This is a genomic window from Streptomyces sp. NPDC085946 (assembly GCF_044540485.1).
In the GTDB taxonomy this organism is placed as follows: Bacteria; Actinomycetota; Actinomycetes; order Streptomycetales; family Streptomycetaceae; genus Streptomyces.
This window is the reverse complement of sequence record NZ_JBITSF010000007.1, coordinates 180,173-236,057: the sequence shown is the minus strand read 5'-3', so window position 1 is coordinate 236,057 and position 55,885 is coordinate 180,173. Positions and strand designations below refer to the sequence as shown.

Here is a 55,885-nt window from a genome sequence, read left to right as displayed (position 1 = left end):
CCGGATCGCCCTGGCCCGGGACGCCCTCTCGCCGGTCTTCCGGTACGTCACCCGGGGCGACGGCCTGTACGCCGACGGCTCGTTCGTCCAGCACACCCGGGTGCCCTACACCGGCACGTACGGCCAGGTCCTGCTCGACGGCCTCGCCCGGCTGCTCACCCTGCTCGCCGGATCCCGCTGGGAGGTCACCGACCCCGCCCGGCAGAACGTCCTAGACAGCGTCGAGCACGCCTTCGCGCCGTTCCTGCACGACGGGCTGGTGATGGACGCCGTCAACGGCCGGGCCGTCAGCCGCGGTCTGCTCGTCACCGACGACCGGCGGGTCCCGCGCGGCGACCACTTCCACGGACAGCAGCTCATCGCCGCCATCGTGCTCCTCGCCGGGGCGGCGTCCCCGGTGGAACGCGACCGCTGGCACGCGCTGGTGAAGGGCTGGATCGAACGCGACACCGTCTCCCCGATCCTGACGGCCCGTCAGTACGAGGTCGCCGACCTGGCCCGGCTGCACGCGATCGCCGCCTCGCCCGTCGCGGCGGCGCCCGAGCCCGCCGGGCACCGGATCTTCGCGGCCATGGACCGCGCGGTGCACCGCGGCGTCGGCTTCACCGCCTCCCTCGCCATGGCCAGCGACCGCGTCGCGCACTACGAGTGCGGCAACGGCGAGAACCCGCGCGGCTGGCACACGGGCGCCGGGATGCTCTCCTGGTGGTCCGGCCGCGCGGACCAGTACACGGACTGGTTCTGGCCCACCGTCGACTGGTACCGCCTGCCCGGCACCACCGTGTCGACCCGGCGCCTGCCCGACCGCGCCGGCGGCGAATGGGGCGAGCCCCGGCCGGACGCCCGCTGGGTCGGCGGCACCACCGACGGCGCGTACGCGGCGCTCGGCCAGCACCTGGAGGGCCTCGGCTCCACCCTCCGGGCCCGCAAGTCCTGGTTCTTCACCGCCGACGCGGTGATCTGCCTGGGCGCGGGGATCACCTGCCGCGACGGCGTCCCCGTCGAGACGGTCGTCGACAACCGCAACCTGGGGGAGTCCGGTTCACCGGCCCTCACCCGCGGGCCGGGCTGGGTCCACCTGGCGGACCACGGCGGCTGGCTGGTGCCACAGGGGCGGCTGCGCACGCTGCGCGAGGACCGCACCGGGGCCTGGGCGGACATCAACGCCGCCGGCACGGCCGAGCGCCGCACCCGCCGCTGGCAGACCCTCTGGCTGGACCACGGCACCGACCCCACGGACGCCACCTACGTCTACGTCCTCATGCCCGGCGCCGCGCGCCGCGCGGTCGCCCGCCGCGCCGCCGACCGCCGCTGGCTGACGGTCCTCGCCAACGACGGCGCACGCCAGGCGGTCGCCGTCCCCTCCCTCGGCCTGACGGCCGCCACCTTCTGGCGGGCCGGGACGGCGGGCCCGCTCACCGCGTCGGCCGGCGCGAGCGTGCTGGTCCGCCGCCACGGCCGTACCGCTACCCTCTGCGTGAGCGAACCACCCCGGACGGGCGAACCGCTGGAGATCACCTGGGACCGTCCCGTCGGCGCGGTCGCGCACGCGGACGAGACGGTGCGGATCCTGTCGGCTGACCGCCGTCTGCGCGTCCGTGTCACTCCGGGGGAGGCATGTGCCACCCACCGATGTGACGTCACTCTCAGGTGACGGATTTGTGCGACCCATACAACGCACAGGCCCTCTGAGCAGTCGGAAGGGCTGCATCCCGCCCCGGTTCTGTTCGGTGCTACCAGGAAAACACCCCCGAGACTGTGAGGAGTCGACGGCTCGCTTTCCTCGCCCGGCTTCGTAAGGTCGCTACATGACCGTTTTGGATGATGCGCTGGGTGAGTCACAGGGCGAGACAGCGGGCGAGCCCGCGGACGCGCGCGGACGCGTGGCCGAACTGCACGAGATCCGTGCGCAGGCGCTGGCCGGCCCGAGCGAGAAGGCGACCCGGGCGCAGCACGCCAAGGGCAAGCTGACCGCGCGGGAGCGCATCGAGCTCCTGCTCGACCCGGGCACCTTCCAGGAGGTCGAGCAGCTGCGCCGGCACCGCGCCACCGGCTTCGGCCTGGAGGCCAGGAAGCCGTACACGGACGGTGTGATCACCGGCTGGGGCACGGTGGAGGGCCGCACGGTCTTCGTCTACGCCCACGACTTCCGGATCTTCGGCGGCGCGCTGGGCGAGGCCCACGCCACCAAGATCCACAAGATCATGGACATGGCCATCGCGGCCGGTGCCCCGCTGGTCTCCCTCAACGACGGCGCGGGCGCCCGCATCCAGGAGGGCGTGGTCGCCCTCGCCGGGTACGGCGGCATCTTCCAGCGCAACACCAAGGCCTCCGGGGTCATCCCGCAGATCTCGGTGATGCTCGGCCCGTGCGCGGGCGGCGCCGCCTACAGCCCCGCCCTCACCGACTTCGTGTTCATGGTCCGCGAGACCTCGCAGATGTTCATCACCGGCCCGGACGTGGTCAAGGCGGTCACCGGCGAGGAGATCACCCAGAACGGGCTGGGCGGCGCGGACGTCCACGCGGAGACCTCCGGCGTGTGCCACTTCGCGTACGACGACGAGGAGACCTGCATCGCGGAGGTCCGCTACCTCCTGTCGCTGCTCCCGCAGAACAACCGCGAGAACCCGCCGCGGCACGAGTCCGCGGACCCGGTGGACCGCCGCTCCGACGTCCTGCTCGACCTGGTCCCGGCGGACGGCAACCGGCCGTACGACATGGCCAGGGTCATCGAGGAGATCGTCGACGACGGCGAGTACCTGGAGGTCCACGAGCGCTGGGCCCGCAACATCATCTGCGCGCTGGCCCGGATGGACGGCCAGGTCGTCGGCATCGTCGCCAACCAGCCGCAGGTGCTGGCCGGCGTCCTCGACATCGAGGCCTCCGAGAAGGCCGCCCGCTTCGTGCAGATGTGCGACGCCTTCAACATCCCGATCGTCACCTTCCTGGACGTCCCCGGCTTCCTCCCGGGCGTCGACCAGGAGCACGGCGGCATCATCCGGCACGGCGCCAAGCTGCTGTACGCCTACTGCAACGCGACCGTGCCGCGTATCTCCCTGATCCTGCGCAAGGCGTACGGCGGTGCCTACATCGTCATGGACAGCCAGTCCATCGGCGCCGACCTCACCTACGCCTGGCCGACCAACGAGATCGCCGTGATGGGCGCGGAGGGCGCGGCCAACGTCATCTTCCGCCGCCAGATCGCCGAGGCCGAGGACCCCGAGGCCATGCGGGCCCGCATGGTCAAGGAGTACAAGTCCGAGCTCATGCACCCGTACTACGCGGCCGAGCGCGGCCTGGTCGACGACGTCATCGACCCGGCGGAGACCCGCGAGGTGCTCATCCGCTCGCTGGCGATGCTCCAGACCAAGCACGCCGACCTGCCGTCCCGCAAGCACGGCAACCCGCCGCAGTAACCCGGCGGACCCGTCGCGGCAATCCCGCGGACCCCTCTCTCACGGAGACTGACACCCATGGACATGCCTGACATCCGCGTCGAGAAGGGCCACGCCGAGCCGGAGGAGGTCGCCGCCATCACGGCGCTCCTCCTGGCCCGCGCGGCCGCCCGCTCCGCCGACCCGGCCCCGTCGCACCGCCCCCACCGGCGTGCCGGCTGGCGCCGCCTGGAACGCGAGCCCGGCTTCCGCGCCCCGCACAGCTGGCGCTGACCGGCCGACACGCGAAGAGGCCCCTCCCTGCCCAGGGAGGGGCCTCTTCGCGTGGAAGCGCGGAAGTGCGGGGAGCCGCGCGAACCGTCCCGGACCGTCCCGCACCCGGGCATACGACAGCCCCCGGCGGCCCGTGGCCGCCGGGGGCTGTCCCCCGTGGGGGAACTACCGCAGCCGCGCCATGAGCGCGTGCTCCACGAGCGTGATCAGCGCCGACTTCGCGTCGGCACGGTGCCGCGCGTCGGTCGTGATGATCGGCGTGTCGGGCCCGATCTGCAGGGCCTCCCGGACCTCGTCCGGCGAGTACGGCTGCTGCCCGTCGAACCCGTTCAGCGCGATGACGAACGGCAGGCCGCTGTTCTCGAAGTAGTCGACGGCGGGGAAGCAGTCGGCGAGCCTCCTCGTGTCGACCAGGACGATCGCGCCGATGGCGCCGCGCACCAGGTCGTCCCACATGAACCAGAAGCGGTCCTGGCCGGGGGTGCCGAACAGGTACAGGATCAGGTCCTGGTCCAGGGTGATACGGCCGAAGTCCATGGCGACCGTCGTGGTCGTCTTGTCCCCGGTGTGGGTGAGGTCGTCGATGCCCGCCGAAGCAGACGTCATGACGGCCTCCGTGCGCAGCGGGTTGATCTCCGAGACGGCGCCGACGAACGTGGTCTTGCCCACGCCGAAGCCGCCCGCCACCACGATCTTCGCGGAGGTGGTGGAGCGGGAAGGACCGCCGCTAGAGCTTGCGAAGTCCACTGAGCACCCTTTCGAGCAGTGTCACGTCTGGCTGGCCACCGGCGTTCTCGTCGCCGCCGGGCTGATGGATGGCGACCAGTCCCGCCTCCGCCAAGTCGGCGACGAGGATCCTGGCCACGCCGAGAGGGATCGTCAGGAGCGCCGAGATCTCGGCGACCGACTTGATCTCCCGGCAGAGGTTGCAGATCCGCTGATGCTCGGGCAATTGGCCCTGCATCTGGTGCGGCTGCGCGGTGGTGTGCACCAGCGCCTCGATGGCGAGCTGGTAGCGCGGGCGGGTCCGGCCGCCGGTCATGGCGTACGGACGCACCAGCGGGTTGTTCGACGCCCCGGCGGGCGACGGCTCGGGGGTGCGGCGCTGCGGCTGCACGGGCTGGATGCGCGGCGCCTGCGGCTGGTCGTACGGCGCCGGGCCGGGGCCCTGCGGCGGGTACGGCTGCCGGTGGCTGGGTGCGGAGGGGAAGTTGTACCGGTTCTGGGAACCGTCGTTCGGGCCCTGGGCAGGGCCGTACGACCAATTGCCCGAAGGTGAACCGCCTGGGGGTGTTGCCACTTTCTCCTCCTCCGACTGTGCCTGGCACCCATCTCGTGGAGCCGCGTCCCGAAACCTTACGGCCACGGGACGCCAAAACGCACCGTCTGCCCGTTAGTTGAGAAGGCTCCCTTGGAGCTCCGCACGAAGATCCGGTGTCAGGACGGTACCGGCCCGGTCCACCAGAAGGGCCATCTCGTACCCGATGAGGCCGATGTCCGCCTCGGGGTGCGCGAGGACCGCGAGCGAGGAACCGTCGGAGATGGACATGATGAAGAGGAATCCCCGCTCCATCTCCACAACCGTCTGATTGACGCTCCCGCCCTCGAAGATCCGGGACGCGCCTGCCGTCAGAGACGTCAGACCGGAGGCGACGGCCGCGAGCTGGTCGGCGCGGTCGCGGGGGAAGCCTTCGGACATCGCCAGAAGGAGTCCGTCGGCGGAGACCACCACCGTGTGGGACACCCCCGGGGTGTTGTCCACGAAGTTGGTGATCAACCAGTTCAGGTTCTGTGCCGCCTGGCTCATCGGGCTCACACTAACGCTCCTGGTTGTAGGTGCTGTCAGGACCGAAGCCCTGGCCGTTCGTTTCACTGCCTGCGTTGCGGCCTCGCTGGACGCCGCGCCGCAGGTTGCTCAGCCTGCCCCGGACGTCCTCCGGGGCGCGGGAGACCTGCGGGCCTCCCTGGGGGGTGCTCTCGGCGGAACCCTCGATCAGATTGGCCTTGGGTACCCGCCGCGGCAGGCCGGAGGAGGTCACCCCGCCCGCCTTGGGCTTCCGGAGCTGCGAGGCCTGCTGCCAGCGCTCGTCGTTCGCCGAGCGCCAGTCGCTGTCGCCCTCCGGCGCCGAGGCCGGCGGCTCCTGGTTCACGCGCCGCGCGCCGCCCGTGCCGTTCGCGCCGCCCGCGGTGGGTCCGCGGCGGGGAAGCCCGGCGTCGGTCAGCTCGTGGACGGCGGAGTGGGCCGGTCCCGGACGGTCGAAGCCTACGCGGTCCTGCTCACTCGCGTCAGCGGCCTGCGCGGATTCCGTTTCCGGTGCATCCGCAGGGTACTGGGCCGGGTAGCCGTTCTGGTAACCGTCCTGCTGGGGCCAGTCGTCCTGGTGGCGGCGCTGTTCGAAGGCCGGGAAGGTGTCCGGGGCGGAGGCACCGGCACCCGCGTGCTCCTCCTGGACCGGCTCCGCATACGACGGCTCCGGGTAGCCGCCGTTGGCCGAGTAGGCGTCGTTCTGCGGCAGGCCGCCGTTCGGCGCGTAGTACTGCTCCTCGTACGGAGGCTGCTGCTGCTCCTCGTACGGCGTCTGCTGCTGCTCGTCGTACGCCGGACGGCCGTCGTACCCGGCGTGCTGGTCCTGGTAGCCGCCCTGGCCGCCGTCGCCGTAGCCCTGCTGCCCGGCGAACCGGTCGTAGGCGGGCGTCTCGCCGGTCTCCTGCGCGTGCTGGTCCTGCGGGCCGTGCGTCTGGGCCTCCAGGGCCGCGCGGCGCTCCTCGCGCATCAGGGAGCGGCCGACGGGGTCCAGGTCGCGGATGTCGTCGGGGACTTCGGTGTAGCGGCTGTCGTCGAAGCCGAGCTCGGCGGCCGTGCGCATCGGCTGCTGGGCGAAGTTCTCGCCGTGGAAGTCCTGCTCCGGGATGATCTGCGAGACGGTGAACTCGTCGCGGTCGTGGAGCTGTTCGCCGCCACCGCCGCCGTGCGTGATGGCGTCGGGGAGCATGACCAGCGAGGTCGTGCCGGCCTGCTCGCCCGAGGGGCGCAGCTGGACGCGGATGCCGTGCCGGTCGGAGAGGCGGCCGACCACGAACAGGCCCATGCGCTGCGAGATCGCGGCGTCCACGGTCGGCGGGTTGGCCAGCTTGTGGTTGATGTCCGCGAAGTCCTCGGCGGTCAGGCCGATGCCCTTGTCGTGGATCTCGATCATCACGCGGCCGTCGGGCAGCCGGGTCGCGGTGACGCGGACCTTGGTCTGCGGGGAGGAGAACGTGGTGGCGTTCTCCAGCAGCTCGGCGAGCAGGTGCACGAGGTCGGTCACGGCGCGGCCGTGGATCTCGGCGTCGGGCACGCCGGACAGCTCGATGCGCTCGTACTGCTCCACCTCGGAGGAGGCGGCGCGCAGCACGTCGACGAGGGGGACCGGCTGGTCCCAGCGGCGGCCGGGCTCCTCGCCGGCGAGGACCAGGAGGTTCTCGCCGTTGCGGCGCATACGGGTCGCGAGGTGGTCCAGCTTGAAGAGGTTCTCCAGCTGGTCCGGGTCGGCCTCGTTGTTCTCCAGGTCGGTGATGAGGGTCAGCTGGCCCTCGATCAGCGACTGGTTGCGGCGCGAGAGGTTGGTGAAGATCGCGTTGATGTTGCCCCGCAGCAGGGCCTGCTCGGCGGCGAGCCGGACGGCCTCGCGGTGCACCTGGTCGAAGGCGCGGGCGACCTCGCCGATCTCGTCGGTGGAGGTGATCGGGATGGGCGCGACCCGGGTGTCGACGCGGCCGGGGTCGGTGCGGGAGAGCTGGTCGACCAGCATCGGCAGGCGCTGCTCGGCGATGCCGAAGGCGGCGTTGCGCAGCTGGCGCATCGAGCGGCTCATCTGGCGGGCCACCATGCCGGCCAGGATGAACGCGGCGAGCAGGGCGACGACGACGGCGGCACCGGTGATGTAGGCGTCGCGCTGGGCGTCGTCGGCGATCTGGGACGCCTCGGCCACCGCCTTGTCGGCCATGTCCGCCTCGATCTGGCGGTAGGCGTCGAACTTGAGGGTGTTGACCGCCCACCAGTTCTGCGGGGTGATGCCCTTCTGGGCGAGCGCGGCCCGCTCGGCGGGGTCCGTGGAGCGCAGCTGGGCGAGCTCCGAGACCATCGTGGTGGGCTTGGCGGGCGGGGCGACGTAGGTCTGGCCGTTGGCCTCGGCCTCGCGCCTGGCCTCGGCGGCCTGCTCCGCGCCCTTGGTCTGGATGTCCTTCGCGGCCTGCTCCAGCTTGGCGGCGTCCGCCTCGGTGCCGCCGCCCTTGTACTCCTCGACGGCGATGCCCTCCAGGTACGCGTACGAGGAGAGGGCGACGCGCTGGCTGGCGAGGCTGCCCTGGCCGGGGCCGGGCTTGATCAGCATGTGCATGCCGATGGAACGCTGGAGCGACAGCGCCGCCTTGGTCAGCGAGATCGCGTAGACGGTCCGGCCGTAGGAGGTGATGTTGCCGGTGCCGAGGCCGAGCTCGTTGGCGAACTCCATCAGGGGGTGGGCGACCTCGACGTAGCCCTCCTCGGTCTGCACCCCGGTGCGCTTGCCGGTGTACGCCGTCTCGCGCAGGGTCGTCAGGTCCGGCTCGACCTTGCGGAACTGCGACAGACGGCGCTCCAGACCGGCCTTGCCCGGCATGTTCTGGGCGGCCTCGTCGAAGGCGTCGGCGGCCCGGTCCGTCTCCTTGCGGGCCTCGGCCACGGCCGCCTTGTCGTCGGCGGTCTGGGCGGCGCCCTTCAGCAGCGGGGCGGCGGTGCGGTCCCGCTCGTTGTAGAGGGCGTCGGCGTAGGTCAGCGAGGCCCGCACCAGACGCGCGGTCTTCTCCGCGTCCTCGGCCTCCTGCCAGGTGTCGATCGAGCCCTTCACCTGGAAGCCGCCCATGACGAGGCCGACCAGCACGGGTATGAGGAGGATCGCGTTGAGCCGGGTGGTCACCCGCCAGTTGCGGGGAGAGAGGCGTCCGCCGTTCGGGGCGGGCGCGGCCGACGGCTCCGAACCGGGCACGGGGGCGGGCGCCGCTGTGCGCGGCGGCGGGGTGAAGTTGCCCCGGGCCGACGGCTCGGGACTGTTCTTGCTTCGCCTCACTCGACCAACAACCTCTCGGCGGTCGGCACCTTCGTCGTGCCGCAGTGTCTCAGAGCCCAACGCGCCATCGACCGGTGAGTACGTCTTTGACTATTGGGCAGTTCAGGCATTCCAGCACGTGGACCAGCGACCTTCCAAACAGTGGAAGGGGACGAATCCGCGTGATGTAAGCCGCAGATAAAACGGTCATAAAGAGCGAGCCGCGCCAAAAGGCGGGGTCGCCGTGCGCGCAGCGAGACCGGATGTGCGCGAGGCGTGGCCGTACCACCCCAGTTCTCTGCCGAAACGTTATGAACGCCGGGGCCGACCGTGTCAAAGGACACAGCCGGCCCCGGGGCGGCTACGGCAACGGCCGCGCAAAGCATCGCATTTGGGTGCGAACGGGACCCCGCGGCTACCGCAGCCGGGCCATCAGCGCGTGCTCCACCAGCGTGATCAGAGCGCCCTTGGCCTCGGACCGGTGGCGGGCGTCGGTGGTGATGATGGGGGTGTCGGGCCCGATCTGCAGGGCCTCCCGCACCTCCTCCGGCTGGTACGGCTGCTGGCCGTCGAAGCCGTTCAGGGCGACGACGAACGGCAGGCCGCTGTTCTCGAAGTAGTCGACCGCCGGGAAGCAGTCGGCCAGCCGCCGGGTGTCCACCAGCACCACCGCGCCGATGGCACCGCGCACCAGGTCGTCCCACATGAACCAGAAGCGGTCCTGGCCCGGCGTACCGAACAGGTACAGGATCAGGTCCTGGTCCAGCGTGATGCGCCCGAAGTCCATGGCCACCGTGGTGGTGGTCTTGTCCCCGGTGTGGGTGAGGTCGTCGATGCCCGCACTGGCGGACGTCATCACGGCCTCGGTGCGCAGCGGGTTGATCTCGGAGACGGCGCCCACGAACGTGGTCTTCCCCACGCCGAAGCCGCCGGCCACCACGATTTTCGCCGAGGTGGTGGCCCGGCCTCCGTCAGAGCTTGCGAAGTCCACTGAGCACCCTTTCGAGCAGTGTCACATCCGGCGCGCCGGTCGCGTCGTCGCCGCCCGGCTGGTGAATCGCCACCAGACCGGCTTCCGCCAGATCCGCGACGAGGATCCGGGCCACGCCCAGCGGCATGTTGAGCAGGGCCGACACCTCGGCGACCGACTTCACCTCGCGGCACAGGTGGCAGATGCGCTGGTGCTCGGGAAGGAGCCCCATGAGCGCTGCCGGGTCGGCCGTCGTGCTGATCAGGGCCTCGATGGCGAGCTGGTACCGGGGCCGCGTCCGGCCGCCGGTCATGGCGTACGGCCGAACCAGCGGCTGGTCGCCCTCGTCCTCGTACGGCTCCGCGTACGGATCATGAGAGGCGGTGGGCGGGGTCATGAATCCTCCGGGCGGGACAGCAAGTCGGTCAGTCAAGCCGTCTGACGGGGCCGGTGGGGGGATTGTGGCGGCCGGACGGTGATTTGGTGAGACGGGTGGTGCCGGGGACGGTCAGTGAAGCAGACTTCCTTGGAGTTCGGCGCGCAGGTCCGGGGTGAGGACCGCGCCCGCACGGTCGACCAGCAGCGCCATCTCGTAGCCGACGAGGCCGATGTCGCACTCGGGGTGCGCGAGCACGGCCAGCGACGAGCCGTCCGAGACGGACATGAGGAAGAGGAACCCGCGTTCCATCTCCACGACCGTCTGGGCCACGGTGCCGCCCTCGAAGATCCGGGAGGCCCCGGCGGTCAGCGAGGTCAGGCCCGAGGCGACGGCCGCGAGCTGGTCGGCGCGGTCCCGCGGGAAGCCTTCGGACATCGCCAGAAGGAGTCCGTCGGCGGACACGACGACGGTGTGGGACACCCCTGGTGTGTTGTCCACGAAGTTCGTGATCAACCAGTTCAGGTTCTGTGCCGCCTGGCTCATCGGGCTCAACTAACGCTCCTGCTGGTGAGTGGGCCGCGGGAAGCTGCCGGTCTGGCCTGCTCCCGCCTGACGGCCCTGTGCGATACCCCGACGGAGATTGGTCAGCCGGCCGCGCACGTCGTCGGGCGCGCGCGAGACCTGCGGACCGCTCTGGCGCGTCTGCTGCTGAGCCGTGCCCGGGACGAGGTTGGCCCGGGGCACCCGGCGCGGCAGGCCGGAGGTGGTGACACCGCCCGCGGCCGGCTGCCGGACGCGTTCCGCCTGCCGGACGAGCTCGTCGTTGGGCGAGCTGCGCCAGGCGGTGGAGGGGGAGGCGGACCGCTGGGGCCCGGTGGGACCCTGCGGCTGCTGCTGTTGCTGCGGGGCCGGCGCCGGGGCGCCGTCCTGCTGCTCGTCCTGCCGCCCGCCGCCGCGGAACCAGTTGGTCTCCAGCGTGTCGTACAGCGGCGTGCGCCCGTCGCCGGGGCCGGGCGCCGGCGGCAGTGCCTCGGGCGCCTGGCGGGCGGGCCGGGCCGGCGGACGCGGGGCGCCGAAGTCGGCTCCGCCGCGGCCGCCGTTGTCCTGCGGGCGCTCCGCCGCGGGGTCCGGACGGCCCGGCAGGGCGTGCCGGCCCGTCGAGGAGCCGCTGTCCTGGCCCGGTGCCGGGAACCGGCCCGCGGCGCCGTTGTCGTATCCCTGCGGGGCGGGGAACTGGCCCGTGGCGCCGTTGTCGTACGCCTGCGGGGCGGGGAACTGGCCCGTGGCGGCGTTGTTCTGGGACGGTGCCGGGAACTGGCCCGCGGCGCCGTTGTCGTATCCCTGCGGGGCGGGGAACTGGCCCGTCGCGGACGGGTCGGCGCCCGCGGAGCCGTACAGGTCCGGGCGGGCGAACTGGCCCGTGCCCTGCGGGTTCGCGTCGGCACGGCCGCCGTTGTGCCGGCCGGCACCGCCGAGGTCGGCCGGGAAGCCGGACGACGTGCGGTCGTCGACGCGGGGCATCGGCGCCGTCTGCGAGACGTCCTGCTCCTCGTGGCCGCGCGGGGCGTCCAGCGAGGCGCGCGGGACCGGCGGCTGCGCGTTCTCGTCGCTCCAGCTGGGCGTGCGGGGCTGGGCGTTGCCGCCCGGCAGCTCGGCCCGCGCACCGCCGCGCGGCGGCAGCTGCGGCTGCTGCTCGGCGGTGTTGCCGGAGCGCTGCGGCGGAACCGGCCTGCGGCCCCCGCCGAAGGCGTCCTGGCCCTGCGGACCGCCCGGGTCGGTGGCCTGGAGGCCCTGCGGGCCACCCGGCGCCTGACCGAAGCCGGCGGGAGCCGGACGGCCCTGCGGGGGCGCGCCCTGCTCGAACGGAGCCGACGGGCCCTGCGGTCCGCGCGCGCCGCCCGGCGCACCCGGACGGCCGCCGTCCCGCCCGGGCAGCGCGGCCCGCGGACCCTGGCCGGCACCGAGCCGGCCGCCGGGCGCGCCGGCGCCGAGGCCACCGCCGCCCTGGCCGCCGGCGGCCTGCCGGCGGGCCGCGGCCGCGCCGGCGGCGGCCTGCGCGGCGGCCGGACCGCCGCCCGCGACCGGCTGGCCCGGCTTGGGCTGGGGCTTCTTGCCGCCCTGGGCGACGTCGACGGGCAGCATGACCAGCGCGGTCGTGCCACCGGAGTCGGACGGGCGGAGCTGGATGCGGATGCCGTGCCGCTGCGACAGACGGCCGACCACGAACAGACCCATGCGGCGGGAGACGGAGACGTCCACCGTGGGCGGCGCGGCGAGGCGCTCGTTGATCGCGGCCAGGTCCTCGGGGGAGAGGCCGATGCCGGTGTCGTGGATCTCGATCAGGACGCGGCCGTCGGGCAGCGCGTGACCGGTGACCTTGACCTTGGTCTGCGGCGAGGAGAACGACGTGGCGTTCTCCAGCAGCTCGGCGAGCAGGTGCACGAGGTCGTTGACGACCCGGCCGGCGACCTCGGTGGTCGGCACGGACGCCAGCTCGATGCGCTCGTACTGCTCCACCTCGGAGGCCGCGGCGCGCAGCACGTCGACCAGCGGGACCGGACGGGTCCACCGGCGGCCGGGCTCCTCGCCCGCGAGGACGAGGAGGTTCTCGCCGTTACGGCGCATGCGGGTGGCGAGGTGGTCGAGCTTGAACAGCGAGGACAGCTGGTCCGGGTCGGCCTCGCGGGACTCCAGCTCGGAGATCAGCGACAGCTGGCGCTGGATCAGACCCTGGGAGCGGCGCGAGAGGTTGGTGAACATCGCGTTGACGTTGCCCCGCAGCAGGGCCTGCTCGGCGGCGAGGCGGACCGCCTCGCGGTGCACGTCGTCGAAGGCCGCGGCCACCCGGCCGATCTCGTCCCGGGAGTGCACGCCGACCGACTCCACGGAGGTGTCGACGTCCTGCGGGTCGGACTCGGACAGCTGCTTGACCAGCTCGGGCAGGCGCTCGGCGGCGACCTTGGTCGCGGTCTCCTCCAGCCGGCGCAGCGAGCGGATCATGGAGCGGGCCACCACGAAGGCGCCGACCAGCGACACGCCGAGCACCAGCAGGATCAGCGCACCGGAGATGATCGCGTCGCGCTCGGTGGCGCTGCGCAGCTCGCGGGCCTGCTGCTCCATGTCCTCCAGCAGACCGAGCTCGATGTTCTTCATCTGCTGGATCTTGGTGGAGCTGTCGTCCAGCCAGTCCTGGTACGAGATCTTCTGCAGGTCGGCCAGGCCGTCCTTGCCGGTGAGGGCGCGCTTGGCGTAGGTGTCCGTCGCCTCGATGATCGCGTTGTTCTGCTCGATGGGCTCGAGCAGTTCCTCGGCGCCGTCGCCGTGGATGCTGGTGAACGCGCGGATCTCGGACTTCTGGCTCTCCAGCGCCGACTCGGCGTACAGCCGGTCGTTCTCCGAGAGGTCGCCGGCGGTCGTGTTGTTGGCGGGCAGGGCCGCCGCGAGGACCGCGCGCTGGATCGACGCGTACTCCTTGGCGGCGGAGAAGGCCGCCAGGGCACGCGTGCGCTGGATCATGTCCGGGTTGCTGGTGGCCTCGGCCATGTCCTGGGAGAGGTCCAGCAGGTTGGTGATCAGACGGTGGTAGGCCTCGACCGTCTGGGTCGAGTTGTCCTCGGACTGGTAGGCGGCGGAGCGGATCTCGTTGAGGCTGCTGAGGTCCCGGGCCAGGCCGACGATGCTGTCGCGGACGCCGCGGAGGTTGCCGTCCTTGGCCGCGTCGTCGATCTCCTCGGAGCTGGCGAGGAAGTTCTCCCGGGCCCGGTCGGTCTTCTCCCGGTAGCCCTTGACGGTGAAGTCGGTCGCCTTCGAGCCGTGCGCCAGCGGGCCGGCGGACTGGTCGCGCTCCTCCTGGAGCGCGGCGGCCAGTTCGGTGGCCTGCTTGGTCATGTCCGTCAGCAGCTTCATGTTGTCGAGCTGCTGGATGTCGTCCATCGACTGGTTGATGCGCAGCGCGCCGAGCGAGGTGGCCGCGACCACCGGGAGCGCGAGCAGCGACACCAGACGGGTGGAGATCCGCCAGTTGCGCAGCGCTATTCGCGAGCCGGGGCCGGTGGTGCCCTTCGGCGCCTTCACGGCCGGTGCCGGGCTCGCGGGACCCGAAGGGGTCGGCGCGCCGGGGCGCCCGGGGCGCTCACCGCCGTCGCCGGAGGCCGGCCGGCCCGGGTTCTGGGCGTGCTGGGGCGAGGAGCTGACGGCCATGGGGCCAGTCCCGCCGTGCGGCTCCGGCTCCGCCGAAGCGCTGCCATCCCTCTTGAAACGTCCCTGCACTAGCGTCGCAACCTCTGGACCAGGCACCCCTCCGCGTGAACGGCGAGGCACGGTGTCGGCGTCATAGGGGCGCCCTGAATACGCCCCGTGGTGGTCGTGAGTGACCGGCGCTGGTTCCCCCTTCTCGCCGCCACTCGGCGCTTGACTGCGCCCCCTGTGCGCCGGCTCGATCCTGCGGCGGTCCGTGGAATTCCAGCACAGCACAGGATCTCCAACAAGGCCCGTTGGCCAGGCCGTGACATACGTGACACCACGTGAGGGGTGGGTCACCGGTCGTAGAAAGTGATCTCCCGCAAAACGGTCATACGTTCACGTATCGCTCAGGAGGGGGAGGTGTCCCAGTCGCCATGATCAGGAGCGGAATGAGGGCTTCAGGTGACGAATGTCTGTTTCGTCGGGATGGGATATCAGTCCGCATTGACCGTTTTGTCCATGGATTCGTGAGCAAACTCACACGCTGATCCTGGTCTTCCTCTGGGATTCGCGGGGAATCCCATGTTTAGCCTGACGCTTTACAGAGATGGCAAAACCGACAACCCGCGCTCACGCGGGGGTCCACGGACCCTCCCGGCGCCCGGACACGACAGGGTCGCGTACAACCGTGAAGACGACGACGACGTTCCACAAGATCGCCAACCCGCGGCGCACGACGCTGGCGCACCTGAAGGACGCCGGCGAGCTGCAGGCGCCGGAGCGGCCGGAGCACGCCGTCGAGCTCCCCACGCAGACCGCCAATCCCCGGCGCACCATTCTCCAGGAGGTCCCCGTGCAGGCCTCCGCCGCGGAGTAACCACCACCGGGCAGTACGCGCGGCGGCCGCGGAACACTCACCCCGGCCGCCCGGGAATCACAGGGGCGCCTCCGGAGCGGCGGCGCCCCTCGCTGTGCGCGGGAGACGGACCCCCTGCCGCGTTAGCCTGGAGCGTCAGACTCCAGCCAGCTCAGTCAAGGGGCCAAGCAACCCGTGCGCATCGCCAGGTTCTCCATCGACGGGAACGTCGCCTTCGGCGCGGTCGAGGGCGACAAGCAGGACGAGCTCGTCCTGGACATCATCAAGGGCATCCCGTTCGCGGACTTCGAGCTCTCCGGCACCAAGGTCCCGGTCAGCAAGGTCAGGCTGCTGCCGCCGGTGCTCCCCAACAAGGTCGTCGCCTTCGGCCGCAACTACGCCGAGCACGCCAGGGAGCTGGGCAACGAGGTGCCCGACGCCCCGTTCGCCTTCTTCAAGCCCTCCACCTCGGTCATCGGCCCCGGCGACGCCATCCAGTACCCCTCCTTCTCCGAGGAGCTGCACCACGAGGCCGAGCTGGCCGTGGTCATCGGCCGGATGTGCCGCGAGGTCCCGCGCGAGCGCGTCAAGGACGTCATTTTCGGCTACACCTGCGCCAACGACGTCACCGCCCGCGACGTGCAGAAGCGCGAGAAGCAGTGGGCGCGCGCCAAGGGCTTCGACACCGCGTGCCCGCTCGGCCCCTGGGTGGAGACCGACCTGGACCCCTCGGACCTGACCCTCCAGCTCACGGTCAACGGACAGCAGCGCCAGCTCGGCCGCACCAGCGAGATGATCCATTCCGTCGAGGACCTGATCGTCAACATCTCCGAGGCCATGACGCTGCTCCCCGGCGACGTGATCCTCACCGGCACCCCGGCAGGGGTCGGCCCCCTCAACGTCGGCGACGAGGTCGCCGTCACCATCGAAGGCATCGGCACTCTCACCAACAAGGTTGTCAAGCGTGGCTAGCGCATCAGGCTCTCCCTCCCCCAAGTCCTCGGCTCCGCTCGGACAGGGGACACCCCCACGCGTCCGTTTCTGCCCCTCGCCGACCGGCAACCCCCACGTGGGCCTGGTCCGCACCGCCCTGTTCAACTGGGCGTTCGCCCGGCACCACGGCGGCACCCTGGTCTTCCGCATCGAGGACACCGACGCGGCCCGCGACTCGGAGGAGTCGTACCGGCAGCTGCTCGACTCGATGCGCTGGCTGGGCTTCGACTGGGACGAGGGCCCCGAGGTCGGCGGCCCCCACGCGCCCTACCGCCAGTCCCAGCGCATGGACCTCTACCGGGACGTCGCGCAGAAGCTGCTGGACGGCGGGTACGCCTACCACTGCTACTGCTCGCAGGAGGAGCTGGACACCCGCCGCGAGGCCGCCCGCGCCGCCGGCAGGCCGTCCGGCTACGACGGCCACTGCCGCGACCTGGGCGCCGACCGGGTCGAGGAGTACCGGGCCCAGGGCCGCGAGCCGATCGTCCGCTTCCGCATGCCCGACGAGACGATCACCTTCACCGACCTGGTCCGCGGCGAGCTGACCTTCACGCCGGAGAACGTCCCCGACTACGGCATCGTCCGCGCCAACGGCGCCCCGCTGTACACGCTGGTGAACCCGGTCGACGACGCCCTGATGGAGATCACCCACGTCCTGCGCGGCGAGGACCTGCTCTCCTCGACGCCCCGTCAGATCGCCCTCTACCGGGCACTGATCGAACTGGGCATCGCCAAGCGCATCCCCGAGTTCGGCCACCTGCCGTACGTGATGGGCGAGGGCAACAAGAAGCTCTCCAAGCGCGACCCGCAGTCCTCGCTCAACCTGTACCGCGAGCGCGGCTTCCTCCCCGAGGGCCTGCTGAACTACCTCTCCCTGCTCGGCTGGTCCCTCTCGGCCGACCAGGACATCTTCACGATGGACGAGATGGTCGCCGCCTTCGACGTCACGGACGTGAACCCCAACCCGGCCCGCTTCGACCTCAAGAAGTGCGAGGCGATCAACGGCGACCACATCCGCCTGCTGGACGTGAAGGACTTCACCGAGCGCTGCCGCCCGTGGCTCCGGCCGCCCTTCGCCCCCTGGGCCCCGGAGGCCTTCGACGAGGCGAAGTGGCAGGCCGTCGCGCCGCACGCCCAGACCCGTGTGAAGGTCCTCTCCGAGATCACCGACAACGTCGACTTCCTCTTCCTGCCGGAGCCGGTGGAGGACGAGGCGAGCTGGGCGAAGGCCATGAAGGAGGGCTCGGACGCCCTGCTGCGCACCGCCCGGGAGAAGCTGGAGGCCGCCGACTGGACCTCCGCCGAGTCCCTGAAGGAGGCCGTCCTGGCCGCCGGCGAGGCCCACGGCCTCAAGCTCGGCAAGGCCCAGGCGCCGGTCCGCGTCGCCGTCACCGGCCGCACGGTCGGCCTGCCGCTCTTCGAGTCGCTGGAGGTCCTGGGCAAGGAGAAGACCCTGGCCCGCATCGACGCCGCGCTGGCGAAGCTGGCGGCCTAGGCACGCCCGTGTGCGGGGCGGCGTCCGGACCGGGCGCCGCCCCGCACGTGTCTGCGGCGGCCGGTCCCGCGCCCGGCGGCCGCCACGGCGATGACCCTGGGCTGACGGCCCCTCGCGGTGGGTAAGGTCGGAGCATGAGCATCGCAGCCGTGGTCTGGGACGTGGACGACACCCTCTTCGACTACACGACCGCGGACCGCGTGGGCATGCGCGCGCACCTGGCCGCCGAGGACCTGCTCGCCGCGTACGGCACCGCCGAGCAGGCCCTCGCCCGCTGGAGGGAGGTGACCCACCTGCACTGGGCGCGGTTCGCGGCCGGCGAGACGACCTTCGAGGGCCAGCGCCGCGACCGGGTCCGCACCTTCCTGGACGCACGGCTGACCGACGCCGAGGCGGACGCCTGGTTCGACCGCTACATCACCCACTACGAGGCGGCCTGGGCCCTCTTCCCCGACGTCCTGCCCGTCCTCGACGCCCTGGCCGCCAGCCACCGCCACGCGGTGCTGTCCAACTCCAGCCTCCACGTCCAGGACCGCAAGCTGCGGGTGCTCGGCGTCCACGACCGCTTCGAGAGCATCCTGTGCGCCGCCGAGCTCGGCGTCTCCAAGCCCGAGGCGGGAGCCTTCCTGGCCGCCTGCGAGGCCCTGGACCTGCCGCCGCACCGGGTGGCGTACGTCGGGGACCACCCGGAGATCGACGGCCGCGGCGCCGCGGAGGCGGGGCTGCTGTCCGTCTGGATCGACCGCACCGGCGTGCACGTCACCGGCGTCCCCCCGGCCGGCGGACACCGCATCGCGTCCCTCGCCGAACTGCCCTCCCTGCTCGGCTCCGATACTCGTTTTGGAGCCCCGTCCACCATCGGGTAATGTTCTTCCTGCGCCGCGGGGAGCGGGCCGGAAGGCCGGAACCCCAGGCGCAGAAACTAGAACAAGATCCCCCCTGGGGCTTGCGTTCCAGTGGCCTATGGTGTAATTGGCAGCACGACTGATTCTGGTTCAGTTAGTCTTGGTTCGAGTCCAGGTAGGCCAGCTCGCAGAGCTCATCTGCAAAACGCGGATCACATCCGCAAGCCCCCGTTGTGTAGCGGCCTAGCACGCTGCCCTCTCAAGGCAGTAGCGCCGGTTCGAATCCGGTCGGGGGTACTGGTTCCGATCATCTCGGGACTGCTAGGGCCCCCGTTGTGTAGCGGCCTAGCACGCCGCCCTCTCAAGGCGGTAGCGCCGGTTCGAATCCGGTCGGGGGTACTGACTGGTCTAAACCATCATTGGTCTATGGTGTAATTGGCAGCACGACTGATTCTGGTTCAGTTAGTCTTGGTTCGAGTCCAGGTAGACCAGCTCGGACCTGCGGAAACGCAGGATCCACGCCCCCGTTGTGTAGCGGCCTAGCACGCCGCCCTCTCAAGGCGGTAGCGCCGGTTCGAATCCGGTCGGGGGTACAGCGAAGAAGGGCCCTCCCCTCGGGGAGGGCCCTTCGGCGTGCGGTGCGTCACTTCCCCGCGAACCGGCGGCGCGACTCCTCCGCCTCGGCCAGCCGCCGCAGGCTGAGCAGCACCGGCTCGTACAGCACGGTCAGCGCCACCGCCGCCTCCACCTGCTCGTCCGGTGAACCGCCGTAGCGCTCCACCAGGTCCAGGTCGGTGCCGGCGAGCCGGCCCATCGCGCGGGCGTAGGGCTCCAAATCGTCGACGGAACAGGGGTATCCGAGCCGGGCGAGGGCGGTGATCGCGGTCACCAGCATGCCGTAGGCGGGCGACGGGGCCTCGGCGTCGCCGCCGCAGCCCCAGCCCACCCTGCGCAGCAGTTCGTCGGCGCTGCGCCGGGCCGCCCCGGTCGCCGGGTCGTCCTCGGCGGGGGCCGGTCCGTGCGGCAGGGCCCACACGGCGGTGCCCAGGCGCGCGTTGTGGTCGAGGGTGTCGTCCTCCAGGGCCGCGAGCACCTCGCGGGCCGAGGCGACCGGGATCTTGCCGACCTGGATCAGCGCCCGCACCAGGCGCAGCCGCCGCAGGTGCTCCTCGCCGTACTCGGCCTGGGTCGCCGTGATCCGGCGCCCGGGCGGGAGCAGTCCCTCGCGCAGGTAGTACTTGATCGTGGCCGTGGAGACCCCGCTGCGCCCGCTCAGCTCCGCCAGTCGCATGTCCGTCCTCGTGTCCGTGTGCATCCCTTGCGCCCTCGCTTGGAGAGTGGCACTATCCAAACATGGATAGTGACGCTATCCAATCGGATCGTGAGCGAAGGGACGGGGGAGATCATGGACAAGCCGATCGAGGGGCGCGTGACCGCGGCGAGGGAGGACGGCGTCGTCGTCTTCCTCATCGGGATGCGGATCAACAGCTTCGCCGCGCTGCGCAGTTGGGTGCCCGTCGCCCGGGCGATGCGGCCGATGCTGCGGGAGCTCTCGCGGGACGAGGGCAGCGGCCTGCTCGGGTACCGGTTCCTGCTGGGCTTCCCGCGGTTGTTCTACGTCGTGCAGTACTGGGACTCGAAGGACAGGCTCCTCGCGTACGCCGCCGCGCCGGACCGGGCGCACCGCCCCGCCTGGAGCGCCTTCAACCGGCGGCTGCGCGAGGGACGGGGCAGGGTCGGCTTCTGGCACGAGACCTACGTCGTGCCGGCCGGGGCCCACGAGTCGGTGTACGTGAACATGCCCGAGTTCGGCCTGGGGCGGGCCACCGGGACCGTGCCGGTGGGGCGCCGCGGGGAGCGGGCGGCCGAGCGGCTCGGGGTGAAGTGACCGGTCCCTCCGGGGTGCGTCCCGGGGTCCCGCGCGGGCGGCGGCATGAGGAACCCCCGGGGGCGGGACCGCCGCGGCGTCGGGGCGGGTCCGTCCCCGGGGGCGGGGTGGTGCGGGGGTCAGCCGGTGCGGCGCAGGGCCTCGGAGAGCCGGGCGGCGGCGTCGATGACCGCCTGGGCGTGCATCCGGCCCGGGTGGCGGGTCAGGCGCTCGATGGGTCCGGAGACCGAGACGGCGGCCACCACGCGGTTGGAGGGGCCGCGCACGGGTGCGGAGACGGACGCGACGCCGGGCTCCCGCTCGCCGATGGACTGGGCCCAGCCGCGGCGCCGGACGCCCGACAGGGCCGTCGCCGTGAAGCGGGCGCCCTGCAGACCGCGGTGCAGCCGCTCCGGCTCCTCCCAGGCCAGCAGGATCTGCGCGGAGGAGCCGGCCTTCATCGTGAGCGTGGAGCCCACCGGGACCGTGTCCCGCAGGCCCGACAGGCGCTCCGCCGCGGCGACGCAGATGCGCATGTCGCCCTGGCGGCGGTAGAGCTGGGCGCTCTCGCCCGTGACGTCGCGCAGGTGGGTGAGCACCGGGCCGGCCGTCGCGAGCAGGCGGTCCTCGCCCGCGGCCGCGGCCAGCTCGGCCATGCGCGGGCCGAGAATGAAACGACCCTGCATGTCACGCGCCACCATGCGGTGGTGTTCCAGGGCCACGGCCAGGCGGTGGGCCGTGGGTCGTGCCAGTCCGGTGGCGCCGACCAGGCCCGCGAGGGTGGCCGGACCGGACTCCAGAGCGCTCAGGACGAGGGCCGCCTTGTCCAGAACGCCGACGCCGCTACTGTTGTCCATGCAACGATACTTGCGTCTCACTCTGTGAAACGCAAGTTCAATTTTCCGTGGAACGCGCCACTCTGGATGTCACGAAGTCACAGTGGCCCGTGACGTAAGGGCCTGGCGGCGGATGCCCGGATTCAGGGGCACGGGCGGCCGCTTCCTCAAGATCTCTAGTTGGGTCGGCGCGTTGCCGTCGGCCGGAGGGAAAGCGATGGGTAGGACACTCGCGGAGAAGGTCTGGGACGACCACGTCGTCCGGCGCGCCGAGGGCGAGCCCGACCTCCTCTACATCGATCTGCACCTGCTGCACGAGGTGACCAGCCCGCAGGCCTTCGACGGCCTGCGCAAGAGCGGCCGGAAGGTCCGCCGCCTCGACCTGACCATCGCCACCGAGGACCACAACACCCCGACCCTCGACATCGACAAGCCCATCGCCGACCCGGTCTCCCGGGCCCAGCTGGAGACGCTGCGCAAGAACTGCGCGGAGTTCGGTGTCCGGCTGCACCCGCTGGGCGACGTCGAGCAGGGCGTCGTGCACGTCGTGGGCCCGCAGCTGGGCCTGACCCAGCCCGGCACGACCGTCGTCTGCGGCGACTCGCACACCTCCACGCACGGCGCCTTCGGCGCGCTGGCGTTCGGCATCGGCACCTCGCAGGTCGAGCACGTGCTGGCCACCCAGACGCTGCCGATGGCCCGCCCGAGGACCATGGCGATCACGGTCAACGGCGAGCTGCCCGAGGGCGTCACCGCCAAGGACCTGATCCTGGCGATCATCGCCCGGATCGGCACCGGCGGCGGCCAGGGCTACGTCCTGGAGTACCGCGGCGAGGCCATCGAGAAGCTCTCGATGGAGGCCCGGATGACCATCTGCAACATGTCGATCGAGGCCGGTGCCCGCGCGGGCATGATCGCCCCCGACGAGACCACGTTCGCGTACCTCAAGGGCCGTCCGCACGCCCCCGAGGGCGCCGACTGGGACGCCGCCGTGGAGTACTGGCGGACGCTGCGCACCGACGACGACGCCGAGTTCGACGCCGAGGTGGTCATCGAGGCCGCCGAGCTGTCGCCCTTCGTCACCTGGGGCACCAACCCCGGCCAGGGCGCGCCACTTTCCTCCGAGGTCCCCGACCCGGCTTCGTACGAAGACGCTTCGGAGCGCCTCGCCGCCGAAAAGGCCCTGGAGTACATGGGGTTGGAGGCCGGGCAGCCGCTGCGCTCCATCAAGGTGGACACCGTCTTCGTAGGTTCCTGCACCAACGGGCGCATCGAGGACCTGCGCAACGCCGCCGAGATCCTGCGCGGCCGCAAAGTCGCCGACGGCGTACGGATGCTGGTCGTGCCCGGCTCCGCGCGGGTGGGGCTGCAGGCCGTCTCCGAGGGCCTGGACGTGGTCTTCAAGGAGGCCGGCGCCGAGTGGCGGCACGCGGGCTGCTCGATGTGCCTGGGCATGAACCCCGACCAGCTCGCCCCGGGGGAGCGCTCGGCCTCCACCTCCAACCGCAACTTCGAGGGCCGGCAGGGCAAGGGCGGCCGTACCCACCTGGTGTCCCCGCAGGTCGCGGCGGCCACCGCGGTCCTGGGCCACCTCGCCTCCCCGGCCGACCTGGCCGACGCCGACACCCGTACGCCCGCTGGAGTCTGAACAGTCATGGAAGCATTCACCGCGCACACCGGCCGGGCCGTCCCGCTGCGCCGCAGCAACGTCGACACCGACCAGATCATCCCCGCCCACTGGCTCAAGAAGGTCACGCGGGACGGGTTCGAGGACGGGCTGTTCGAGGCCTGGCGCAAGGACCCCGAGTTCGTGCTCAACCGGCCCGAGCGGCAGGGCGCGACCGTGCTGGTCGCCGGCCCCGACTTCGGCACCGGCTCCTCCCGTGAGCACGCCGTCTGGGCGCTGCAGAACTACGGCTTCAAGACCGTGATCTCCTCCCGCTTCGCGGACATCTTCCGCGGCAACTCGCTCAAGAACGGCCTGCTCACGGTCGTGCTGGAGCAGAAGATCGTCGACGCGCTCTGGGAGATCACCGAGCGGGACCCGCAGGCCGAGATCACCGTCGACCTGGTCGCCCGCGAGGTGCGCGCCGAGGGCGTCACGGCCTCCTTCGAGCTGGACGAGAACTCCCGCTGGCGGCTGCTGAACGGCCTCGACGACATCTCCATCACCCTGCAGAACGAGGGCGACATCGCCACCTACGAGGCCGGCCGCCCCTCGTTCAAGCCGCGGACCCTCCCGGTCTGACCCGGCACGGTCCGGAGCAGCCGGACGGGTCGACTTTCGGCCACCCAACACCCCCGCCGTACCCCCGATCAGCCCTGATCGGGGGTACGGCCGTGTCTGCACCCGATCGGCCCCGAGCGCCGCCCCGCCGGCCCTCAACTTCCCACGTTAAAGGGGTGATTGCGCGGGTAGGCGAGCCGTGGAGCCGAGGCTTCCGCCCGCGCCCGGACGGTTGCCGGGGGCGGCAGTTGCACCCTGCGCAGGCGACAACTCGCCTCAGATGGCACAATCTGTGCATGGAACACGACGGCCAACTCGAGCTCTATGCGGCGGTCGCGGTCCGGCTCAAGGAAGCGCACGCGAGAGTGCGCGCACTGCAAGTCCCGGAGGGCGTACGGATGGCGCTGACCCGGAAGCTGCTGGTCATTACGGCTGCGGCCAAGCACGATCCCGCCACTGCGGCAAGGCGTCTGGAGCGGTTCACCGCGGATCTCGACGCGGGGCGATTCCCCGACGGGGAACGCTGAACGGTCCGGGACAACCGAGTCTGCTGCGGCACAAGGGTGATAAGCCCGTTTCGTGTTTGATTTGCGGTATATATCTGCCTAACGTGCGAAAAGCTTGAACACTTTCGTTCTGGCGATGTCTCCGAAGGGGAAGACGTGAACAAGGCGCAGCTCGTAGAAGCGATTGCCGACAAGATGGGCGGCCGCCAGCAGGCCGCCGATGCCGTCGACCACGTACTGGACGCCATCGTCCGCGCGGTCGTCGCGGGGGAACGGGTCTCGGTCACCGGCTTCGGTTCCTTCGAGAAGGTCGACCGTCCGGCCCGCTACGCCCGCAACCCCCAGACGGGCGAGCGGGTTCGCGTCAAGAAGACCTCGGTGCCGCGCTTCCGCGCGGGCCAGGGCTTCAAGGACCTGGTCAGCGGCTCGAAGAAGCTCCCGAAGGGCGACATCGCCGTCAAGAAGGCCCCCAAGGGCAGCCTGTCCGGCCCGCCGCCCACCATCGCCAAGTCCGCGGGCAAGAAGGCCGCGGCGAAGAAGACGACGGGCGCCGCGAAGACCACGGCGGCGAAGAAGGCGACGGCCAAGAAGGCGACCACGAAGGCGGCCGCGGCGAAGAAGACCACCGCCGCGGCGAAGAAGGCGCCCGCCAAGAAGACCACGGCGACGACCGCCAAGACCGCCGCCGCGAAGACCACCGCCGCCAAGAAGACCCCGGCCAAGAAGGCCCCGGCCAAGAAGGCGACCGCGAAGAAGGCGCCCGCCAAGAAGTCGACGGCGCGCAGCACCGCGAAGAAGACCACCACCGCCCGCACCAAGTAAGGGCAGGCCGCAGGGTACTCACACGCCGGGCCGGACTCCGCTGCGGAGTCCGGCCCGCGGCGTGTGCGGCGGCAGTGACCGGGGTGACGGCGGCGGGGGAACGGCCGTGGTCAGAGTGTCTGGAGCGTCACGAGGGTGATCCGCGGGCCGTCCGCCGGGCCCTCCACCTCGATCCGCACCCGCTGCCCCGGCCTGAGCAGCCGCAGGCCTCCCGCGTCGAACGCCGCCGCGTCGAAGGGCACCGGGGTGCCGTCGTCCAGCAGCACCTGCCCGCTGCGGGTCTCGGGGTCGTACGTGTACGCGGTCGCCTGCATGGCGGCAGCCTACTGCTCCGGTATCAGCAACCGCGCGGCGGCCGCGGCCGTGTGGGGGCCCACGCCCAGGGCCAGGGCGGCCCGCAGGTCGTCGCCGGTGTCCACGTCCCGGCGTACGGAATCCACGGCGTCCAGGCGCAGTTCCGCGGCGCCGGAGGCGCGGTGACGGGCCCGGGAATGCGGACCGAAAGCGGGCATCAATTCCTGTCCCGGAGCGGCGGCCAGCAATGTCGTACCGATATCGGCGGCATCCGCGAGAAATGCCCGCGGGAATTCACCGGCCGCTTCCAGGACGCGTGACAATTCCGGCGGGCGCAGCGCCGGCAGATCGGCGTTCACCGCTGCCACGGGACGGCCGGGACGGCCGGTCCGCACGACGGCCGCGGCGTGCGCGAGAGCGGGGTTCAGGCCGCCGCCCGGCGCGTCCGGGACGATCCGCGCGCCCAGCGCGGCCAGCGCGCGGCCGGCCCGCGGGTCGTCCGTGACGACCGCCACATCCCGCACCGCCGGGCAGGCCAGCGCGGCCGCCACCGTGTCCTGCGCGAACGCGAGCGCCAGGCCCGGCCGCAGTCCGGCGTCCGCGGTGTCCGCGAGCCTGCTCTTCGCCTGCGCAAGCGGCTTCAGGGGTACGACCAAGGTCCACAGCACGAGCGTCCCGTCCCTCTCCTGTCGCGGCCATTGTCACCCGGGTCATCGGGGCGGCGGCGTGCCGGGGCGTACGGTGTCCTCGACAGACCGGCGGTCCGGGGCGACACTTGTGCGGCCCCCCGGCCCCGTTCCAGGCCCTAGAGGAAGGTGTCCGCGTGCCCCGCCGCAGAATCGGCTTCTGGTACCGCTTCGCCGCGGTGATCTGCAAACCGCCGCTGGTGGTTCTGCTCAAGCGGGACTGGCGTGGAATGGAGAACATTCCGGCCGAGGGCGGCTTCATCACCGTGGTGAACCACAATTCCCACATCGACCCCGTCGCGTACGCGCACTTCCAGTACAACACCGGCCGCGTGCCGCGCTTCCTCGCCAAGAGCGGGCTCTTCAAGTCGGGATTCGTCGGCGCCGCGATGCGCGGCACCGGGCAGATCCCCGTCTACCGCGAGAGCACGGACGCGCTCAGCGCCTTCCGCGCCGCGATCGACGCCGTGCAGCGCGGCGAGTGCGTCGCCTTCTACCCGGAGGGCACCCTCACCCGCGACCCCGACGGCTGGCCCATGACCGGCAAGACCGGTGCCGCGCGGGTCGCCCTGCAGACCAAGTGCCCGGTGATCCCCGTCGCCCAGTGGGGCGCCAACGAGGTGCTGCCGCCGTACGCCAGGAAGCCGCACCTGTTCCCGCGCAAGACGCACCGCGTGCTCGCGGGGCCGCCGGTGGACCTCTCGCGCTTCTACGGCCGCGAGATGACGCCGGAGCTCCTCAAGGAGGCGACCGAGGTCATCATGGCGGCGATCACCCGCCAGCTGGAACTGGTCCGCGGCGAGAAGGCGCCCGCGACGCCGTACGACCCGCGCCGGGAGCGGATCGAGCAGCGGCGCCGCACCCAGGCGCAGACGCAGGGCAGGCGCGTGCAGGAAGAGGAGCTGGGCAAGTGAGCAAGCCGGTCAAGGCGGCGGTCTTCGGCACCGGATCGTGGGGGACGGCCTTCGGCATGGTCCTCGCGGACGCGGGGTGCGAGGTCGTGCTGTGGGGGCGGCGCCCCGGACTCGCGGACGCGGTCAACTCCACGCGGACCAACCCCGACTACCTGCCCGGGGTGGAACTCCCGGAGAACGTGCGGGCCACCACCGACGCCGCCGAGGCCGCGGCCGGCGCCGACTTCACCGTCCTCGCGGTCCCCTCCCAGACGCTGCGCGGCAACCTCGCCGACTGGTCGCCGCTGCTGGCCCCCGACACGGTCCTGGTCTCCCTGATGAAGGGCATCGAACTCGGCTCCGCGATGCGGATGAGCGAGGTCGTCGACGACGTCGCCAAGGTCGGCCCGGACCGGATCGCCGTGGTCACCGGGCCCAACCTGGCCCGGGAGATCGCCGCCCGGATGCCGGCCGCGGCCGTGGTGGCCTGCACCGACGAGGCCGTCGCCCAGCGCCTCCAGGCCGCCTGCCACACCCCGTACTTCCGCCCGTACACCAACACGGACGTGGTGGGCTGCGAACTCGGCGGCGCGGTCAAGAACGTCATCGGCCTCGCCGTCGGCATCGCGGACGGCATGGGGCTCGGCGACAACGCCAAGGGCTCGCTCATCACGCGCGGGCTCGCCGAGACCACCCGGCTCGGGGTCGCCCTCGGCGCCGACCCGCTCACCTTCTCCGGACTCGCCGGCCTCGGCGACCTGGTGGCGACCTGTTCCTCGCCGCTGTCGCGCAACCACACCTTCGGCACCAACCTCGGCAAGGGCATGACCCTCCAGGAGACCATCGCGGTCACCAAGCAGACGGCCGAGGGCGTCAAGTCCTGCGAGTCGGTGCTGGACCTGGCCCGCCGGCACGGCGTCGACATGCCGATCACGGAGACGGTCGTCGGCATCGTGCACGAGGGCAAGCCCCCGGTGGTGGCGCTCAAGGAGCTCATGTCGCGCAGCGCGAAGCCCGAACGACGCTGAGCGACGCGGGGCCGCGGGCGCTGTCTCCGCGCCCTACCACCGGGTACTCTCATCGCGATATGAGCACCGAGAACCTCCCCCAGAGCCCCGAGCAGCCCGTCCGCAAGCCGCGTGTGGCCGTCGTGTTCGGCGGGCGCAGTTCCGAACACGGGATCTCCACGGTGACCGCCGGCGCGGTCCTCAAGGCCATCGACCGGACGAAGTACGACGTCCTCCCGATCGGCATCACCCGGGAAGGCCGCTGGGTGCTCACCGCGGACGCCCCGGAGCGCATGGCGATCACCGAGCGCCGCACGCCGGACGTCGAGCAGCTCGCCGAGTCGGCCGAGGGGGGCGTGGTGCTCCCGGTCGACCCCGCGAACCGCGAAGTCGTCTACAGCGAGCCCGGGTCGGTGCCCAAGGCGCTCGGCGAGGTCGACGTGGTCTTCCCGGTGCTGCACGGACCGTACGGGGAGGACGGCACCCTGCAGGGCCTGCTGGAGCTCTCCGGCGTGCCGTACGTGGGTTCCGGTGTGCTCGCCTCGGCCGTCGGCCAGGACAAGGAGTACATGAAGCGCGTGTTCACCTCCTTCGGGCTCAAGGTCGGCCCGTACGTGGTGATCCGGCCGCGCGAGTGGGAGCAGGACGAGCAGGGCGCCCGCAAGAAGATCGTCGACCTGGCCGGCGAGCACGGCTGGCCGCTGTTCGTGAAGCCCGCGCGCGCCGGCTCGTCGATCGGCATCACCAAGGTCGACGACCTCTCCGGACTGGACGAGGCGATCGCCGAGGCCCGTCGGCACGACCCGAAGATCCTGGTGGAGGCCGCGCTGCGGGGCCGCGAGATCGAGTGCGGCGTGCTGGAGTTCGAGGACGGCCCGCGGGCCTCGGTCCCGGCGGAGATCCCGCCGCCGCAGGCGCACGCGTACTACGACTTCGAGGCCAAGTACATCGACTCCACCCCCGGCATCGTGCCGGCGCCGCTGACCGGCGAGCAGACCGCCGAGGTGCAGCGGCTCGCCGTGGCGGCGTTCGAGGCGGCGTCCTGCGAGGGGCTGGTGCGCGCGGACTTCTTCCTCACCGAGGACGGCGAGTTCGTGATCAACGAGATCAACACGATGCCGGGCTTCACGCCGATCTCCATGTACCCGCAGATGTGGCAGGCGAGCGGGATCGGCTACCCGGAGCTGGTGGACCGTCTGGTGCAGGCGGCGCTGCGCAGGCCGACGGGCCTGCGCTGATCCGCGCGCGGACCGCGCAGGGCGCGCAGGCCGCGCAGGACCCGGAGGACGGCGAGCAGGCTCAGGAGGCGATCCCCTCGGGGATCGCCTTCTTGATGCCCGCCGCGAGGTCGACGAGGACGCCGGTGGTGTCCTGCCCCCGCGGCACGTACACCTCCACGTACGCCTCGCGGTTGGCGGTGGTGAAGCGGAACGCGCCGTCGTCCTGCTTCTCCATCAGCCAGTCGACGCCGTTGACGCCCCCGGGGAGCGCGTCCGGGTCGTGCCCGTCGGCCACCTCGGGGTCGGCCATCTTCGGCGGCCGGGCCACACCGCACCGCAGTATGATCGCCGGGCTGCCCCAGCCAGCGGTCAGCGCGGACGCGGGCTCGGGATCGCCGCGGGTCTCACCGTCCACCTTCGCCGGCAGTACCGTGTCCAGGTTCCGGCACAACTTCGTGACCTCGGCGTCCGGGCTGGGAACCGCCGTCGTCGTCCCGTCGTCTGCTGAGGAGCAGCCCGCGGCGGTGATCAGCAGGGCGAGCGCGGACAGGCCGGGGACGAAGCGGTGCCGGTGACGGAAGGAGTTCACCGGCACAGGGTAGACGGGGGCTACAGATGGACCACCGGGCAGGTCAGGGTACGGGTGATCCCGTCCACCTGCTGGACCTTGGCGACCACCATGCGACCGAGGTCGTCGACGGTGTCGGCCTGGGCGCGCACGATCACGTCGTACGGTCCCGTCACGTCCTCGGCCTGGATCACGCCGGGGATCTTGCTGATCGTCTCGGCGACGGTCGACGCCTTGCCGACCTCCGTCTGGATCAGGATGTACGCCTGTACCACGGAACCTCCAGGGCGGCCACGAGGATCATGTGGGGAAAAGGAACGCCACGGTATCGCGTCGCCGCTCGCCGCGGGGAGACCTGCGGGAACCGGCACTCGCGCGCCGGGGTGCGGACAGGACGGAAGTTGACGGTCATGACGACCGTAGCGAGGACTCAGGGGACTCGCGACCGGGCACGGACAGGGACGGAAGGGGAGAAAGGGCGATGAAGGGCACTGTTGGTGAGCTCGGGGAGTTCGGGCTCATCAGGGAGCTCACCTCCCGTCTGACCACCACCCCGGCGGTCCGGGTCGGCCCGGGCGACGACGCCGCGGTGGTGGCCGCGCCCGACCGCAGGGTCGTGGCCAGCACCGACATCCTGCTGGAGGGGCGGCACTTCCGCCGGGACTGGTCCACGGCGTACGACGTGGGCCGCAAGGCGGCGGCGCAGAACCTGGCCGACATCGCCGCGATGGGGGCCGTGCCGACCGCGCTGCTGCTGGGCCTGGTGGTCCCGGCGGAACTGCCGGTGACCTGGCCGTCCGAGCTGATGGACGGCCTGCGCGACGAGTGCCAGGTGGCGGGCGCGGCCGTGGTCGGCGGCGACGTGGTGCGCGGCGACACCATCACGGTGTCGATCACCGCCCTGGGCGACCTGCGCAACCAGGAACCGGTGACGCGGGCCGGCGCGCAGCCCGGCGACCTCGTCGCGGTGACCGGCTGGCTGGGCTGGTCGGCCGCCGGGTACGCGGTGCTGTCGCGCGGGTTCCGCTCGCCGCGCGCCTTCGTGGAGGCGCACCGCCGCCCCGAGCCGCCGTACCACGCGGGTCCGGCGGCCGCCGCGCTCGGCGCGACCGCGATGTGCGACGTGAGCGACGGGCTGATCGCGGACCTCGGGCACATCGCCGAGGCCAGCAAGGTGCGCATCGACATCCGGTCCGGGGCGGTCGACATCCCGTCCCAGATGAACGACATCGGGCAGGCCGTCGGCGTCGACCCCATGCAGTGGGTGCTGACCGGGGGAGAGGACCACGCGATCGTGGCGACCTTCCCGCCGGACGTGAAGCTGCCCGCCCGCTGGAAGGTCATCGGCGAGGTCCTCAACCCCTCGGCGCTGCCCCAGGTCACGGTCGACGGGGCGCCGTGGACCAGCCAGGGCGGCTGGGACCACTTCGGGGACATAGAGTCGTGAGCGCCGTACGGGACGCGGCCCGGGGCGCCGGGACGGCGCCGCCGCGAGTGCTGACGGTCGCCGGCTCCGACTCCGGCGGGGGCGCGGGCATCCAGGCCGACCTGAAGACCATGCTCGCCCTCGGCGTGCACGGCATGAGCGTGGTCACGGCGGTGACCGCGCAGAACTCCCTGGGCGTGCAGGGGGCCTGGGAGCTGCCGGTGGAGGCGGTGCGGGCCCAGTACCGCAGCGTCGTCGACGACATCGGCGTCCAGGCGGTCAAGACGGGGATGCTGGCCTCGGCGGAACTCGTCGAGGCGGTGGCCGAGTTGATCGCCGGCACGGACGCGCCGGCGGTGGTCGACCCGGTGGGCGTCTCCAAGCACGGGGACGCGCTGCTCGCGGCCTCCGCGCTGGACTCCGTCCGGACCCGGCTGCTGCCGGTGGCGACCGTCGCGACGCCCAACCTCGACGAGGTGGCGCAGCTGACGGGGATCCGGGTCGGGTCCGAGCAGGACCTGCGGCGGGCCGCGGCGGCCGTGCTGGCGTACGGGCCGCGGTGGGTGGTGATCAAGGGCGGGCACCTGTCCGGCGACGCCGTGGACCTGCTCACCGACGGGTCCGAGGAGCACTGGCTGCGGGCGCCGCGGCACGACAACCGGCACACCCACGGCACGGGCTGCACCCTCGCCTCGGCGATCGCCGCGCAGCTCGCCCGGGGGCGGTCCGTGCCGGAGGCGGTGACGGCGGCCAAGGAGTACGTCACCGGGGCGATCGCGGCCGGGTTCGCCCTCGGCGGCGGGATCGGGCCGGTGGACCACGGGTGGGCGCTCGGCGGGGACACCCGCTGAGCCGGTCCCGGCAGCACGGGGGCCGGTGCACGACAGGCGCCGGGGCACGGCAAAAAGCCGGCCCACCGTGAGGTGGACCGGCTCAGTGCAGCGAACCAGCGAAGGCCGCGCGCTAGCTGAGCGTCAGCGCGAGACCTTGCCGGCCTTGATGCACGAGGTGCAAGCGTTCACGCGCTTCGGCGTCCCGCCCACCACGGTACGCACACGCTGGATGTTCGGGTTCCAGCGACGGGACGTACGGCGGTGCGAGTGCGAGATGTTGTTGCCGAAGCCCGGCCCCTTGCCGCAGACGTCGCAGTTGGCAGCCACGGGTCACTCCAAAGACTTCAGATGCACTTACGGTTGATCCCGGCATGCCGGGATCGAGATCCTAAGGCTCGGGGAGCCGGGGCGGATCTGAGTGGCGCTGCCAGGGGAATGGCCCGATCAGGATCGGGCAACCGGAGCAGCATACATCGGCTGCGCCCGTAGAACGAAACTACCACGGTGGTCCGGAGGCCCGGCCCCGGCCCTCTTCCGCCGGGCACCGCCCCGGGGTCTACGCTGCGTGCCACGTCCAGCTCGAGGAGGCGCAGGTGGCGCGGGTACCGCAGACGTTCTTCGATGCTCTCGCGGTGCGTACATGGTGCGGTCTCGCGCTGGAGGCGCTGGGGCGGGCGCGGGAGGAGATCGACGCGATCAACGTCTATCCCGTGGCCGACGGGGACACCGGTACCAACCTGTACCTGACGGTGGAGTCGGCGGTCGGCGCGGTCGAGGCCGTGTTCGCGGGCCACCGGGCCGGCAGCGGGAGCGGCGGGGAGCCCACGCTCGCCGAGGCCGCGCGGGCGATGGCGCACGGCGCGCTGATCGGCGCGCGCGGGAACTCGGGCACGATCCTCGCGCAGCTGCTGCGGGGCATGGCGCAGGTGCTGGCCGCCGGGGAGGAGGGGACGGCCCGCGCGGACGCCGGGGGCCTGCGGCGCGCGCTGCGGCACGCCGCCGACTCCGCCCGCCGGGCCGTGGCCCACCCGGTCGAGGGCACCGTCCTCACGGTCGCCTCCGCCGCCGCCGACGCCGCCCACGGCACCGGGGGCGACTGCGGGGCGGTCGCGCGGGCGGCCTACGACGGGGCGCGCGCGGCCCTCGCCGCGACACCGGGCCAGCTGGCCGTCCTGGAACGCGCCGGGGTGGTCGACGCGGGCGGCCGGGGCCTGGTCGCGGTGCTCGGGGCCCTGGTGGAGACCTTCACGGGGGAGACGCCGAGAGCGGTCGCGGGCGCGGGCGCCGTGCCGCACGCGCGCGGGGGGACCGCGGCGGGGAACGGACACCGGGCCGTCCCCGAGGACCCCGGAGCCTCGGACCCCCGCGAGGGCGGAGGCGTCCCCTCGGGCACGGCGGCGCAGCGGACGGAGCCGGCCGACGGCCCCGGCCGGGGCGGGGCGGCGGGTGCCGCCGGAGACCCGCGGGGGGACACGGCCGGCGTGGGCGCCGGGGCCCGCGCGTGCGCCGCCGGGACCGCGCCGTCCGGCGGGCCCGGCGGGTCCGTGGTGTGTACCGACCCCCCGGCAGCCCCGGACGGGGGCGGTCCCGCCTTCGAGGTGATCTACCTGCTGGAGGCCGAGGACGCCGCCGTCGCCCGGCTGCGCGCGCGGCTCGACGCGCTCGGGGACTCGCTGGTCGTGGTGGGCGGCGACGGGCTGTGGAACGTCCACGTGCACGTCGACGACGCCGGTGCCGCCGTGGAGGCGGGCGTCGAGGCCGGGCGGCCGTACCGGATCAGGATCACGCACTTCGGCGCCGGCGACGTGCACACCACCGGCGCCGGGCGGCCGCCGCGGGAGCGCGCCCAGCGCGCCGTCGTGGCCGTGGTGACCGGGGAGGGGCTGGCCGGGCTCTGCACCGAGGCCGGCGCGACCACCGTCCTCGCGCGCCCCGGGGAGCCGCCCGCGAGCGGGGAGCTCGTGGAGGCCGTACGGCGGGCGCACGCGCGCGAGGTCGTGCTGCTGCCCAACGACGCCGAACTGCGCCACACCGCCGCCGCGGCCGCCGAGCAGGCCCGGGCGGAGGGCGTCCGGGTGGCCCTCATCCCGACCCGCTCGCCCGTCCAGGGCATCGCCGCGCTCGCCGTGCACGAGCCGGAGCGGCGCTTCGACGAGGACGTGGTGGCGATGACCTCGGCGGCGGGCGCCACCCGCTACGCCGAGATCACCGTCGCGGAACGGCAGTCCTGGACCAGTGCCGGCATCTGCCAGGCCGGTGACGTGCTCGGCCTGATCGACGGCGACGTGGCCGTCATCGGCTCGGACGTCGGCGCCACCGCCGAGACCGTCGTGGACCGCATGCTCGCGGCCGGCGGCGAGATGGTCACCCTGGTCCTCGGCGACGAGGCGCCCGACGGCATCGCCGGGTACCTGGAGGACCGGGTCCGCCGGCGGCACCTCGCCGTCGACACGGTGGTCTACCGGGGCGGCCGGCAGGGGGCGCTGCTGCTCATCGGGGTCGAGTAGGGCTCAGTCCGCCCCGTTCGCCCCGTCCGCCGCGAGCCGCAGCAACTGCTCGGCCTCCGCCCGCCGGGCCCGCACCACCTGTTCCTCCTCCTCACCGCCGCCGGAACCGCCGGACGTCCCGGAGACCCCGAAGGCCTCGTACGCCGCCAGCACCGCACGCGCGCGTGCCACCGCCTCGGCCGGGCGGCCCAGGCCAGCCTCCAGCCACCCCGCGGCGAGCTCCGCCCCGGAGCGGTCGTGCAGGGCGGCGTCCCCGAGGGAGGCGAACACCCCGGCCGCCCGCTCCAGGTGGCCCAGGGCCTCCCCGGGCTCCGCGCCGGTCGCGTCCTCCCCGGTGCCGGAGCGGGCGAGCAGGTCGCCGAACTGGCGGTGGGTGTGGCCGAGTTCGGCGACGATCCGCTGCCGGGCCGCCGCGTCGGACGCCGTCTCCAGCGCCGCCCCGCACTCCCGCACCGCCTCCGCCATCAGGGCGCGGGCCCGGTCGAGCCCGTCCCCGTCCGCGCGCAGCGCCAGCCACGCGCGGGCGCGCAGGGAACGGACCAGGCCGTGGACGTTGCCGAGTCCGCGCCACAGGCCGCCCGCGCGCGCGTACGCCTGCTCCGCCTCCTCGGACAAGCCCGCCTGCCCGAGGGACTCCCCGGCCAGGTGGGCGAGGGTCGCGTGGTCCTGCTGCTCGGGCCAGTGCCGGGCGATCCCGGCGGCCTGCAGACGCCGCTGCGCGGCCGCCCGGTGCTCGCCGAGCTCGCTCAGGCAGTCGCCGAGCCACCACTGGGCCTGGACGACCGCGCCGTCGCCGTGCGTCTCGGCCGACAGGTCGGGCAGCACCGACTCCAGCACCTCCGCGGCCTCGGCGAACCGCCCCTGCCGCAGCAGGAACCCGCCGAGCTGCTGCCGCGCCCAGGCGCCCAGCGTCGCCGCCTCCCCTGCCTCGTCGGCCCAGTGCGCCGCCTCCAGGGCGTGCCCGGCGGCCTCCGCGACCGCTTCGCGCCCGCCGAGCAGCTCGGCGAGCTGGAGGTGCAGCCGGGCCCGCCCGGCCGGTTCCACGTGCGGCCCGCCGTGCTCCAGGGCCGCCCGCACGGCCCGTTCCGCCCCGGCCGTGTCGCCGAGATGGTGGGCGAGGGACGCCAGCCGGGCCTCGTACTCCACCGCGAACCACGGCAGCCCCGCGGCGACGAACTCCGCCGCGGCGCGCGCGAACAGCTCCGCGGCCCGCTCCAGGTCCCCGGCGTGCCCCGCCAGCTCCGCGAGCATCGCCCGGGCCTCGGCGGCCCGCGCGGCGAGCCGGACGTCGTCCCCGGTGCGGCCCTCGACGAGCGCGAGCACCTCCCGGGCGGCGGCCTCCGCGGCGGTCTCGGCGGCGGTCCCGGCGGCGCCCGGTGTCCCGTCCGGCCCGTCGGTCCCGTGCACCCGCCGCATCAGGATCCGTGCCCGCGCCATCACCACGGACGCCGTCTGCGGGAGCTCCGTGCCGCCCCGCGCGTACAGCGCGAGGACCGCGTCGTAGGGCCCGGCCACCGCGGCCAGTGCCGCGTCCACGTCTCCGGCCAGCGCGCGGACGTAGGCCGCACGCGCGCGTGCCGCCAGCGCCTCGCCGGGGTCGCCCGCCTCCGCGTACAGCTCGGCGGCCCGCTCGAAGAGCGCGGCGCCCCCGGGGCCGCGGCCCATCGCCTGATGGTCGGCGAGCTCCGCGCGGTCGCGCGGCTCCAGCTCGGTGTCCTGCGCGGCCCGCGCGACCGCCTCCCACGCCTCCACGGCGTGCGGCCGGAGGGCGTCCGACAGCCGCCGCGCCTCGGCGAGCAGCGCCGGCAGGTCCGCCGGCGCGGCGGGCGCGGCCACCGGGGCGGCCGCCGCCGGTGCCACCGGCACCGCGCGTGCCGTGCGCACCCCCAGCGGCAGCCGCTCCACCAAGGGCTCCTGGTCCATGCGCGCGCGGGCCCGCTCGCCGACGTACGAGGTGCCGTTGCGCCGGTCGAAGCGCGCCGCGAGCGCCAGGGCCTCCGCGCGCGCATGCGCGGCGAGGTCCCGCGCGGTCCACGCCCGGCCGGCCGGACCGGGCACCGGCTGTTCGCCCAGCCCGAGCCCCGTCAGCCGGTCCATGAGCAGGGTCACCACGCACAGGTACTCCAGCTTGCTGCGCGGCTGCCCGTCGTCCGTGAGGTACGCGGGCCGCTCGGCGAGCAGCTCCAGGCCGCGCGCCTCGTTGCCGGTCAGCGCGCAGAACTCCACGTGGTCCGCGTAGGCGCCGCGCATGCTCTCCATGGACCGCACCAGCCGGAAGCCGCGCAGATGGTGGGCGCGCGCCTCGTCCGGGCGGCCCAGCCGCAGCAGCGGCACCAGGGAGGACGCCAGGACCGTGTGCGGCTCGTGGGCGCAGGTGAACTCGCCCTCCAGGACCGGCCGCCACAGCCGCAGCGCCTCGGCGTCCCGGCCGCGCCGCGCCTGCCACCAGCCCTGCCCGTGCAGCTCGCACGCGTGGCAGTCGGCCATGTCGTCCCGGTCGGCGGCCAGCCAGGCGGCATGGGCCCGCTCGGCCCGCTCGACGTCCCCGACGTGCGCGGCCACGCTGAACTCGGCGCTGCGCACCGCCCGTTCGGAGTGCCCCGCCAGCCGGTAGCGGCGCTCCATCTCGGCGAGCCACTTCTCGATCGAGGCGAGCGGGACGTGCGGCTGGTCGAGCATGCCGGCCGACACCCACTTGAAGACCCAGTGCAGCGAGTGGGTCTCGTAGGCGTCGAAGTCCTCGGGGCGCTCGTCCCACATGCGCAGCAGCCGCGCGAACGGGACGAACATCTTGTCCTTCTCGGAGCTGTAGTTGTAGACCTTCAGCTGGTGTCCGAGCGCCTCGATCACGGCGAGCGGGACGTTCAGCTTCTCGGCCTCGGCGAGCAGCTCCTCCGCGCGCGCGTTGCGGGCCGGTCCCTCGGGCTGTTCGGCGTTCTCGGCCATCGCCCGGCGCAGCGCGTCGAGGTCCGTGACGGCGCTCATCGGCGGCCCTCCCCGGAAGAGTTCCCCGACGGATCCGCTCCGCCGTGGGTGGCCCACTCCAGCAGGCCGACGAACGCCCGGTTGAGCAGCGCCGAGTCGGCGGGCCGCAGCGGCCGCTGCGCCCTCAGCAGCGCCTGCCCGTACAGCGACTCCACGGCGGTGCCGGTCAGCTCCGGGTCGCCCAGCGCGCTGATCCGGCGCACCAGCGGGCTGAGGTGGTTGAGCACCAGACGCGCGCGCGGGGCGCTGCCGCGCAGCGAGCCGAGGATGCCCGCCCACAGGTCGTCGGCCTGCGCCTCGGCCTCGGCCCGGGCCTGCTCGTGCCGGGCCTCCCGGTCGTCCAGGTGCAGCGCGGGCACGGACAGCGGGTGGAAGGCGCGCAGCACGACGTCGCAGCCCAGCACGTCCAGCCGGGCCCGCGCGGCCGCCAGGAAGCCCGACAGGGCCAGTTCCTCGGCCGGGTCCACGGCGTCCAGGTGCGCGGTCACCGTCTCCGCGTCCAGTTCGGCGACCGCGGTGCCCGGCCGCACCGACGGCAGCGCCTCGACCAGCTCGCTGTCGTAGGTGTAGCCGCCGTTGACCACGCCGATGCCCTGCGCGGACGCGATCGGCGCGACCTGCCGGTACTCCTCGACGGTCCGGGTGAAGTGCACCACCGGGTGCCGCTGCGCGAACTCCTCCAGCGACAGCCGTCCGTCGGTCGTCTCGAAGGGCAGCCACGGCAGCATCGTGCGCAGCATCTCCGCGTCGTGCCGGGCCAGCGACTTCACCCCCAGGTGGTGCACCGCCAGGAACGCCGCCAGCCGTTCCGGGTCCCCGGCCGCCAGCCCCGTCAGCCAGGCGCGGATCCTGCCGCCCAGCGCCTCCCGTACGGCGGCCAGCGTCTCGTCCTCGTACAGCGACTCGCGCGAGGCCGTGGGCCGCAGGCTGTCGGTGTCGATCACGCAGCGCACGAAGAACGCCCAGTCCGGCAGCAGCTGTTCGGCCCGCTCGGTCAGCAGCATGCCCTTCAGGTGCACCCGGTGCCCCGCCCGCTGCGCCGGGCTGACCGCCGACGGCAGCACGTACGCCACGCCCCGCACCCCGGCCAGCGGCACCGACAGGTCGATCGAGTCCAGCGGAGTGAACCCGAACAGGTCGTGGCAGTGGCGGGCGAGGGCCACGCGCCGCGCGGCGGGGCTCGCGTGGGCGCGGTCCCAGGGCGCGGGCAGGTCGGTGACCGCCTCCTCGCCCACCCGGACGTCGTACGGCAGCAGCGAGCCGAAGTCCCGCGCCAGCGCCAGCACGCGCCCGGCGTCGAGCCACTCGGCGGCCCCGGCCCGCGCCACCAGGTGGACGGTGGTGCCCGGTTCGGGCCGCTCGGCGTCCGGCAGCGTCCGCACGGTGTACGAGCCGTCGTCACGGGCCGTCCACTCCACGGGCGGCGCTTCGGGCGTCCGGGCGCTGCGGCTGACCACCCGGATGCGCTCGGCGACGACGAAGCAGGCCAGCAGGCCGATGCCGAACTGCCCGAGGAAGTCGGAACGGGCCTCCTGCAGCCCCTCGGCGCGCTTGGAGCTGCGCCCGATGGTGGCGAGCAGGTCGTGCACGTCCGCCTCGGTCAGCCCCACGCCGGTGTCCTCCACCCGCAGCGTGCCGTCGGCCGCGAGGAGCCGGACCCGGGCCGGGGCGCCGGGCTCCTCGGCCCGCCGGGCCGTGACGGCGTCCACGGCGTTCTGCAGCAGCTCCCGCAGGTACACCTTCGGGCTGGAGTAGAGGTGGTGGGAGAGCAGGTCCACCAGACCGCGCAGGTCGACCTGGAAGGCATGAGGGGACTCGGCCGGCTGCGGCGGCCGGGGAGGCTGGGGCGACTGGGGTGACTGTGAGGTCTGGGAGTCCATCGTCACGGCGCCGGTGGGGGGACTCGCGACGGCGCGGGGTCGGGCGGTCCCGGTGAGGCGGTGACCGCGAAGAGGGCCGGAGCGCGTCATCCTAGAGCCCGAACGAGCCGTCCGACCAGGGGGTTCCGCGAGGTCCGCGGCGAGGTCCGCCGAGGCCTTCGTGGCATTGTCAGTGCCGTGGTGTGCAATGGATCTCGTGCCCGCACTGAAAGAACCGCTGGAACAGCCCCTGAAGTCGGTGCTCGGCCCCGCCACCGCGAAGGTGATGGCCGAGCACCTCGGCCTGCGCACCGTCGGCGACCTCCTCCACCACTACCCGCGCAGATACGAGGAGCGCGGCCAGCTCACCCACCTCGCCGACCTCCCCATGGACGAGCACGTCACGGTGGTCGCCCAGGTCGCCGACGCCCGCCTGCACACCTTCGCCTCCGCCAAGGCCCCGCGCGGCAAGGGCCAGCGGCTGGAGGTGACCATCACCGACGGCAGCGGCCGGCTCCAGCTGGTCTTCTTCGGCGCCGGCGTGCACAAGCCCCACAAGGAGCTCCTGCCGGGCACCCGCGCGATGTTCGCGGGCAAGGTCTCCGTCTTCAACCGGCGGCTCCAACTCGCCCACCCGGCCTACGAACTGCTGCGCGGCGACTCCGAGGAGGCGGTGGAGACCTGGGCGGGCTCCCTGATCCCGATCTACCCCGCCACCGCCAAGCTGGAGTCCTGGAAGATCGGCAAGGCCGTCCAGACGGTGCTGCCCGCCGCCCAGGAGGCAGTCGACCCCCTCCCGCCCGCCCTGCGCGAGGGCCGGAGCCTGGTCACGCTCCCCGAGGCCCTGCTGAAGATCCACCACCCGCACACCAAGGCGGACATCGCCGACGCCCGCGCCCGCCTGAAGTGGGACGAGGCGTTCGTCCTCCAGGTCGCGCTGGCCCGCCGCCGCCACGCCGACGCCCAGCTCCCCGCCGTCCCGCGCGTCCCCCGTCCCGACGGACTCCTCACCGCCTTCGACGCCCGCCTGCCCTTCACCCTCACCGAGGGCCAGCAGAAGGTCTCCCGGGAGATCTTCGACGACCTGGCGACCGAGCACCCGATGCACCGGCTGCTCCAGGGCGAGGTGGGCTCGGGCAAGACCATGGTCGCCCTGCGCGCCATGCTCGCCGTCGTCGACGCGGGCGGGCAGGCCGCGATGCTCGCGCCCACCGAGGTGCTCGCCCAGCAGCACCACCGGTCGGTCGTGGAGATGATGGGGGAGCTCGCCGAGGGAGGCATGCTCGGCGGGGCCGAGCAGGCCACCAAGGTCGTCCTGCTCACCGGGTCGATGGGCGCCGCCGCCCGCCGCCGGGCGCTGCTCGACCTGACCACCGGCGAGGCCGGCATCGTCATCGGCACGCACGCGCTGATCGAGGACCGGGTGCAGTTCCACGACCTGGGCCTGGTCGTCGTGGACGAGCAGCACCGGTTCGGCGTGGAGCAGCGCGACGCCCTGCGCGGCAAGGGCAAGCAGCCCCCGCACCTGCTCGTCATGACCGCCACGCCCATTCCGCGCACGGTCGCCATGACCGTCTTCGGCGACCTGGAGACCTCCGTCCTGGACCAGCTCCCGGCCGGGCGGTCCCCGATCGCCACCCACGTCGTGCCGGCCGCCGACAAACCGCACTTCCTGGCCCGGGCCTGGGAGCGCGTGCGCGAGGAGGTCGCCAAGGGCCACCAGGCGTACGTGGTCTGCCCCCGCATCGGGGACGAGGAGGACGACCCCGGGAAGAACGGCGGGAAGAAGTCCGCCGGGGACGAGGCCGACAAGCGCCCGCCGCTCGCCGTCCTGGAGGTCGCCGACCGGCTCGCCGCGGGACCCCTGCACGGCCTCGGGATCGAGGTGCTGCACGGCCGGATGCAGCCCGACGACAAGGACGCCGTCATGCGCCGCTTCGCCGCCGGCGAGACCGACGTGCTGGTCGCCACGACCGTCATCGAGGTCGGCGTCAACGTCCCCAACGCCACCGCCATGGTGATCATGGACGCCGACCGCTTCGGCGTCTCCCAGCTGCACCAGCTGCGCGGCCGGGTCGGCCGCGGCTCGGCCCCCGGCCTGTGCCTGCTCGTCACCGAGATGCCCGAGGCGAGCCCGGCCCGCCAGCGGCTGGGCGCCGTCGCCTCCACGCTCGACGGCTTCGAGCTCTCCCGCATCGACCTCGAACAGCGCCGCGAGGGCGACGTCCTCGGCCAGGCCCAGTCCGGCACCCGCTCCTCGCTGCGGATGCTCGCCGTCATCGAGGACGAGGAGATCATCGCCGAGGCCCGCGAGGAGGCCGCCCGCCTGGTCGCCGCCGACCCCGGCCTGACCGGTCTGCCGGGCCTGCGCACGGCCCTGGACGCCCTTCTGGACGAGGAGAGGGAGCAGTACCTGGAGAAGGGCTGAGCGGCAACGCCCGCACGGGGCACGGGGACCGCGCGCGGGGCCACGACGGACCCGCGGCCGCCCGGCGCGCGGCACCCGCACCCCCGGCCTGCGAAACTGGACCGGTCACACCCCACGGACAAGGACCCGACATGACCCGCGTGATCGCCGGCGCAGCCGGCGGACGCCGCCTGGCCGTCCCGCCGGGGACCGGCACCCGCCCCACCTCCGACCGCGCGCGCGAGGGCCTGTTCTCCACCTGGCAGTCCCTGCTCGGCGGCCCCCTGGACGGCGAGCGCGTCCTCGACCTGTACGCCGGGTCGGGCGCCGTCGGCCTGGAGGCCCTGTCCCGGGGCGCGGGCCACACCCTGCTCGTCGAGGCCGACACCCGGGCGGCGCGCACGGTCCGGGAGAACGTGAAGGCGCTCGGCCTGCCCGGCGCCGAGGTCAGAGCGGGCAGAGCGGAGCAGATCGTCCGCGCCGCGCCGCCGGAGCAGCCGTACGACCTGGTCTTCCTCGATCCGCCGTACGCCGTCTCGGACGACGATCTTCGCGAGATCCTGCTCACACTCCGCTCGCAGGGGTGGCTCGCGGAGGAAGCCCTCGTCACCGTGGAGCGCAGCACCAGAGGCGGCGAATTCAGGTGGCCGGAGGGTTTCGAGGCGCTCCGGGCCCGTCGCTACGGCGAGGGAACGTTTTGGTACGGTCGCGCCGCCTCTACGTGCGAAGACGCACGATGACCGGACCGGAGAGCGAGGGATCACAAGTGCGCCGCGCCGTCTGTCCCGGGTCGTTCGACCCGATCACCAACGGACACCTCGACATCATCGCCCGCGCCTCCAGGCTGTACGACGAGGTCTACGTCGCGGTGATGATCAACCAGGCCAAGAAGGGCCTGTTCGAGATCGAGGAGCGGATCGACCTGATCCGCCGGGTCACCGCCGAGTACGCCAACGTCCGGGTCGAGGCCTTCCACGGCCTGCTCGTCGACTTCTGCAAGCAGCGCGACATCCCCGCCATCGTCAAGGGCCTGCGCGCGGTCAGCGACTTCGACTACGAGCTGCAGATGGCCCAGATGAACAACGGCCTCTCCGGCGTCGAGACCCTCTTCATCCCGACCAACCCCACCTACAGCTTCCTGTCGTCCTCCCTGGTCAAGGAGGTCGCCACCTGGGGCGGCGACGTCTCCCACCTGGTGCCGGCGGAGGTCCTGGAGGCCCTCGGCGAGCGGCTGCGCAAGGACTGACGCGCCGCCGCCGGACCCGGGCGGTCCGGGCGATCCGCCACCCGCTGTGCCACGGACGCCCCAGGGCCGTACAGTCGTCCCGTCCGTCTCCATCACAGCTGTAGAGAGTGGCGAGCACACGGTGGACGTGCAGAAGAAGCTCGACGAGATCGTCACCATGGTCTCCGGGGCCCGGTCGATGCCCATGTCGGCCTCGTGCGTGGTCAACCGCGCCGAACTGCTCGCGCAGCTGGAGGAGTTGCGGGCCGCGCTGCCCGACTCCCTCGCCCAGGCCCGGGAACTCATCGGCGACCGCGAGCAGATGGTCGAACAGGCCCGCCAGGAGGCCGAGCGGATCATCCGCAGCGCCCACGAGGAACGCGGCTCGCTGATCTCCGACACCGAGGTCGCCCGCCGCTCCCAGGCCGAGGCCGACCGCATCCTCGCCGAGGCCCGCCAGGAGGCCGAGGAGATCCGCGCCGAGGCCGACGACTACGTCGACTCCAAGCTCGCCAACTTCGAGGTCGTCCTCACCAAGACCCTCGGCTCGGTCGGCCGCGGCCGCGAGAAGCTGCTCGGCACCGGCCCCGGCCTCGACGAGCAGGGCTACGAGGACGAGGACGCCCCCGAGCGCAGCCACGACCCGGAGACCCTGCGCCGCACCGCCGACGAGTACGTCGACGCCAAGCTCGGCGCCTTCGAGGCGGTCCTCGCCAAGACCCTGGAGGCGGTCGGCCGCGGCCGGCAGAAGCTGCACGGCCGGATCGCCACCGACGACCTCGGCGCGCTGGCCGCCGACACCACCACGCTCCAGCACTCCAGCGACGCGGACTACCTCGCCGACCTGGCCGCCATGGCGGACACCCCGGCCGAGCGCCCCCGGCAGCCCGCCCAGGACCCCGCCCCGGCCTACGGCTACCAGCAACAGGACCAGGACCCCTACGGCGGCTACCCGCAGCAGCCCTACGGCCGGCAGGACCCCTACGGCTACCCGCAGGCCGACCCGTACGCCTCCGCCCCCGGCTACGCCCCGGCGGGAGGCGCCCCCTTCCAGGGGTACGACGCCCGGCAGCCCGCCTACGACCCCGCCCAGGGCGAGCAGGGGCACCAGGTCCCGGCACAGCAGGGCTACGCCCTGGACGAGACCAGCCTCTTCGACACCAGCATGATCAGCGCCGAGCAGCTGAGGGCGTACGAGCAGGGCCGCGGTCAGTAGCCGGGGACCGGATTGGGCCGAGAGCGAAAGGTCCAGTATCCTGGCTCTTCGGTCGCGCGTACGTCCGCGATCACCGCTGCCCCCGGACACCGACGGGCGGCGTCCCCCGAGAACTCGGAAGATCGAAAGCAGGAATGGCCCTGAACGCCCGCCTCGACCACCGCAACCCCCTCGTGTTCGACACGCACGAGCTGGGCCGGCGGCCTGGTGCGCTGCAGCGCCTGTCCCGCACGGTCGACGCCCCCCGGGACTTCGGTATCCAGGGCGTCATCGGAGTGCCGGAAGGCGCCCCGGTGGAGCTCGACCTCCGCCTCGAGTCGGTCATGGAAGGGGTGCTCGTCACAGGCACCGCCCGTGCACGGGCCGAGGGGGAGTGCGTAAGGTGTCTGGAGCCGCTGGAGCTGGAGCTCGAAGCGGACTTCCAGGAGATGTTCTCGTACCCTGACGCCGACGACCGGGGCCGCCCCAAGGCGGAACCGGCCGACGACGCCGAGGAAGACGAGGACAGGCTCTTCATCGAGGACGGCCTGTTCGACCTCGAACCCGTGCTGCGTGATGCGGTGGTGCTCGCACTGCCGATGCAGCCGGTGTGCCAGGAAGACTGCCCTGGCCTGTGCGCCGAGTGCGGAGCACGGCTGGCGGACGACCCGGACCACCACCATGACGCCGTCGACATCCGTTGGGCGGCTTTGCAGGGACTCGCCGGCACCATGTCGGACGGCGAGAAGGACGAGATGAGCGGCGCCGAAGCGGGCGTCGACGAGAAGCAGGAGAAGTAGCCGTGGCTGTTCCGAAGCGGAAGATGTCGCGCAGCAACACGCGCCACCGCCGGTCGCAGTGGAAGGCTGCGGTCCCCACCCTGGTTGCGTGCGAGCGCTGCCACGAGCCCAAGCAGCAGCACATCGCGTGCCCGTCGTGCGGCACCTACAACAAGCGCCAGGTCCTCGAGGTCTGAGCGGCTGGTGAGAGGCACTGTGTCCACGCCGAAGAAAAACTCTGCGGACAACCAGGCCTCGTCCCACACGCTTCTGGAAGGGCGGCTCGGCTACAAGGTCGAGTCCGCCCTTCTGGTGCGAGCACTGACCCACCGTTCGTACGCGTACGAGAACGGCGGTCTGCCCACCAACGAGCGGCTGGAGTTTCTCGGGGACTCCGTGCTCGGCCTGGTGGTCACGGACACGCTGTACCGCACCCACCCCGATCTGCCCGAAGGACAGCTGGCCAAGCTGCGGGCCGCGGTGGTGAACTCGCGTGCGCTCGCGGAGGTGGGCCGCGGCCTCGACCTGGGCTCCTTCATCCGGCTGGGCCGCGGTGAAGAGGGCACGGGCGGGCGGGACAAGGCGTCCATCCTCGCCGACACCCTGGAAGCGGTGATCGGCGCGGTCTATCTCGACCAGGGCCTGGACTCGGCGGCGGAGCTCGTGCACCGCCTGTTCGACCCCCTGATCGAGAAGTCCTCGAACCTCGGTGCCGGCCTGGACTGGAAGACATCCCTCCAGGAGCTCACCGCGACCGAAGGGCTCGGCGTCCCCGAGTACCTGGTCACGGAGACCGGCCCCGACCACGAGAAGACCTTCACTGCTGCCGCCCGCGTCGGGGGCGTCTCGTACGGCACCGGCACCGGCCGCAGCAAGAAGGAGGCGGAGCAGCAGGCCGCCGAGTCCGCGTGGCGGTCCATCCGGACCGCGGCGGACGAGCGAGCCGAGAAGGCGGCCGCGGAAGCCACCGCGTTCGTCGAAGCCGCCGACGGGGACGCCGACACCCCGCCGGCCTCCGTCTGACCTTCCCGTCCGCGCGCCGCCGCGGACGGACCTGACAGCGCACCCGAGCGCCCGCCCCTGCCCGGGGCGGGCGCTCGGCTCGTACGAGGAGCAGCACATGCCCGAGTTGCCCGAGGTCGAGGTCGTACGGCGCGGCCTTCAGCGGTGGGTCGCCCACCGGACCGTCGCCGAGGCCGAGGTGCTGCACCCGCGTGCGGTGCGCCGCCACCTCCCCGGCGCCGACGACTTCGCGCACCGCCTCAAGGGCCACCGCATCGGCACGCCCAGCCGCCGCGGAAAGTACCTGTGGCTGCCCCTGGAGGACTCCGGCCAGGCCGTCCTCGCGCACCTCGGGATGAGCGGCCAGCTGCTGGTCCAGCCGCACGACGCCCCGGACGAGAAGCACCTGCGGATCCGGGTCCGCTTCGCCGACGACCTCGGCACCGAACTGCGCTTCGTCGACCAGCGCACCTTCGGCGGCCTGTCGCTGCACGACACCGGTCCCGAGGGCCTGCCCGACGTCATCGCGCACATCGCCCGCGACCCGCTGGACGAGCTCTTCGACGACGAGGCCTTCCACCAGGCCCTGCGCCGCCGGCGCAGCACCATCAAGCGGGCCCTGCTCGACCAGTCGCTGATCAGCGGCGTCGGCAACATCTACGCGGACGAGGCGCTGTGGCGCTCCCGGCTGCACTACGAGCGCCCGACGGCCACCTTCACGCGCCCGCGCACCTTCCAGCTGCTCGGCCACGTCCGGGACGTGATGAACGCGGCCCTCGCGGTCGGCGGCACCAGCTTCGACAGCCTGTACGTCAACGTCAACGGCGAGTCCGGTTACTTCGACCGCTCGCTCGACGCCTACGGCCGCGAGGGGCTGCCCTGCCGGCGCTGCGGCACGCCGATGCGCCGGCGGCCCTGGATGAACCGCTCCAGCTACTTCTGCCCGGCGTGCCAGCGGCCGCCGCGCCTCACGCCCTGAGCTCCGCGTCCCGGCGGGTGTCGTAGCGCTCCCGCGCGGCCAGGACGTCGTCCATGCTGCCCTCCACGAAGTGGATGAGGGACAGCAGCCGTTCGGCGATCTCACGGCCCAGCGGGGTCAGTTCGTAGTCCACGCGCGGCGGGTTGGTCGGCTGCGCCTCGCGGTGCACCAGGCCGTCGCGCTCCAGTGCGTGCAGCGTCTGGGACAGCATCTTCTCGCTCACGCCGTCCACCCGGCGGCGCAGCGCGTTGAACCGGAGGGAGCCCTCGTACAGCGCGCCGAGCGTGAGCGCGCCCCAGCGGCCGGTGACGTGCTCCAGCGTGCCGCGCGACGGGCAGGCCTTGGCGAACACGTTGTACGGGAGGTCCTGCGCCTCCGTGCGCTCCTGCGTGACGTCCATGCCCCCAGCGTACGGGAGCACCGCGCTAACCGGCAGGTTGCACTTACCAAAAGTTAGTGCTTTCCTTTGGGTCGTGCCGGTGACGTGCTCGCTCACCGCGCCGCCGTCCGTGCGTTCCGCCCTTCTGCCGAGGAGCCTCATCGTGACCACGCCCGTCGTCTCCCTCGCCTACCACTCCGGCTTCGGCCACACCGCCGTCCTCGCCGAGGCCGTCCGCGCCGGCGCCGCCGGCGCCGGAGCCGAGGTGCACGTGATCAAGGTCGACGAGATCACCGAGGAGCAGTGGGAGATCCTCGACCGCTCCGACGCCATCGTGTTCGGGTCGCCGACCTACATGGGCACGGCGTCCGGCGCGTTCCACGTCTTCGCGGAGGCGACCTCCAAGCGCTGGGCCGCGCAGGCCTGGCAGGACAAGCTGGCCGCCGGCTTCACCAACTCGGGCTCCAAGAGCGGCGACAAGCTGCACACGCTGCAGTTCTTCCAGATCCTCGCCGCCCAGCTCGGCATGCACTGGGTGAACCTCGGCCTGATGCCCGGCTGGAACAGCACCACCGGCTCCGAGCACGACCTCAACCGCCTCGGGTTCTTCGCCGGCGCCGCCGCCCAGAGCAACGCCGACGAGGGCCCGGAGGCGGTCCACAAGGCCGACATCGCGACGGCCGAGCACCTGGGACGCCGGGTCGCGCAGACGGCCCGGACCTTCCTCCGGGGACGCGCCGCGGCCTGACCGGCCGCCGCGAGGGGGGGAGGGGCCGTCAGCCGCGCGCCACGCGCCGGAGGGTGAAGGGCGCCGCGGAGTCGAGGTCGATGGTGTCGCCCTCCTCCTCGGCGCCCGCCGGGCAGGGGTGGCCGAGCGGCAGCACCACCAGCATGGTGTGGGGCCGCGGAAGCCAGCCCACGTCGGCGGGCGGGTCGAAGCGGCCGATGTCGACCACCCGCACGAGCACGTCGGGAACGCCCACCCGGCAGGAGTCGCCGGCCTTCAGGAACCGCGGGTCCGGGTCGGTGCGGAAGAGCCCGCCCCAAGGGCCGGCGCCCCCGGTGACGGGGATCGACCGCCGGCCGTTCCACCGGACCGCCGACTCGGGATCGATCTCTCCCCAGGGCCACTCGACCGAGACCTCGAAGGGGGTCGCCTCGACGACCCGGGTCCGGACGAACGGGCAGCCGACCAGCAGGATGTCGCCCACCGCGAACCGGTGCGACGGACCGCCGCCCTCGCTCATGCGTCGCCCTCTTCCCGCGGCCGTCGCCTCTTCCCGCGGCCGTCGCCTCTTCCCGTGGCCCGGGCGGGCGCCCGGGCCACGGGGAGGGTGTCTCAGTAGCCGAAGAAGTGCCGGGCCGGGTCTCTGACCTTAGACCATGTAATCGATCAACGCTGCGACCTGCGACTTAGCTGTCGGTGGTTGTCAGCGTTGGTCGTCTTTGAGTGCCCTCAGACGGCCCAGACACGGCCCGGCGGCTAGCGTCGTCCGTAGTCCGACGGAGACTTGCCCAGACGCCAGCCGCTTGGCTTCTGCGCTCGCATCGCTTCCCTTGCTGCTTCGTCTGCACGCGCCACGCGCTCAGCTCGTTCTTCCTCGCGCTGTGGTTGATTGTTGGTGTCCTTGGCCCGCGACTTGTGTAGGCAAGCCAGGTGGTAGACGCGTTCCTTACCCACCTTGGAGGTTGCCTGGCCGGGCTTTATGTACATGTTGCAGTAGGCACAGCGTCGCATTTGCCCCCCGGGAACGCCCAGCTTCTTGCAGCCATCATGTTCCGCAGGCGGACAGGACGTACGTGGTTCTGCGAAACGACCGGCGAAATGCTGAAGATCGCGCAGGCCCGTGAGCGGAGCGTACGACCACGCGGGCGGCGGAGCGGCTTTGGGCTGGAGCTGCTTTGGGGCGAGTGATCATGGCCCCGTAAGCTTGCGGCGCGTCGGGCAGTCTGTGGACCTGCCCGGTAAAGCACGACGTTGGGGCCATGATCTTCGAGGCTCGCCCCAAAGTGGCTGCCTAAAGCCGTGGAGCCGACCGCCCCAGCCACGACGTGTTCTGACCTCATGCCGCCGGCCAACCCTTACCAGGGCGCGCGTCGGCGCAGCGCGCCCGGAGCGGGCCGGAGGCAGGAGCGCAGGGCGGAGCGGAGCCGGGAAGCGCGCCCGGCGGAGCGGAGCGCAGCCGGGGCTTGATGAGGTAGAGAAACCTGTAACTAGGGCCGCCCGGACTTCGTGCTCATGGCTGTGGCGCTGCGTCCTCTTCCAGTGCTTTCAGCACCGACTCAGGGTCGCCGCTGTAGATCAGGTGAGGCTCGTCCGACTCGGGTGGCACGAAGCGGGCTCGGTAGCGGAGCAGGTCGCTCTCAGAGAAGTAGATCGAGTTCGGATCGGCTTGGTGGCGAGCGTTTCGCTGGCTCACACGCGACCAGAGCTCTTCGTGACTCGCCTCCAGGTAGACCAGCACCGTGGTCGCCCCGGAGGCGTCCGCGATCGACCGCCACCGAGTGCGCTCGTCCGGCGTCCAGAAGCCGTGATCGACCACTACGTCGTGCCCGGCCTGGAGCTGCTCGCGTAGCTCTACTGCGGTCTCTTCGAGGATCGGGCGCTCAAGGGTGGGGAAGGTTCCCCGTGGGAAGTCGACGCCGTAAACACCGTGACGCCGATACATCTCCTCGTCGGGGCACAGCCTGACAAAGCCACGGGCTGTAAGGGCCCGTGCCAGCGTCGTCTTGCCTGAGCCGGGAAGTCCCACCATGAGGACGCAGTACGGCTGGCGGGCGCGGTCGGCGTCTGTCACTGAGCCACTTCCGATTCGGTTCGCCACGTGCGGCCGGGGCCTCCAAGGTCGACGCCGTACTCCACGACGTTGCCCTCGCTGTCGACGAACTTCGCCGTCATCACGACCACTGGCTCCACGGGTGGGTTCGAGGAGTCCAGCTCCAGCAGTTCGGCGTCCCCCGGTGTCAGCAGTCGCGCGGATGCGGTGTCGATGCGCTGGGTGATCGGGCGGCCGGTGGCCTTGGCGATGAGCTGCAGTGAAGTGCCCCCCGTCAGGCGCTCGCTCTTGGCCAGTTGCGGAATCAGCCTGCCGTACTGAGCAGGAATCCATGAAGTCGAGTGGGCCACGATGCCGTGCCGGTCGCGGTACACGCGACGGCGCCTGATCACATCCGCGCCAGGCTTGAGATCCAGGGCTTGCGCCACGTCGGCGGGCGCCGGCACCACTGCGGCCTGGTGGGAGTCGGATCGTTCACCGGATCCCCAGCTGGAGCCGGTCCGGCGTCCTCGGTCCTGGCGCTGAGCCCCGGAGGACATGGGAGCGGGGCGGTCCAGCACCTCTGTACCAATCCCGTGAATGCCTCGGACCAGGCCCTCGTTCCGCAGCGTCCTCAACGCCTTCTCAGCGGTCGCGGTGCTGACGTTCCACTCCTGAGAGAGGTTCTTGATGCTCGGCAGGAGCGCGCCCGGCTGCAACTCGCCGGACGCGATCAATCTCGCGTAATGGGCGGCAATCTGCGCGTACGGCGCCCGGCTGTCGGCCTGGTCCGACATCTCGTCAACTCCCTTGATGTACAAGTCGGTTCCCTAGCATACCGCTTGACACCCTAGGGTGCCCTAGGGAACCTTAGGGATGTGCTCACCGGCTGGTTCGGTTGGTGGGCGTGCCCTGGCACCACTACGCCTATCCAGGGGCGGCGCTCAACCGCCAAGAAGAACCACCGCCCCTGGACCCCTCAAAGGGAGCTCCAATGATGCCCTCCTCTCCTCGTCGAGTGCACATCTCGTTACAGCGCGCCTGCCCGGCCTGCATGAACATCAGGTGCGTTGACCCGGCTGAGTGCCTGTACTTCCTGACCTCACGCCCGTGGGGCGACTGCATCAACTGCGACGGCACTGGTTGGGCCGGTGAAGAGACACCGCTGGGGATCTTCTGCGACTACTGCGTCGGTTCCGGCCTCAACGAGTACGCGCCCGGCGCAATCGTCCCGGAGCAGATCAGCGACCGAGCTAAGGAGCGGCACGCGGTTTACGTCGCTCGCCTGATCGAGCTCGTCTCCTCCGAGTCCTCGGCCCCGGCGGTGGTGGCCGCGTGACGACGTTTCCTGTCGCCCCTGAGGCCGTGGCTGACGCTGCGGCCTCTTTGGGGACCGACCCGATCACCCTGGCTGACTTACTGCGGGTGGCGAACTCGCCCGGCTTCGACCGGTGGCAGGAACAGGTACGCCGTACCGGTGGTTGCGCCAATCCGATCCGCCTCATGGGCCAGACGGTCACCCGAGACGCCAAAACAGGGGACGTGCTGTACTCCTACAGCACTGCAGATGAGCCGGGCGGCACGCTTCGGGTCGCCTGCGGCAACCGCCGTGCCTCCCGCTGTCCGGCCTGTGCCTGGACCTACGCCGGGGACACCTATCACCTGATCCGGGCTGGGATCACCGGCGACGAACGCAAGGACGTGCCCGCCACCGTGCGGGATCACCCCCGCGTCTTCACCACCCTCACCGCGCCCTCGTTCGGTCCGGTCCACAACCGCCCCGACTCCGGTCGCTGCCGCTGCGGGAGCTCCCACGCCGAGAACGACCCCGCGCTCGGTACCGCCCTCGATCCGGAGCGGTACGACTACGCCGGGGCGGTGCTGTGGAACAACCACTCCGGGGACCTGTGGCGGCGCTTCACCATCTACCTGCGCCGGGAGATCGCCGCCCGCGCAGGCATCACGCAGACGGCCCTGCGTGAGGTATGCCGGGTCTCCTTCGGCAAGGTCGCCGAGTTCCAGAAACGCGGCTCGGTGCACTTCCACGCCGTGGTGCGCCTCGACGGCCCCGAAGGTCCCGACACGGCCCCGCCGGCCTGGGCCACCGTTGCTCTCCTGGATGCGGCGATCAGGGCGGCTGCCGCTCGGGTCGCCGTGCCGGTGCCCGCCTCCGGTGACTTCCCCGCGCGCACCTTGCGGTGGGGCTCCCAAGTCGACGTGCAGCCCATCGGGGCGCTCGGTCATGAGGAACTGACCGAACAGGCGGTGGCCTCCTACGTGGCTAAGTACGCCACCAAGGCGGCCGAGACGACCGGCACCGTGGACCGCCGGATTGGAGAGCTCTCCGAACTTGACCGCCTGGCGCTGCCCGCGCACACGCGGCGGCTCATCGAGGCGTGCCGGGACCTGGACGACGCCTATCCGGACCGGCTGCTGTGGCGCTGGGCCCACATGCTCGGCTTCCGCGGCCACTTCTCCACCAAGTCCCGCCGCTACTCCACCACCCTCGGCACGCTGCGCCAGGCCCGCGCCGACTACCGCGCCCGCCAGGAACGCCGCGAACGCGGGCTCTCCGAGGACCTGGACGACACGGAGGGCTCCACGCTCGTGCTCGCCCACTGGACCTACGCCGGACAGGGCCATACCCCCGGTGAGTCCTGGCTCGCCGCCTCGATCGCCCGGGACATTCGGCTGAACCGCGAGACAGCACGCGAAGCACTGGCCGACCTGGACGACTGGGAGGTGTGCGCATGAAACGCCCGCTGCCTTCCCGCTACCTGACCCCGGTCGACGTCGCCGACCTGCTCGGTGTCCCGGTCGAGACCGTCTACCAGTGGCGGCGCAAGGGCACCGGTCCCCGCGGCTTCCGCGTCGGCCGGCACCTCCGCTTCGACCCCGAAGACGTACGTGCCTGGGTCGAGTCTCTGATGGAAGGGGCCGCCTGATGGCCGGGCACATCCAGGACCGCTGGTACAAGACCGAGCCGGGACCGGACGGCAAGCCCGTCAAGGTCAAGACGGACCGCTTCGGTGTCGGCCTGCGCTACCGCGCCCGGTACATCGGGCCGGACGGCTCCGAGAAGTCCAAGAGCTTCCCGGACAAGCAGAAGCGCAAGGCGGAACAGTGGCTCGCCAACATCGAGGCGGACATGTCGCGCGGCGACTACGTCAGTCCGGACGCTGGCAAGGTCACGTTCGAGCAGTACGCCACGGAGTGGATGACCACGCAGATCACGGACCCTCTGACGCGGGAGTCCGTCGAGAGCCGGTTGCGGCTCCACGCGATCCCTCACCTCGGCACGCGGCCGATGGGCTCCTTCACGCCGTCCCATCTCCGGCTGTGGCTGCGCGCCCTGGAGGACCGTGGACTGTCGGCCGGATACCGGCGCGGGATCTTCGCGCACGTCTCTACGGTCTTCACGGCTGCGGTGGAGGACCGGATCATCCGCACGAATCCGTGCAGTGCCCGGTCCGTGCGGGCTCCTCGCCTCGAACCTCGCAAGGTCAAGCCCTGGCCTGCCGAACGGGTCATGGCGGTTCGCGCGGCCTTACCGGAGAACTACCGGGCTCTCGTGAACGTCGCTGCCGGGTGCGGCCTGCGACAGGGTGAGGTCTTCGGCCTGGCCGTGGAAGACGTGGACTTCCTCGGGGGAGTGGTGCACGTGGTCCGGCAGGTCAAGCTCCTGCAACGTCACCGGCCGGTGTTCGCTCCGCCCAAGGGCGGCAAGGAGCGTGACGTGCCTCTGCCCGAGTCGGTGGCCTTCGCTCTGGCCGCGCACCTGAAGCGTCACCCGGCCGTGGAGGTCACCTTGCCGTGGAAGACGCTCGACGGTCCTCCGGTCACGGCGGCGCTGCTCTTCACCGGTTCCATGGGCCTGGCCCTCGACCGGAACCGCTTCAACGATCGTGTGTGGCGGCCGGCGCTTCGGGCCGCGGGCGTGGAGAACAGGCGGGACAACGGCATGCACGCACTGAGGCACTTCTACGCCTCGGTGCTCCTGGACGCGGGGGAGAGCATCAAGGCTCTCAGCGAGTACCTGGGTCACCATGACCCCGGCTTCACGTTGCGGACGTACACGCACCTGATGCCGTCCAGCGAGACCCGGACCCGGGCCGCCGTCGATCGCGTCTTCCAGGAAGACGAGTCTGCCGACGACGGCCCCGAGACGGCCCAGGAAGGTAGCTAGGTCTCTGGCCTGCGGTTATCTCAGTAGCCGAAGTTCTGCGTCCACCACGGACCCGTGGGCCCGAAGTGGACGCCGACGCCCAGCGTGGTGAAGTCGCAGTTCAGGATGTTGGCCCGGTGGCCCGGGCTGTTCATCCAGGCCTCCATCACGGCCTCGGCGTCGGCCTGGCCGCGGGCTATGTTCTCGCCGCCGAGGCCGCTTATCCCGGCCTTCTCCGCCCGGTCCCAGGGCGTCGCGCCGTCGGGGTCGGTGTGGTCGAAGAAGCCGCGCGCGGCCATGTCCTCGCTGAAGGCCTGGGCCAGCCGCGTCAGCGCGCTGTCCGCGGCCACCGGGCTGCACCCGACCTTGGCCCGCTCCTCGTTCACCAGCCGAAGCACCTCGGCGCCGGCGACGGCCTCCGCGGAGGTGAGGGCGGGTGTGGTCGGCGCCTGCGGCTTCTTCGAGGCCTCGCGCGTGGGCGTCTGCCCGGGCGCCTGCCGCTGGGTCGGCGTCGCCTTCGGCTTCTTGCTCGGGGTGGCCGCCGGCTGCTGCTTCCGCTTCTCCGGCGTCTTCGTCGGCGCGGCCGCCGAGGCCGAGGCGGAGGGCGACGGCGAGGAGGAGCGCTCGCTCTGCCGGGCGCCGGGCGTGCCGGCCGGGCTGTCGGCGCTGCCGGACGTGCCGCCCTGCTCGCTCGGCGTGTTGGTCGGCGCGTCGGCCGCCTGCACCTCGTCGGCGCCGCTCGTGCCGCCGCCGAGCCTGTAGTTCTCCAGGCCGGGCACCGCGCCGGTGGCGACCGCGACCGTCCCGAGGGCCACGGCCGCGGACATGCCGAGCAGCCCGGTCCGCACCGGCGTCGCGGGCTTCTTCCTGCGCCGGTGCCCCGTCCGGCGGCCCCCGTCGTCGGGCCGGAACCCGTCATCGGGCAGGACGGCGGTCCCGGTGTCCGGGGCGTACCAGGCCGGCGCCGGGTGGTCGTCGTGGTCCTCGCGCACCGGGTGGCCGGCCAGGAACCGGTCGTCGGCGGACCCGTCCGTCGCGTACAGGTACGCCTCGCTCCTCGCGTACGTCTCGGCGTACGCCTCCGGGTTCAGATAGGGCGCGATGCCCATGACGGGGCGGTCACCGGCGTACGAGCCCAGCGGGTCGTGACCCCCCTGGAGGGAACTGTCGGCTTGCGCGGCCCCCGTGGCGCGGCCCGTGGCGGCGCGGCCGGCGGCGGAGCGTCGGTGGCGTCCCATGTCCTGGCCTTCCTCGTCCTCGCGGTCGACTCGTCCTCGCGATCAACACAGAACTCACACGAACGAGTGAGTTTCATATGAGATTCATTGGGTCCGGACGGTACCGCATGGCGCACGGGGACGAAGTGTCCGAAGGGACATTGGCCGGTTAGGTTGCAGCCATGAGCGACGATGTGCGATTGGTCGCCTGGGTGCGGGGACGCGTCCAGGGTGTGGGTTTCCGCTGGTTCACACGGGCCAAGGCCCTGGAGATCGGCGGCCTGAGTGGTTTTGCTCTCAATCTGGGTGACGGGCGGGTCCAAGTGGTCGCGGAGGGTTCGCGCGAGCGCTGCGAGGGCCTCCTGGAGTGGCTCCAGGAGGGCGACACGCCCGGCCGCGTGGACGGGGTCACCGAGATCTGGGACACACCGCGCGGCGGCTACGAGGGCTTCGCCGTGCGCTGACCCGGAACCCCGGGTGGCCCCCGCACCCGCCCCCGGACCGCCGGCGGGCCGCCGCCCGGAGCGGAAACGGCCTGGTGATTGCCGACAAGGGCTTGCCCTGGCAGGCGTCAGGCGCAAGGATGATCGCCACGCCCTCAGGGCCCCGCAGAAGCCGCAGCGCCGCCGTTCCCGGCCGCGCGCCACCGGGTTGCCCGCCGATACGGGGCGTGATCGTGTTGACCGTCAAACTTTTTGGTGAGACGCTGAAAGCCCCGCGCACCTTAGCTGTTTGGCATGGCTGAACGGCAGCACAACTCCAGGCCTGCCAAGCAAGTGCGGGTGCGAATC

General features: G+C 72.3%; 54 protein-coding genes and 5 tRNA genes (1 of these 59 only partly in view). 37 read left to right on the top strand and 22 right to left on the bottom strand.

All coding sequences use genetic code 11. The annotated features are described in order from the left end of the window. From ACIF8T_RS16980 to ACIF8T_RS16970, 3 genes are all read left to right on the top strand, one after another. A protein-coding gene (locus tag ACIF8T_RS16980; RefSeq protein ID WP_400035686.1) for a polysaccharide lyase 8 family protein crosses the window boundary here: on the top strand, positions 1–1,654 show its 3' portion. It extends 779 nt beyond the left edge of the window; 1,654 of the gene's 2,433 nt are visible here — the last part of the coding sequence; its start codon lies beyond the left edge, outside the window; it ends in the stop codon at positions 1,652–1,654. 229 nt (positions 1,655–1,883) lie between these two features. Beyond that, positions 1,884–3,416 (top strand): acyl-CoA carboxylase subunit beta, encoded by a 1,533-nt coding sequence (locus tag ACIF8T_RS16975; protein WP_400035874.1) that lies wholly within the window; start codon positions 1,884–1,886, stop codon positions 3,414–3,416. Positions 3,417–3,473: 57 nt separating this feature from the next. Then, complete coding sequence (locus ACIF8T_RS16970; RefSeq protein ID WP_400035684.1) at positions 3,474–3,668, top strand: acyl-CoA carboxylase epsilon subunit; 195 nt, start codon at positions 3,474–3,476, stop codon at positions 3,666–3,668. Between the two features lie 165 nt (positions 3,669–3,833). Here ACIF8T_RS16970 and ACIF8T_RS16965 read toward each other — a convergent pair whose 3' ends face one another. From ACIF8T_RS16965 to ACIF8T_RS16930, 8 genes are all read right to left on the bottom strand, one after another. Next, complete coding sequence (locus ACIF8T_RS16965) at positions 3,834–4,415, bottom strand: ATP/GTP-binding protein (RefSeq protein WP_093769009.1); 582 nt, start codon at positions 4,413–4,415, stop codon at positions 3,834–3,836. Continuing rightward, positions 4,396–4,968: a DUF742 domain-containing protein gene (locus ACIF8T_RS16960; protein ID WP_400035682.1), complete on the bottom strand. Its 573-nt coding sequence runs from the start codon at positions 4,966–4,968 to the stop codon at positions 4,396–4,398. The genes ACIF8T_RS16965 and ACIF8T_RS16960 overlap by 20 nt, the downstream gene beginning before the upstream one ends. Before the next feature lie 93 nt (positions 4,969–5,061). Continuing rightward, the gene (locus ACIF8T_RS16955) at positions 5,062–5,475 is read right to left on the bottom strand and encodes a roadblock/LC7 domain-containing protein (protein ID WP_004983065.1); all 414 of its coding nucleotides are present in this window, start codon (positions 5,473–5,475) and stop codon (positions 5,062–5,064) included. A gap of 10 nt (positions 5,476–5,485) precedes the next feature. Then, positions 5,486–8,755, bottom strand: coding sequence for a nitrate- and nitrite sensing domain-containing protein (locus ACIF8T_RS16950; RefSeq protein ID WP_400035680.1), 3,270 nt, complete (start codon positions 8,753–8,755; stop codon positions 5,486–5,488). A gap of 394 nt (positions 8,756–9,149) precedes the next feature. Continuing rightward, a complete protein-coding gene (locus ACIF8T_RS16945) occupies positions 9,150–9,725 on the bottom strand; it encodes a GTP-binding protein (protein ID WP_400035678.1) in 576 nt (191 codons plus the stop codon). Beyond that, the gene (locus ACIF8T_RS16940) at positions 9,706–10,101 is read right to left on the bottom strand and encodes a DUF742 domain-containing protein (protein ID WP_030851927.1); all 396 of its coding nucleotides are present in this window, start codon (positions 10,099–10,101) and stop codon (positions 9,706–9,708) included. Before ACIF8T_RS16940 ends, ACIF8T_RS16945 begins: the two co-directional genes overlap by 20 nt. Before the next feature lie 111 nt (positions 10,102–10,212). Then, positions 10,213–10,626 (bottom strand): roadblock/LC7 domain-containing protein, encoded by a 414-nt coding sequence (locus ACIF8T_RS16935; RefSeq protein ID WP_023546525.1) that lies wholly within the window; start codon positions 10,624–10,626, stop codon positions 10,213–10,215. A 9-nt stretch (positions 10,627–10,635) separates the two neighbouring features. Then, a complete protein-coding gene (locus ACIF8T_RS16930) occupies positions 10,636–14,352 on the bottom strand; it encodes a nitrate- and nitrite sensing domain-containing protein (protein ID WP_400035676.1) in 3,717 nt (1,238 codons plus the stop codon). 601 nt (positions 14,353–14,953) lie between these two features. Here ACIF8T_RS16930 and ACIF8T_RS16925 point away from each other — a divergent pair. The 9 genes from ACIF8T_RS16925 to ACIF8T_RS16885 all read left to right on the top strand — a co-directional run bounded on the left by ACIF8T_RS16925 (position 14,954) and on the right by ACIF8T_RS16885 (position 19,047). Further along, on the top strand, positions 14,954–15,142 hold the full coding sequence (locus tag ACIF8T_RS16925; RefSeq protein WP_400035674.1) for a hypothetical protein: 189 nt from the start codon (positions 14,954–14,956) through the stop codon (positions 15,140–15,142). A gap of 174 nt (positions 15,143–15,316) precedes the next feature. Beyond that, a complete protein-coding gene (locus ACIF8T_RS16920; protein ID WP_400035672.1) occupies positions 15,317–16,093 on the top strand; it encodes a fumarylacetoacetate hydrolase family protein in 777 nt (258 codons plus the stop codon). Next, complete coding sequence (gene gltX, locus ACIF8T_RS16915) at positions 16,086–17,609, top strand: glutamate--tRNA ligase (protein ID WP_400035671.1); 1,524 nt, start codon at positions 16,086–16,088, stop codon at positions 17,607–17,609. Before ACIF8T_RS16920 ends, gltX begins: the two co-directional genes overlap by 8 nt. Positions 17,610–17,743: 134 nt before the next feature. Beyond that, entirely contained in the window at positions 17,744–18,475 is a 732-nt protein-coding gene (locus ACIF8T_RS16910; protein WP_400035669.1) for an HAD family hydrolase, read from the top strand. A gap of 91 nt (positions 18,476–18,566) precedes the next feature. Further along, positions 18,567–18,638 (top strand) — tRNA-Gln (locus ACIF8T_RS16905). A gap of 40 nt (positions 18,639–18,678) precedes the next feature. Then, positions 18,679–18,751 (top strand) — tRNA-Glu (locus ACIF8T_RS16900). A gap of 29 nt (positions 18,752–18,780) precedes the next feature. Then, positions 18,781–18,853 (top strand) — tRNA-Glu (locus ACIF8T_RS16895). A gap of 21 nt (positions 18,854–18,874) precedes the next feature. After that, positions 18,875–18,946: transfer RNA gene (locus ACIF8T_RS16890), tRNA-Gln, on the top strand. A gap of 28 nt (positions 18,947–18,974) precedes the next feature. Next, positions 18,975–19,047: transfer RNA gene (locus tag ACIF8T_RS16885), tRNA-Glu, on the top strand. A gap of 50 nt (positions 19,048–19,097) precedes the next feature. Here ACIF8T_RS16885 and ACIF8T_RS16880 read toward each other — a convergent pair. After that, a complete protein-coding gene (locus ACIF8T_RS16880; protein ID WP_400035667.1) occupies positions 19,098–19,745 on the bottom strand; it encodes a MerR family transcriptional regulator in 648 nt (215 codons plus the stop codon). A 114-nt stretch (positions 19,746–19,859) separates the two neighbouring features. Between ACIF8T_RS16880 and ACIF8T_RS16875 the strand changes: the two genes are divergently transcribed. Further along, positions 19,860–20,342 (top strand): DUF4188 domain-containing protein, encoded by a 483-nt coding sequence (locus ACIF8T_RS16875; RefSeq protein WP_400035872.1) that lies wholly within the window; start codon positions 19,860–19,862, stop codon positions 20,340–20,342. A 119-nt stretch (positions 20,343–20,461) separates the two neighbouring features. Here the strand turns inward: ACIF8T_RS16875 and ndgR are convergent, their stop codons facing one another. Then, the gene (gene ndgR, locus ACIF8T_RS16870) at positions 20,462–21,178 is read right to left on the bottom strand and encodes an IclR family transcriptional regulator NdgR (protein WP_400035665.1); all 717 of its coding nucleotides are present in this window, start codon (positions 21,176–21,178) and stop codon (positions 20,462–20,464) included. Positions 21,179–21,374: 196 nt separating this feature from the next. Between ndgR and leuC the strand changes: the two genes are divergently transcribed. From leuC to ACIF8T_RS16850, 4 genes are all read left to right on the top strand, one after another. Then, a complete protein-coding gene (gene leuC / locus ACIF8T_RS16865) occupies positions 21,375–22,805 on the top strand; it encodes a 3-isopropylmalate dehydratase large subunit (protein WP_400035663.1) in 1,431 nt (476 codons plus the stop codon). A 6-nt stretch (positions 22,806–22,811) separates the two neighbouring features. Further along, positions 22,812–23,405 carry a 3-isopropylmalate dehydratase small subunit gene (gene leuD / locus ACIF8T_RS16860; RefSeq protein WP_400035661.1) on the top strand — a complete coding sequence of 198 codons (594 nt, stop codon included), beginning with the start codon at positions 22,812–22,814 and terminating at the stop codon, positions 23,403–23,405. Positions 23,406–23,680: 275 nt separating this feature from the next. Beyond that, entirely contained in the window at positions 23,681–23,911 is a 231-nt protein-coding gene (locus tag ACIF8T_RS16855) for a hypothetical protein (protein WP_400035659.1), read from the top strand. A gap of 135 nt (positions 23,912–24,046) precedes the next feature. Then, entirely contained in the window at positions 24,047–24,712 is a 666-nt protein-coding gene (locus ACIF8T_RS16850; RefSeq protein ID WP_400035657.1) for an HU family DNA-binding protein, read from the top strand. A 110-nt stretch (positions 24,713–24,822) separates the two neighbouring features. On the opposite strand, the gene ACIF8T_RS16845 is transcribed toward ACIF8T_RS16850, so the two are convergent. Next, entirely contained in the window at positions 24,823–25,026 is a 204-nt protein-coding gene (locus ACIF8T_RS16845) for a cold-shock protein (RefSeq protein ID WP_400035655.1), read from the bottom strand. Positions 25,027–25,035: 9 nt separating this feature from the next. Next, on the bottom strand, positions 25,036–25,674 hold the full coding sequence (gene cofC / locus ACIF8T_RS16840; protein ID WP_400035653.1) for a 2-phospho-L-lactate guanylyltransferase: 639 nt from the start codon (positions 25,672–25,674) through the stop codon (positions 25,036–25,038). Positions 25,675–25,829: 155 nt separating this feature from the next. On the opposite strand from cofC, the gene ACIF8T_RS16835 reads away from it, so the two are divergent. Genes ACIF8T_RS16835 through ACIF8T_RS16825 form a run of 3 tightly spaced genes read left to right on the top strand, consistent with a single transcriptional unit; the run spans position 25,830 to position 28,830 of the window. Continuing rightward, a complete protein-coding gene (locus tag ACIF8T_RS16835; protein WP_400035651.1) occupies positions 25,830–26,606 on the top strand; it encodes a lysophospholipid acyltransferase family protein in 777 nt (258 codons plus the stop codon). Then, positions 26,603–27,613: an NAD(P)H-dependent glycerol-3-phosphate dehydrogenase gene (locus ACIF8T_RS16830; protein ID WP_400035649.1), complete on the top strand. Its 1,011-nt coding sequence runs from the start codon at positions 26,603–26,605 to the stop codon at positions 27,611–27,613. Before ACIF8T_RS16835 ends, ACIF8T_RS16830 begins: the two co-directional genes overlap by 4 nt. A gap of 59 nt (positions 27,614–27,672) precedes the next feature. Further along, complete coding sequence (locus ACIF8T_RS16825; RefSeq protein ID WP_400035647.1) at positions 27,673–28,830, top strand: D-alanine--D-alanine ligase family protein; 1,158 nt, start codon at positions 27,673–27,675, stop codon at positions 28,828–28,830. A gap of 61 nt (positions 28,831–28,891) precedes the next feature. Here the strand turns inward: ACIF8T_RS16825 and ACIF8T_RS16820 are convergent, their stop codons facing one another. Both ACIF8T_RS16820 and ACIF8T_RS16815 read right to left on the bottom strand, forming a co-directional pair. Beyond that, entirely contained in the window at positions 28,892–29,401 is a 510-nt protein-coding gene (locus ACIF8T_RS16820) for a DUF3515 domain-containing protein (RefSeq protein WP_400035645.1), read from the bottom strand. A 20-nt stretch (positions 29,402–29,421) separates the two neighbouring features. Beyond that, on the bottom strand, positions 29,422–29,655 hold the full coding sequence (locus tag ACIF8T_RS16815; RefSeq protein WP_003997603.1) for an Lrp/AsnC family transcriptional regulator: 234 nt from the start codon (positions 29,653–29,655) through the stop codon (positions 29,422–29,424). Between the two features lie 206 nt (positions 29,656–29,861). Between ACIF8T_RS16815 and ACIF8T_RS16810 the strand changes: the two genes are divergently transcribed. Beyond that, positions 29,862–30,827, top strand: a complete 966-nt coding sequence (locus ACIF8T_RS16810; RefSeq protein ID WP_400035644.1) for a thiamine-phosphate kinase — start codon at positions 29,862–29,864, stop codon at positions 30,825–30,827. Next, positions 30,824–31,657: a bifunctional hydroxymethylpyrimidine kinase/phosphomethylpyrimidine kinase gene (gene thiD, locus ACIF8T_RS16805; RefSeq protein ID WP_400035642.1), complete on the top strand. Its 834-nt coding sequence runs from the start codon at positions 30,824–30,826 to the stop codon at positions 31,655–31,657. The genes ACIF8T_RS16810 and thiD overlap by 4 nt, the downstream gene beginning before the upstream one ends. Before the next feature lie 123 nt (positions 31,658–31,780). Here thiD and rpmB read toward each other — a convergent pair whose 3' ends face one another. Further along, positions 31,781–31,966, bottom strand: a complete 186-nt coding sequence (gene rpmB, locus ACIF8T_RS16800; protein WP_003993230.1) for a 50S ribosomal protein L28 — start codon at positions 31,964–31,966, stop codon at positions 31,781–31,783. Between the two features lie 266 nt (positions 31,967–32,232). Between rpmB and ACIF8T_RS16795 the strand changes: the two genes are divergently transcribed. Further along, complete coding sequence (locus ACIF8T_RS16795; protein WP_400035640.1) at positions 32,233–34,146, top strand: DAK2 domain-containing protein; 1,914 nt, start codon at positions 32,233–32,235, stop codon at positions 34,144–34,146. A 3-nt stretch (positions 34,147–34,149) separates the two neighbouring features. Here the strand turns inward: ACIF8T_RS16795 and ACIF8T_RS16790 are convergent, their stop codons facing one another. Beyond that, a complete protein-coding gene (locus ACIF8T_RS16790) occupies positions 34,150–37,131 on the bottom strand; it encodes a tetratricopeptide repeat protein (protein ID WP_400035638.1) in 2,982 nt (993 codons plus the stop codon). Next, positions 37,128–39,011, bottom strand: coding sequence for an HSP90 family protein (locus tag ACIF8T_RS16785; protein ID WP_400035870.1), 1,884 nt, complete (start codon positions 39,009–39,011; stop codon positions 37,128–37,130). Before ACIF8T_RS16785 ends, ACIF8T_RS16790 begins: the two co-directional genes overlap by 4 nt. Before the next feature lie 187 nt (positions 39,012–39,198). On the opposite strand from ACIF8T_RS16785, the gene recG reads away from it, so the two are divergent. From recG to mutM, 8 genes are all read left to right on the top strand, one after another. Next, positions 39,199–41,418 carry an ATP-dependent DNA helicase RecG gene (gene recG / locus ACIF8T_RS16780; RefSeq protein ID WP_400035636.1) on the top strand — a complete coding sequence of 740 codons (2,220 nt, stop codon included), beginning with the start codon at positions 39,199–39,201 and terminating at the stop codon, positions 41,416–41,418. 131 nt (positions 41,419–41,549) lie between these two features. Continuing rightward, the gene (gene rsmD, locus ACIF8T_RS16775; protein WP_400035634.1) at positions 41,550–42,137 is read left to right on the top strand and encodes a 16S rRNA (guanine(966)-N(2))-methyltransferase RsmD; all 588 of its coding nucleotides are present in this window, start codon (positions 41,550–41,552) and stop codon (positions 42,135–42,137) included. Positions 42,138–42,163: 26 nt separating this feature from the next. Next, positions 42,164–42,643, top strand: coding sequence for a pantetheine-phosphate adenylyltransferase (gene coaD, locus ACIF8T_RS16770; RefSeq protein ID WP_400035868.1), 480 nt, complete (start codon positions 42,164–42,166; stop codon positions 42,641–42,643). A 121-nt stretch (positions 42,644–42,764) separates the two neighbouring features. After that, a complete protein-coding gene (locus tag ACIF8T_RS16765; RefSeq protein ID WP_400035632.1) occupies positions 42,765–43,838 on the top strand; it encodes a cell division initiation protein in 1,074 nt (357 codons plus the stop codon). A gap of 134 nt (positions 43,839–43,972) precedes the next feature. Beyond that, positions 43,973–44,617 (top strand): YceD family protein, encoded by a 645-nt coding sequence (locus tag ACIF8T_RS16760; protein WP_400035630.1) that lies wholly within the window; start codon positions 43,973–43,975, stop codon positions 44,615–44,617. Between the two features lie 2 nt (positions 44,618–44,619). Further along, positions 44,620–44,793 carry a 50S ribosomal protein L32 gene (rpmF, locus tag ACIF8T_RS16755; protein WP_003951102.1) on the top strand — a complete coding sequence of 58 codons (174 nt, stop codon included), beginning with the start codon at positions 44,620–44,622 and terminating at the stop codon, positions 44,791–44,793. Between the two features lie 19 nt (positions 44,794–44,812). Further along, positions 44,813–45,619 carry a ribonuclease III gene (gene rnc, locus ACIF8T_RS16750; protein WP_400035628.1) on the top strand — a complete coding sequence of 269 codons (807 nt, stop codon included), beginning with the start codon at positions 44,813–44,815 and terminating at the stop codon, positions 45,617–45,619. Between the two features lie 97 nt (positions 45,620–45,716). Further along, a complete protein-coding gene (gene mutM / locus ACIF8T_RS16745) occupies positions 45,717–46,577 on the top strand; it encodes a bifunctional DNA-formamidopyrimidine glycosylase/DNA-(apurinic or apyrimidinic site) lyase (protein WP_400035626.1) in 861 nt (286 codons plus the stop codon). On the opposite strand, the gene ACIF8T_RS16740 is transcribed toward mutM, so the two are convergent. Next, positions 46,567–46,977 carry a winged helix-turn-helix transcriptional regulator gene (locus tag ACIF8T_RS16740; protein WP_400035624.1) on the bottom strand — a complete coding sequence of 137 codons (411 nt, stop codon included), beginning with the start codon at positions 46,975–46,977 and terminating at the stop codon, positions 46,567–46,569. The two genes, mutM and ACIF8T_RS16740, sit on opposite strands and share 11 nt — an antisense overlap. Positions 46,978–47,119: 142 nt before the next feature. Between ACIF8T_RS16740 and ACIF8T_RS16735 the strand changes: the two genes are divergently transcribed. After that, on the top strand, positions 47,120–47,704 hold the full coding sequence (locus ACIF8T_RS16735; RefSeq protein ID WP_400035622.1) for a flavodoxin family protein: 585 nt from the start codon (positions 47,120–47,122) through the stop codon (positions 47,702–47,704). A 28-nt stretch (positions 47,705–47,732) separates the two neighbouring features. Here ACIF8T_RS16735 and ACIF8T_RS16730 read toward each other — a convergent pair whose 3' ends face one another. From ACIF8T_RS16730 to ACIF8T_RS16720, 3 genes are all read right to left on the bottom strand, one after another. Next, positions 47,733–48,203: a hypothetical protein gene (locus tag ACIF8T_RS16730; RefSeq protein ID WP_400035620.1), complete on the bottom strand. Its 471-nt coding sequence runs from the start codon at positions 48,201–48,203 to the stop codon at positions 47,733–47,735. Between the two features lie 990 nt (positions 48,204–49,193). Beyond that, complete coding sequence (locus tag ACIF8T_RS16725) at positions 49,194–49,754, bottom strand: AAA family ATPase (RefSeq protein ID WP_400035618.1); 561 nt, start codon at positions 49,752–49,754, stop codon at positions 49,194–49,196. Next, entirely contained in the window at positions 49,751–50,509 is a 759-nt protein-coding gene (locus ACIF8T_RS16720) for a GntR family transcriptional regulator (RefSeq protein WP_400035867.1), read from the bottom strand. The genes ACIF8T_RS16725 and ACIF8T_RS16720 overlap by 4 nt, the downstream gene beginning before the upstream one ends. A 257-nt stretch (positions 50,510–50,766) precedes the next feature. On the opposite strand from ACIF8T_RS16720, the gene ACIF8T_RS16715 reads away from it, so the two are divergent. The 4 genes from ACIF8T_RS16715 to ACIF8T_RS16700 are packed head-to-tail and all read left to right on the top strand — an operon-like array spanning position 50,767 to position 53,898. Further along, positions 50,767–51,051 (top strand): hypothetical protein, encoded by a 285-nt coding sequence (locus ACIF8T_RS16715; RefSeq protein ID WP_400035616.1) that lies wholly within the window; start codon positions 50,767–50,769, stop codon positions 51,049–51,051. 26 nt (positions 51,052–51,077) lie between these two features. Beyond that, on the top strand, positions 51,078–52,466 hold the full coding sequence (gene repSA / locus ACIF8T_RS16710; protein ID WP_400035614.1) for a replication initiator protein RepSA: 1,389 nt from the start codon (positions 51,078–51,080) through the stop codon (positions 52,464–52,466). Then, entirely contained in the window at positions 52,463–52,657 is a 195-nt protein-coding gene (locus tag ACIF8T_RS16705) for a helix-turn-helix transcriptional regulator (RefSeq protein ID WP_400035612.1), read from the top strand. Before repSA ends, ACIF8T_RS16705 begins: the two co-directional genes overlap by 4 nt. Next, positions 52,657–53,898 (top strand): tyrosine-type recombinase/integrase, encoded by a 1,242-nt coding sequence (locus tag ACIF8T_RS16700; RefSeq protein WP_400035610.1) that lies wholly within the window; start codon positions 52,657–52,659, stop codon positions 53,896–53,898. Before ACIF8T_RS16705 ends, ACIF8T_RS16700 begins: the two co-directional genes overlap by 1 nt. Before the next feature lie 20 nt (positions 53,899–53,918). Here the strand turns inward: ACIF8T_RS16700 and ACIF8T_RS16695 are convergent, their stop codons facing one another. After that, on the bottom strand, positions 53,919–55,115 hold the full coding sequence (locus tag ACIF8T_RS16695) for a CAP domain-containing protein (RefSeq protein ID WP_400035608.1): 1,197 nt from the start codon (positions 55,113–55,115) through the stop codon (positions 53,919–53,921). Positions 55,116–55,276: 161 nt separating this feature from the next. On the opposite strand from ACIF8T_RS16695, the gene ACIF8T_RS16690 reads away from it, so the two are divergent. After that, on the top strand, positions 55,277–55,558 hold the full coding sequence (locus tag ACIF8T_RS16690; RefSeq protein WP_400035606.1) for an acylphosphatase: 282 nt from the start codon (positions 55,277–55,279) through the stop codon (positions 55,556–55,558). Positions 55,559–55,885 lie beyond the last annotated feature (327 nt).

Bases quoted from the DNA above. Each gene is read 5' to 3' on its own strand.
- ACIF8T_RS16970 (WP_400035684.1), top strand. From the start codon at position 3,474: ATGGACATGCCTGACATCCGCGTCGAGAAGGGCCACGCCGAGCCGGAG.
- ACIF8T_RS16955 (WP_004983065.1), bottom strand. From the start codon at position 5,475: ATGAGCCAGGCGGCACAGAACCTGAACTGGTTGATCACCAACTTCGTG.
- ACIF8T_RS16940 (WP_030851927.1), bottom strand. From the start codon at position 10,101: ATGACCCCGCCCACCGCCTCTCATGATCCGTACGCGGAGCCGTACGAG.
- ACIF8T_RS16935 (WP_023546525.1), bottom strand. From the start codon at position 10,626: ATGAGCCAGGCGGCACAGAACCTGAACTGGTTGATCACGAACTTCGTG.
- ACIF8T_RS16910 (WP_400035669.1), top strand. From the start codon at position 17,744: ATGAGCATCGCAGCCGTGGTCTGGGACGTGGACGACACCCTCTTCGAC.
- ACIF8T_RS16880 (WP_400035667.1), bottom strand. From the start codon at position 19,745: ATGCGACTGGCGGAGCTGAGCGGGCGCAGCGGGGTCTCCACGGCCACG.
- ACIF8T_RS16875 (WP_400035872.1), top strand. From the start codon at position 19,860: ATGGACAAGCCGATCGAGGGGCGCGTGACCGCGGCGAGGGAGGACGGC.
- ndgR (WP_400035665.1), bottom strand. From the start codon at position 21,178: ATGGACAACAGTAGCGGCGTCGGCGTTCTGGACAAGGCGGCCCTCGTC.
- leuC (WP_400035663.1), top strand. From the start codon at position 21,375: ATGGGTAGGACACTCGCGGAGAAGGTCTGGGACGACCACGTCGTCCGG.
- leuD (WP_400035661.1), top strand. From the start codon at position 22,812: ATGGAAGCATTCACCGCGCACACCGGCCGGGCCGTCCCGCTGCGCCGC.
- ACIF8T_RS16855 (WP_400035659.1), top strand. From the start codon at position 23,681: ATGGAACACGACGGCCAACTCGAGCTCTATGCGGCGGTCGCGGTCCGG.
- ACIF8T_RS16845 (WP_400035655.1), bottom strand. From the start codon at position 25,026: ATGCAGGCGACCGCGTACACGTACGACCCCGAGACCCGCAGCGGGCAG.
- ACIF8T_RS16825 (WP_400035647.1), top strand. From the start codon at position 27,673: ATGAGCACCGAGAACCTCCCCCAGAGCCCCGAGCAGCCCGTCCGCAAG.
- ACIF8T_RS16810 (WP_400035644.1), top strand. From the start codon at position 29,862: ATGAAGGGCACTGTTGGTGAGCTCGGGGAGTTCGGGCTCATCAGGGAG.
- ACIF8T_RS16790 (WP_400035638.1), bottom strand. From the start codon at position 37,131: ATGAGCGCCGTCACGGACCTCGACGCGCTGCGCCGGGCGATGGCCGAG.
- ACIF8T_RS16785 (WP_400035870.1), bottom strand. From the start codon at position 39,011: ATGGACTCCCAGACCTCACAGTCACCCCAGTCGCCCCAGCCTCCCCGG.
- recG (WP_400035636.1), top strand. From the start codon at position 39,199: ATGGATCTCGTGCCCGCACTGAAAGAACCGCTGGAACAGCCCCTGAAG.
- rsmD (WP_400035634.1), top strand. From the start codon at position 41,550: ATGACCCGCGTGATCGCCGGCGCAGCCGGCGGACGCCGCCTGGCCGTC.
- ACIF8T_RS16760 (WP_400035630.1), top strand. From the start codon at position 43,973: ATGGCCCTGAACGCCCGCCTCGACCACCGCAACCCCCTCGTGTTCGAC.
- mutM (WP_400035626.1), top strand. From the start codon at position 45,717: ATGCCCGAGTTGCCCGAGGTCGAGGTCGTACGGCGCGGCCTTCAGCGG.
- ACIF8T_RS16740 (WP_400035624.1), bottom strand. From the start codon at position 46,977: ATGGACGTCACGCAGGAGCGCACGGAGGCGCAGGACCTCCCGTACAAC.
- ACIF8T_RS16730 (WP_400035620.1), bottom strand. From the start codon at position 48,203: ATGAGCGAGGGCGGCGGTCCGTCGCACCGGTTCGCGGTGGGCGACATC.
- ACIF8T_RS16720 (WP_400035867.1), bottom strand. From the start codon at position 50,509: ATGTCGGACCAGGCCGACAGCCGGGCGCCGTACGCGCAGATTGCCGCC.
- ACIF8T_RS16715 (WP_400035616.1), top strand. From the start codon at position 50,767: ATGAACATCAGGTGCGTTGACCCGGCTGAGTGCCTGTACTTCCTGACC.
- ACIF8T_RS16705 (WP_400035612.1), top strand. From the start codon at position 52,463: ATGAAACGCCCGCTGCCTTCCCGCTACCTGACCCCGGTCGACGTCGCC.
- ACIF8T_RS16700 (WP_400035610.1), top strand. From the start codon at position 52,657: ATGGCCGGGCACATCCAGGACCGCTGGTACAAGACCGAGCCGGGACCG.
- ACIF8T_RS16695 (WP_400035608.1), bottom strand. From the start codon at position 55,115: ATGGGACGCCACCGACGCTCCGCCGCCGGCCGCGCCGCCACGGGCCGC.
- ACIF8T_RS16690 (WP_400035606.1), top strand. From the start codon at position 55,277: ATGAGCGACGATGTGCGATTGGTCGCCTGGGTGCGGGGACGCGTCCAG.